At 67.6% G+C, this 56931-nt stretch carries 54 protein-coding genes, 1 tRNA gene and 1 pseudogene (2 of these 56 running past the window's edge); 27 read left to right on the top strand and 29 right to left on the bottom strand.

Going from position 1 to position 56931, the window contains the following annotated elements:
- The 3 genes from AWC25_RS02040 to AWC25_RS02030 all read right to left on the bottom strand — a co-directional run.
- Window positions 1–658: the 5' portion of an STAS domain-containing protein gene (locus AWC25_RS02040; protein WP_244899441.1), read on the bottom strand. Its footprint begins 116 nt before the window's first position; only the first 658 of its 774 coding nucleotides appear in the window; the start codon lies at window positions 656–658; its stop codon lies off the left edge, out of view.
- 258 nt (window positions 659–916) lie between these two features.
- Window positions 917–1930 (bottom strand): DUF4873 domain-containing protein, encoded by a 1014-nt coding sequence (locus AWC25_RS02035; protein ID WP_372513590.1) that lies wholly within the window; start codon window positions 1928–1930, stop codon window positions 917–919.
- Window positions 1931–2127: 197 nt separating this feature from the next.
- On the bottom strand, window positions 2128–3033 hold the full coding sequence (locus AWC25_RS02030) for an AurF N-oxygenase family protein (protein ID WP_085166271.1): 906 nt from the start codon (window positions 3031–3033) through the stop codon (window positions 2128–2130).
- A gap of 180 nt (window positions 3034–3213) precedes the next feature.
- Between AWC25_RS02030 and cobF the strand changes: the two genes are divergently transcribed.
- The 4 genes and pseudogenes from cobF to AWC25_RS02015 all read left to right on the top strand — a co-directional run bounded on the left by cobF (window position 3214) and on the right by AWC25_RS02015 (window position 5665).
- Window positions 3214–4005 carry a precorrin-6A synthase (deacetylating) gene (gene cobF / locus AWC25_RS02025; RefSeq protein WP_085166270.1) on the top strand — a complete coding sequence of 264 codons (792 nt, stop codon included), beginning with the start codon at window positions 3214–3216 and terminating at the stop codon, window positions 4003–4005.
- Between the two features lie 4 nt (window positions 4006–4009).
- Window positions 4010–4252, top strand: a pseudogene (locus AWC25_RS27635) (DNA-formamidopyrimidine glycosylase family protein); the annotation flags it as partial.
- 132 nt (window positions 4253–4384) lie between these two features.
- A complete protein-coding gene (locus AWC25_RS27230; protein ID WP_276049068.1) occupies window positions 4385–4873 on the top strand; it encodes a zinc finger domain-containing protein in 489 nt (162 codons plus the stop codon).
- A gap of 42 nt (window positions 4874–4915) precedes the next feature.
- Window positions 4916–5665, top strand: coding sequence for an SDR family oxidoreductase (locus AWC25_RS02015; RefSeq protein ID WP_069398495.1), 750 nt, complete (start codon window positions 4916–4918; stop codon window positions 5663–5665).
- A 13-nt stretch (window positions 5666–5678) separates the two neighbouring features.
- On the opposite strand, the gene AWC25_RS26755 is transcribed toward AWC25_RS02015, so the two are convergent.
- Window positions 5679–5819: a hypothetical protein gene (locus tag AWC25_RS26755; RefSeq protein ID WP_158089717.1), complete on the bottom strand. Its 141-nt coding sequence runs from the start codon at window positions 5817–5819 to the stop codon at window positions 5679–5681.
- Window positions 5820–5868: 49 nt separating this feature from the next.
- Here AWC25_RS26755 and AWC25_RS02010 point away from each other — a divergent pair, with 49 nt between their 5' ends.
- Window positions 5869–6084 (top strand): hypothetical protein, encoded by a 216-nt coding sequence (locus tag AWC25_RS02010; RefSeq protein ID WP_069398496.1) that lies wholly within the window; start codon window positions 5869–5871, stop codon window positions 6082–6084.
- Window positions 6085–6105: 21 nt separating this feature from the next.
- On the opposite strand, the gene pgi is transcribed toward AWC25_RS02010, so the two are convergent.
- On the bottom strand, window positions 6106–7770 hold the full coding sequence (pgi, locus tag AWC25_RS02005) for a glucose-6-phosphate isomerase (protein WP_085166268.1): 1665 nt from the start codon (window positions 7768–7770) through the stop codon (window positions 6106–6108).
- A gap of 108 nt (window positions 7771–7878) precedes the next feature.
- Window positions 7879–8220, bottom strand: coding sequence for a chorismate mutase (locus tag AWC25_RS02000; RefSeq protein ID WP_264034501.1), 342 nt, complete (start codon window positions 8218–8220; stop codon window positions 7879–7881).
- 288 nt (window positions 8221–8508) lie between these two features.
- Here AWC25_RS02000 and pcrA point away from each other — a divergent pair, with 288 nt between their 5' ends.
- A complete protein-coding gene (pcrA, locus tag AWC25_RS01995; RefSeq protein ID WP_085166267.1) occupies window positions 8509–10854 on the top strand; it encodes a DNA helicase PcrA in 2346 nt (781 codons plus the stop codon).
- On the opposite strand, the gene AWC25_RS01990 is transcribed toward pcrA, so the two are convergent.
- Window positions 10851–11432 (bottom strand): hypothetical protein, encoded by a 582-nt coding sequence (locus tag AWC25_RS01990; protein WP_069403010.1) that lies wholly within the window; start codon window positions 11430–11432, stop codon window positions 10851–10853. The genes pcrA and AWC25_RS01990 overlap by 4 nt on opposite strands.
- A gap of 1 nt (window position 11433) precedes the next feature.
- Window positions 11434–12516, bottom strand: a complete 1083-nt coding sequence (locus tag AWC25_RS01985) for a M23 family metallopeptidase (RefSeq protein ID WP_244899454.1) — start codon at window positions 12514–12516, stop codon at window positions 11434–11436.
- 265 nt (window positions 12517–12781) lie between these two features.
- Here AWC25_RS01985 and sucC point away from each other — a divergent pair, with 265 nt between their 5' ends.
- The 3 genes from sucC to AWC25_RS01970 are packed head-to-tail and all read left to right on the top strand — an operon-like array spanning window position 12782 to window position 16461.
- Window positions 12782–13963 (top strand): ADP-forming succinate--CoA ligase subunit beta, encoded by a 1182-nt coding sequence (gene sucC, locus AWC25_RS01980; RefSeq protein ID WP_069403009.1) that lies wholly within the window; start codon window positions 12782–12784, stop codon window positions 13961–13963.
- A 12-nt stretch (window positions 13964–13975) separates the two neighbouring features.
- Complete coding sequence (gene sucD / locus AWC25_RS01975; protein WP_069403008.1) at window positions 13976–14878, top strand: succinate--CoA ligase subunit alpha; 903 nt, start codon at window positions 13976–13978, stop codon at window positions 14876–14878.
- Between the two features lie 59 nt (window positions 14879–14937).
- Entirely contained in the window at window positions 14938–16461 is a 1524-nt protein-coding gene (locus AWC25_RS01970; protein WP_085166265.1) for an acetyl-CoA acetyltransferase, read from the top strand.
- Between the two features lie 3 nt (window positions 16462–16464).
- On the opposite strand, the gene AWC25_RS01965 is transcribed toward AWC25_RS01970, so the two are convergent.
- Window positions 16465–17313 carry an LLM class F420-dependent oxidoreductase gene (locus tag AWC25_RS01965; protein ID WP_069400565.1) on the bottom strand — a complete coding sequence of 283 codons (849 nt, stop codon included), beginning with the start codon at window positions 17311–17313 and terminating at the stop codon, window positions 16465–16467.
- Between the two features lie 285 nt (window positions 17314–17598).
- Between AWC25_RS01965 and AWC25_RS01960 the strand changes: the two genes are divergently transcribed.
- The 6 genes from AWC25_RS01960 (at window position 17599) to AWC25_RS01935 (ending at window position 25615) form a co-directional block, all read left to right on the top strand.
- Complete coding sequence (locus AWC25_RS01960) at window positions 17599–18465, top strand: DUF5336 domain-containing protein (RefSeq protein WP_069400564.1); 867 nt, start codon at window positions 17599–17601, stop codon at window positions 18463–18465.
- 39 nt (window positions 18466–18504) lie between these two features.
- On the top strand, window positions 18505–19848 hold the full coding sequence (locus tag AWC25_RS01955) for a cell division protein PerM (RefSeq protein ID WP_372513574.1): 1344 nt from the start codon (window positions 18505–18507) through the stop codon (window positions 19846–19848).
- A gap of 82 nt (window positions 19849–19930) precedes the next feature.
- A complete protein-coding gene (purN, locus tag AWC25_RS01950; protein WP_069400563.1) occupies window positions 19931–20578 on the top strand; it encodes a phosphoribosylglycinamide formyltransferase in 648 nt (215 codons plus the stop codon).
- Window positions 20579–20586: 8 nt separating this feature from the next.
- Window positions 20587–22170: a bifunctional phosphoribosylaminoimidazolecarboxamide formyltransferase/IMP cyclohydrolase gene (gene purH, locus AWC25_RS01945; RefSeq protein ID WP_142278670.1), complete on the top strand. Its 1584-nt coding sequence runs from the start codon at window positions 20587–20589 to the stop codon at window positions 22168–22170.
- 66 nt (window positions 22171–22236) lie between these two features.
- A complete protein-coding gene (locus AWC25_RS01940; RefSeq protein ID WP_085166264.1) occupies window positions 22237–23622 on the top strand; it encodes a sigma 54-interacting transcriptional regulator in 1386 nt (461 codons plus the stop codon).
- Window positions 23615–25615 (top strand): vWA domain-containing protein, encoded by a 2001-nt coding sequence (locus AWC25_RS01935; protein WP_085166263.1) that lies wholly within the window; start codon window positions 23615–23617, stop codon window positions 25613–25615. Before AWC25_RS01940 ends, AWC25_RS01935 begins: the two co-directional genes overlap by 8 nt.
- 3 nt (window positions 25616–25618) lie before the next feature.
- On the opposite strand, the gene AWC25_RS01930 is transcribed toward AWC25_RS01935, so the two are convergent.
- The 9 genes from AWC25_RS01930 to AWC25_RS01890 all read right to left on the bottom strand — a co-directional run bounded on the left by AWC25_RS01930 (window position 25619) and on the right by AWC25_RS01890 (window position 37855).
- Window positions 25619–26962, bottom strand: a complete 1344-nt coding sequence (locus tag AWC25_RS01930; protein WP_085166262.1) for a hypothetical protein — start codon at window positions 26960–26962, stop codon at window positions 25619–25621.
- Between the two features lie 4 nt (window positions 26963–26966).
- Window positions 26967–28403, bottom strand: coding sequence for a condensation domain-containing protein (locus tag AWC25_RS01925; RefSeq protein ID WP_085166261.1), 1437 nt, complete (start codon window positions 28401–28403; stop codon window positions 26967–26969).
- Window positions 28404–28702: 299 nt separating this feature from the next.
- Window positions 28703–29302, bottom strand: a complete 600-nt coding sequence (locus AWC25_RS01920) for a DUF1707 domain-containing protein (protein WP_169717103.1) — start codon at window positions 29300–29302, stop codon at window positions 28703–28705.
- 75 nt (window positions 29303–29377) lie between these two features.
- A complete protein-coding gene (locus tag AWC25_RS01915) occupies window positions 29378–30196 on the bottom strand; it encodes an enoyl-CoA hydratase family protein (protein WP_069400558.1) in 819 nt (272 codons plus the stop codon).
- Between the two features lie 9 nt (window positions 30197–30205).
- On the bottom strand, window positions 30206–31372 hold the full coding sequence (locus AWC25_RS01910; protein WP_069400557.1) for an acyl-CoA dehydrogenase family protein: 1167 nt from the start codon (window positions 31370–31372) through the stop codon (window positions 30206–30208).
- Entirely contained in the window at window positions 31373–33385 is a 2013-nt protein-coding gene (locus AWC25_RS01905; protein WP_069400556.1) for an acetyl/propionyl/methylcrotonyl-CoA carboxylase subunit alpha, read from the bottom strand.
- Window positions 33386–33390: 5 nt separating this feature from the next.
- Window positions 33391–34980, bottom strand: a complete 1590-nt coding sequence (locus tag AWC25_RS01900; RefSeq protein ID WP_211281012.1) for an acyl-CoA carboxylase subunit beta — start codon at window positions 34978–34980, stop codon at window positions 33391–33393.
- Window positions 34981–34982: 2 nt separating this feature from the next.
- A complete protein-coding gene (locus AWC25_RS01895; RefSeq protein WP_069400554.1) occupies window positions 34983–36131 on the bottom strand; it encodes an acyl-CoA dehydrogenase family protein in 1149 nt (382 codons plus the stop codon).
- Window positions 36128–37855: an acyclic terpene utilization AtuA family protein gene (locus AWC25_RS01890; protein ID WP_069400553.1), complete on the bottom strand. Its 1728-nt coding sequence runs from the start codon at window positions 37853–37855 to the stop codon at window positions 36128–36130. The genes AWC25_RS01895 and AWC25_RS01890 overlap by 4 nt, the downstream gene beginning before the upstream one ends.
- Window positions 37856–38115: 260 nt before the next feature.
- Between AWC25_RS01890 and rpmF the strand changes: the two genes are divergently transcribed.
- The 5 genes from rpmF (at window position 38116) to AWC25_RS01860 (ending at window position 42774) form a co-directional block, all read left to right on the top strand.
- Entirely contained in the window at window positions 38116–38289 is a 174-nt protein-coding gene (rpmF, locus tag AWC25_RS01885) for a 50S ribosomal protein L32 (protein WP_036471323.1), read from the top strand.
- Between the two features lie 120 nt (window positions 38290–38409).
- Window positions 38410–39096: a two-component system response regulator MprA gene (gene mprA, locus AWC25_RS01880; protein ID WP_044512336.1), complete on the top strand. Its 687-nt coding sequence runs from the start codon at window positions 38410–38412 to the stop codon at window positions 39094–39096.
- Window positions 39096–40643 carry a HAMP domain-containing sensor histidine kinase gene (locus AWC25_RS01875; protein ID WP_069400552.1) on the top strand — a complete coding sequence of 516 codons (1548 nt, stop codon included), beginning with the start codon at window positions 39096–39098 and terminating at the stop codon, window positions 40641–40643. Before mprA ends, AWC25_RS01875 begins: the two co-directional genes overlap by 1 nt.
- A 74-nt stretch (window positions 40644–40717) precedes the next feature.
- Window positions 40718–42229: a S1C family serine protease gene (locus AWC25_RS01865; RefSeq protein WP_069400551.1), complete on the top strand. Its 1512-nt coding sequence runs from the start codon at window positions 40718–40720 to the stop codon at window positions 42227–42229.
- The gene (locus tag AWC25_RS01860; protein ID WP_069400550.1) at window positions 42229–42774 is read left to right on the top strand and encodes a MogA/MoaB family molybdenum cofactor biosynthesis protein; all 546 of its coding nucleotides are present in this window, start codon (window positions 42229–42231) and stop codon (window positions 42772–42774) included. Before AWC25_RS01865 ends, AWC25_RS01860 begins: the two co-directional genes overlap by 1 nt.
- A gap of 24 nt (window positions 42775–42798) precedes the next feature.
- Here AWC25_RS01860 and mscL read toward each other — a convergent pair whose 3' ends face one another.
- From mscL to AWC25_RS01840, 4 genes are all read right to left on the bottom strand, one after another.
- Complete coding sequence (mscL, locus tag AWC25_RS01855; protein ID WP_069400549.1) at window positions 42799–43260, bottom strand: large-conductance mechanosensitive channel protein MscL; 462 nt, start codon at window positions 43258–43260, stop codon at window positions 42799–42801.
- 61 nt (window positions 43261–43321) lie between these two features.
- Window positions 43322–43990, bottom strand: a complete 669-nt coding sequence (locus AWC25_RS01850) for an SAF domain-containing protein (RefSeq protein ID WP_069400548.1) — start codon at window positions 43988–43990, stop codon at window positions 43322–43324.
- A 62-nt stretch (window positions 43991–44052) separates the two neighbouring features.
- The gene (locus AWC25_RS01845; protein ID WP_085166259.1) at window positions 44053–44385 is read right to left on the bottom strand and encodes an FmdB family zinc ribbon protein; all 333 of its coding nucleotides are present in this window, start codon (window positions 44383–44385) and stop codon (window positions 44053–44055) included.
- A 73-nt stretch (window positions 44386–44458) separates the two neighbouring features.
- Window positions 44459–45052, bottom strand: coding sequence for a 5-formyltetrahydrofolate cyclo-ligase (locus AWC25_RS01840; protein ID WP_085166258.1), 594 nt, complete (start codon window positions 45050–45052; stop codon window positions 44459–44461).
- Window positions 45053–45128: 76 nt separating this feature from the next.
- On the opposite strand from AWC25_RS01840, the gene AWC25_RS01835 reads away from it, so the two are divergent.
- From AWC25_RS01835 to AWC25_RS01815, 5 genes are all read left to right on the top strand, one after another.
- Window positions 45129–46052: a UTP--glucose-1-phosphate uridylyltransferase gene (locus AWC25_RS01835; protein ID WP_069400545.1), complete on the top strand. Its 924-nt coding sequence runs from the start codon at window positions 45129–45131 to the stop codon at window positions 46050–46052.
- Between the two features lie 103 nt (window positions 46053–46155).
- A complete protein-coding gene (glp, locus tag AWC25_RS01830; RefSeq protein WP_069400544.1) occupies window positions 46156–47448 on the top strand; it encodes a molybdotransferase-like divisome protein Glp in 1293 nt (430 codons plus the stop codon).
- A gap of 21 nt (window positions 47449–47469) precedes the next feature.
- Window positions 47470–48123 carry a GNAT family N-acetyltransferase gene (locus tag AWC25_RS01825; RefSeq protein WP_069400543.1) on the top strand — a complete coding sequence of 218 codons (654 nt, stop codon included), beginning with the start codon at window positions 47470–47472 and terminating at the stop codon, window positions 48121–48123.
- 192 nt (window positions 48124–48315) lie between these two features.
- Window positions 48316–49359 (top strand): divisome protein SepX/GlpR, encoded by a 1044-nt coding sequence (gene sepX / locus AWC25_RS01820; RefSeq protein ID WP_069400542.1) that lies wholly within the window; start codon window positions 48316–48318, stop codon window positions 49357–49359.
- A gap of 50 nt (window positions 49360–49409) precedes the next feature.
- Window positions 49410–49482, top strand: a tRNA-Ala gene (locus tag AWC25_RS01815).
- A 23-nt stretch (window positions 49483–49505) separates the two neighbouring features.
- On the opposite strand, the gene AWC25_RS01810 is transcribed toward AWC25_RS01815, so the two are convergent.
- Window positions 49506–50162 (bottom strand): enoyl-CoA hydratase/isomerase family protein, encoded by a 657-nt coding sequence (locus AWC25_RS01810; protein ID WP_069400541.1) that lies wholly within the window; start codon window positions 50160–50162, stop codon window positions 49506–49508.
- A gap of 35 nt (window positions 50163–50197) precedes the next feature.
- Window positions 50198–50827 (bottom strand): TetR/AcrR family transcriptional regulator, encoded by a 630-nt coding sequence (locus AWC25_RS01805; RefSeq protein WP_069400540.1) that lies wholly within the window; start codon window positions 50825–50827, stop codon window positions 50198–50200.
- A gap of 88 nt (window positions 50828–50915) precedes the next feature.
- On the opposite strand from AWC25_RS01805, the gene AWC25_RS01800 reads away from it, so the two are divergent.
- Window positions 50916–51116 (top strand): hypothetical protein, encoded by a 201-nt coding sequence (locus tag AWC25_RS01800; protein ID WP_069400539.1) that lies wholly within the window; start codon window positions 50916–50918, stop codon window positions 51114–51116.
- Between the two features lie 19 nt (window positions 51117–51135).
- Here the strand turns inward: AWC25_RS01800 and AWC25_RS01795 are convergent, their stop codons facing one another.
- The gene (locus tag AWC25_RS01795; protein WP_069400538.1) at window positions 51136–52680 is read right to left on the bottom strand and encodes a molybdopterin-dependent oxidoreductase; all 1545 of its coding nucleotides are present in this window, start codon (window positions 52678–52680) and stop codon (window positions 51136–51138) included.
- A gap of 487 nt (window positions 52681–53167) precedes the next feature.
- Here AWC25_RS01795 and AWC25_RS27750 point away from each other — a divergent pair, with 487 nt between their 5' ends.
- Window positions 53168–53491 (top strand): molybdopterin-dependent oxidoreductase, encoded by a 324-nt coding sequence (locus AWC25_RS27750; protein WP_069400537.1) that lies wholly within the window; start codon window positions 53168–53170, stop codon window positions 53489–53491.
- Here AWC25_RS27750 and AWC25_RS01785 read toward each other — a convergent pair.
- The 4 genes from AWC25_RS01785 to AWC25_RS01770 form a co-directional block, all read right to left on the bottom strand.
- Window positions 53473–54519, bottom strand: coding sequence for a cation diffusion facilitator family transporter (locus tag AWC25_RS01785; protein ID WP_069400536.1), 1047 nt, complete (start codon window positions 54517–54519; stop codon window positions 53473–53475). The two genes, AWC25_RS27750 and AWC25_RS01785, sit on opposite strands and share 19 nt — an antisense overlap.
- Complete coding sequence (locus AWC25_RS01780) at window positions 54516–54914, bottom strand: ArsR/SmtB family transcription factor (protein WP_069400535.1); 399 nt, start codon at window positions 54912–54914, stop codon at window positions 54516–54518. The genes AWC25_RS01785 and AWC25_RS01780 overlap by 4 nt, the downstream gene beginning before the upstream one ends.
- Window positions 54915–54980: 66 nt before the next feature.
- The gene (locus tag AWC25_RS01775) at window positions 54981–55826 is read right to left on the bottom strand and encodes a mycofactocin-coupled SDR family oxidoreductase (RefSeq protein ID WP_069400572.1); all 846 of its coding nucleotides are present in this window, start codon (window positions 55824–55826) and stop codon (window positions 54981–54983) included.
- On the bottom strand, window positions 55823–56931 hold the 3' portion of the coding sequence (locus tag AWC25_RS01770) for a heavy metal translocating P-type ATPase (protein ID WP_085166257.1). It continues 832 nt past the right edge of the window; 1109 of the gene's 1941 nt are visible here — the last part of the coding sequence; its start codon lies beyond the right edge, outside the window; it ends in the stop codon at window positions 55823–55825. The genes AWC25_RS01775 and AWC25_RS01770 overlap by 4 nt, the downstream gene beginning before the upstream one ends.

The following is a 56931-nucleotide window of genomic DNA, read 5'->3' as shown; positions in this document are numbered from 1 at the left end:
CTTTGTCCGGGGACGGCAGTCGCACCGCGGCCGATGTGCTTTCGTCGGATACCGCGATGGTGGCCGTGACGCCGTCGGTCTCGATGCGCATCTTCGGGATGCTTCCGGTGTGCTCGAGCACGTTCTCCACGAAAACGTTAACGACCACCAGGGCCACCGGGATGAGGCCGGGTTGTTTCCATTCGGTTAGCCACTCACGCACCAGCCGGCGCGATTCGCGCAGGCTGGTCAGGTTCGCGGGCAGCGCGGCGTCGGCACGCCGAATGGTCTGCCGGCTCAGCCGACTAAGCGCTTTCATGGCCCCTTTTTCCGTCGAATACACCGGCATGAAGCGGGTGACCTCGCTACGGGTGACCGCATCACGGGTGGTGCGGTCCGTGCTGACCAGCACGATCGGAACCAACGCGTCGGTGCTGAGCTGCAAATGTGCGCTGATGAATGCAGACCACGCCGCTTCGGCGGGCACCTTGAGACCGTTGATGTTGACGATGACGGCCGAGGGCTTCTGCAGGGTGGCCTTGGAGATGCTGTCGCGCAACGCCCCGCAGTTGCTGGCGTCGAGCAGGCCACCGACCGTCAGCACCGCAACGGACTCATCCGTGCGGGTCGCGACGGCCAGCGAGTTCGGCGACTCGGCTACCGCACTCACGCTCGGCACTCCTTTCCGTCTTGGACATTATCTCTGCTTATCGCGTCGCGCGATGCAGCGCTTTGTACGCGCGTGTCCTAAGCACGGTCAGGGCAAGCGAATCCTAGCGTGGCGGAATTAAAAGTGAAGGTCACGATCCGGTTTTCAATCATCTGCTCCTCGAATTCCGACCCGGCAAACTCAGATGCGGAACCGCCCCCCGGCGGCAGAGACTTCTCACGTTAGTTCACCCGGGCCGGATGTCACCAGATCGCGATTTTGGCCTGCTCAGGCTCGGGTCATGGCGTACGGGGGAGCGCCGACGCCGGCAATCGAGTGAGTCCCCCAGGGCGTCCGTTCGACCATGCGTGCGGCCGCGCTGCGATCACCCACCGACAGCGTGGCGGCACGGTTCTGCTTGAGCAGCTCGTCGGGCAGGGGATGGCCGGGCGACCCGAACAGCGTCCCCTGCCAGTGGTAAAGGCCGTCGATCGGATCCAGCCGGCCGGTGAGTCGCACCCGCACCGGCACGACGGCGCCTTCGACCGCGAGCGTTGCCGCGCCGTCGTAGACGTCGTCGTCGGCGGGGGCGGCCGAGGACAGGTCGAACGCCTTGACCAGGCGGGTCGCCGGGACCGCCGGGCGAAGGTGGGCGCGCTCGTTGAACACCTGCATGCTGCTGCCCAGGACCTCGATACGGGTGCTCCGGGTGCGTTTCATCAACGTCAGGCATTCGACGATGTAATGCGTCTGCGTCTCGATGTCGGGCCCCGCGAGGCAGAAATAGTTGGGAAACCCGTGGATCGCGATACCGAGGAACGGCTCCGCGCCGTCCCGCCAACTCGCCGCGATGCGGACACCGCCGGTTCCGACGAGTTCGGAAGCCTGGTCAGCGGTGAACCCGGTGCCGAAGACGATCGCGTCGACGCGGTGCTCGACGCCCGGGGCGGCCAGGCCGGTGCGGATGCCACGCGGGGTGAGCGCGCTGATCGGCGCCGTCACCGACGCCGGACGCGATGGCGTGGCGCCGAATGCGGCCTGGGTACGGCGAATCAGCCACCGCTTGATCCGGGTTGCCGGTAGCGGCAACTCGGTGACGATCCGCCGCGGCGGGTGTGCGAACACGGTGACCGACGCCGCCGCCGCGGTGAGCGGCCCGAGGCGATCGGCGGCGACCGAATCGCCGCCGATGACCGCGACGTGCTTGCCGGCCGGATCGAAATCCGCGGGCCACCGAGCCGCGTGAAACGAGACGCCATGAAAGTCGTTGCGCCCTGCGATCGCTGGGATCCACGGCGTCAAGGGCGGCGCCGTGGTCACAACGGCGCCGGCCCGAACCTCCGCGGCCGCGGTGCGTAACGACCAGGTATCGGTCGATTCGTCGAACACCGCGGCGGTCGGCGCCGGATCCAGAACCGCAACGTCGACGATGCCGGCCGAGGTCAGCTCGTCTGCGATGCGCCGGGCGCCGGGGCCGAAGACGACGACCTGCGCCGAACTCACAGAAACCTGGTGCGTTTCCAGCCGCGACGCGCGATCGGGCCGAGCAATCCGATTTCGGTCAAAAACGCTGCGAGCGGCGCGAACCCGGCGCGTTGCATCTCGTGACGGTGCGGGCTGCTGCGCGCCAGCGCCCTTGCCCGGTGCGGGTCGAGTCCGGTGCGGGCATAGGGAATTGGATTGCTGAACAGGAAACGGAAAAAGTACCCGCCCAGGCCGTTGATGTTGGCCATGAACCACTTGTTGAATCGTGGCATCGTCTGGACCCGCTTGCGGGCGCCGTCACGCGCGAACTGGATGTGACGGGCCTCCTCGGTGACGTGAATGCGCATGAGTCGCTGGATAATTGGCTGCAATTCCGGATCGTCCATCATCTGGCGTTGCAACGAATCGAAGATTTCCTCGCCGATCAGGGCGGCGATCCACAACATCGAACCCCGCTGGAAAGCAAGCGGCAGGCTGTTGATGATCCAGCGGTGCAACAGCCGCGGGCGTACCGGTTTGGCGCCGATGCGTTCGATGGCCTTCCCGAACATCACCATGTGCCGGGTTTCGTCGCCCAGCTCCGTCAGCTTGTAATGCGTCGACCGGCTCGTCGGATCCTCGTGCAGGATCGTGCGTAACAACGATTGATTGAGCATGTTCTCGAACCAGATTCCGGCCGAGAGGGTGTTGACCAATTCCTGGCGCGACAGCTCGATCTGCTGTTCCCGAGTCATCTCGTCCCACATCGGGGTGTTGTAGAGCGAGACCAGCCGGGGCGGAAGGTATAACTTGTCCGGATCCAGCGGGGCATCCCAGTCGATGTCGACGACCGGTTCGTAGGACTTCTTCACCGAGCCCTTGAGCAGTCGTTCGGAGAACTCTTCCCGGCTCGGTCCGCTCGGTCGCACCGCGGTAGTCATCAGCGCCGCTCCTCCTCATCGCTTGCGCTCTGCATCGTCGCTGCGCGTGTCATCGGCGCCACTCCTCCTCATCGAGATGAGTCCAGACGGTACCCATGGTACTGGGTACTTTTGGTCCCGGCTAGATGTTCGAGCGTGCGATTCGGCAATGTGGCGGGCAACAAGCATAGGAGGTGGGCTGTGGGTCGGCATATTCACGTGATCGGCATCGGCGCCGGGGACCCCGAGTATGTGACCGTGCAGGCGATCGAGGCGCTCAACGACACCCAGGTGTTCTTCGCGATGGACAAGGGCGAGGCCAAACGCGATCTGGTGGGGCTGCGCCGGGAGATCTGCGCCCGCTTCATCCGCAGGCCGGGTTATCGGTTCGTGGAGTTGCCCGACCCGAAGCGCGCGAATCCCGGCAACCGGCAGGCCGATTATCGCGACGCGGTCTCCGACTGGCATGCCGCGCGGACCCGCATTTGGGCGTCGGCGATCACCACCGAACTCGGGCCCGATGGTGTGGGGGCCTTTCTGGCCTGGGGTGATCCGTCGCTCTACGACAGCACGCTACGGATTCTCGAAGCGGCCGCGGCCGAGGTGGAGTTCACCTTCGACGTCATCCCGGGCATCACCGCCGTCCAGGCGCTGACGGCGCGCCACCGCATCCCGCTCAACGACGTCGGCGAGCCGGTTCTGATCACCACCGGCCGCCAGCTGCGCGCGCACGGACTGACCGGCTCGGCGGTGGTGATGCTGGACGCGGACTGCTCGTTTGCGACTTGTCCGCCCGACACCCGGATTTGGTGGGGCGCCTACCTCGGCACCGACGACGAACTACTGGTGGCAGGCAGGGTCGGCGAGGCAGGACCGCGGATCGAGGCGCTGCGCGCCGAGGCCCGCGCCCGGCACGGCTGGATCATGGATACCTATTTATTACGGGCGCCATTTGGCTCGATGGACACCATGCGGCCGCGATCGGCAAACTGAAGGGGTGCCCGAACTGCCCGAGATCGAAGCTCTGGTGGACCACCTGCGGCGCCATGCCGTGGGCTCGACCATCGGCCGCGTCGATGTCGCGGCGTTGTCGGTGCTGAAAACCTTTGACCCGCCGATCAGCGCCCTGCACGGGCTGACGGTGACCGCGGCCAGCCGGTGGGGCAAGTACCTGGGTGTGCAGGCCGGCGACCTGCTGTTGATCGCGCATCTGTCGCGCGCCGGCTGGCTGCGCTGGTCGGACAAGTTGGCCGCGGCGCCGTTGCGTCCCGGCAAGGGGCCCATCGCGCTGCGCGTCCACCTCGGTCCGCCCGGCGAGGCGCCGGGCTTCGACCTGACCGAGGCCGGCACCCAGAAGCGCTTGGCGGTCTGGCTGGTCCACGATCCGGAGCAGGTCCCCGGCATCGCCGCTTTGGGTCCGGACGCCCTGGACCTCAGCACCGACGACCTGGCCGGGTTGCTGGCGGGCAACAGCGGGCGGATCAAGACCGTGATCACCGACCAGAAGGTGATCGCCGGCATCGGCAACGCGTACAGCGACGAAATCCTGCATGTCGCCAAGATCTCGCCGTTCGCTACCGCGGGGAAGCTCACCGGCGAACAGATCGGCACGCTGCACGATGCGATGATCTCGGTGCTGACCGACGCGGTGAACCGCTCCGTCGGGCAGGGGGCCGCGATGCTCAAGGGCGAAAAGCGCTCCGGGCTGCGCGTGCACGCGCGCACCGGGCTGCCCTGCCCGGTCTGCGGGGACACCGTGCGGGAAGTGTCGTTCGCGGACAAGTCTTTTCAGTACTGCCCGACCTGTCAGACCGGCGGCAAGATCCTGGCCGATCGGCGCATGTCACGGCTCCTCAAGTAGCCGCTGGCCGTCGCACTTGACACCTGTCGATATGCTGCCCGGATGATTCGCCAGAAGATCCTGATCACCGGCGCCAGTTCGGGGCTGGGCGCCGGAATGGCGCGTTTGTTCGCGGCCCAAGGTCGCGACCTGGCCCTGTGCGCCCGCCGGACCGACCGGCTCGACGACCTGAAAGCCGAGCTCTCCCAACGGTATCCGAACATCAGGATTGCGGTCGCGGCGCTGGACGTCAACGACCACGAGCAGGTGCCCAAAGTGTTCGCCGAGCTGCACGACGAGCTCGGCGGCATCGACCGCATCATCGTCAACGCCGGCATCGGCAAGGGGGCCGCGCTAGGCTCCGGCAAGTTGTGGGCCAACAAGGCAACCATCGAAACCAACCTGGTGGCCGCGCTGGTGCAGATCGAGTCGGCGCTGCAAATTTTCGCCAAGGCCGGCGCGGGACATCTGGTGCTCATCTCGTCGGTCCTCGCCAACACCGGGGTCCCCGGCGTCAAGGCCGCCTACTGTGCCAGCAAGGCGGGACTGCGGTCACTCGGTGAGTCGCTGCGCGCCGAGTACGCCAAGGGGCCGATCAAAATCACGGTGATCGAACCGGGCTACATCGAGACGGAGATGACCGCGAAATCGACGAGCACAATGCTGATGGTGGACAACGAAACTGGCGTCAGGGCCATCGTTGCCGCCATCGAACGTGAGCCCGGCCGGGCGGTGGTGCCGCGCTGGCCGTGGGCGCCGCTGGTTCAGCTGATGCGGGTGTTGCCGCCGCGGTTGACCACGCCGTTCGCCTGAGCACGCTGAAACCTCAGTGCGGAACCGGCGTGTAATGCGCGGCGTCGGTGGTGAATTCGGGCTTTCCGTAGGTCGCCAGTCGAAGTTTGAGCAATCCGAAGATCAGGCGTTCATGCTGGCATTCGACGGTGTGCTGGCCGCGGTGGACGCCCACCCCGTGACGTGGCGGTTGTTCATGTTTCCGCCGCAGGCTCCCGCCGGAGTTGTATGCCCGCCTGGCCCAGGCCGAGGCCGTCGTGCTCAACTTCTTCGTCACCGAACTGTTGCGCATCAACCCCCGCGTGCACGATCCCGAGTACACCGCGCGGATCCTGCACGCCTCCGGTCGCGAGCTGCTGCGGTTGCACCTATGCGACCCGCAGACCGCCACGGTGGAACGCCTGGGCACTTTCGTGCGGCGACTGGGCGCGCCGGCGTGATGAACCACACCGGTTGAGCGACTAGCTAACCCGACCCCGTTCGGTCCGGTAGCGGCGGACCAGGGCATCGGTGGAGCTGTCGGACTGCGGCGCGGGGGAGCTGTCGCTGGTCAACACCGGCAGCAGCGCCTTGGCCTGCGTCTTGCCCAGTTCCACTCCCCACTGGTCGAACGAATCGATGCCCCAGACCACACCCTCGGTGAAAACCTGGTGCTCGTACAGCGCGGTCAACTGACCGAGCACCGACGGTGTAAGCCGTTCGGCCAGAATCGAAGTCGACGGGCGGTTGCCGGGCATCACCTTGTGCGGTACCACCGCGGCGGGGGCGCCCTCGGCGGCGATTTCCTCGGCGGTCTTGCCGAACGCCAGCACCTGGGTCTGCGCGAAGAAATTGCTCATCAACAAATCGTGCATGCTGCCGGTGCCCTCGGCGGTGGGGAGGTCGTCGGTGGGTTGGCTGAATCCGATGAAATCGGCCGGTATCAGTCGTGTGCCCTGGTGCAATAACTGGTAAAAGGCATGCTGGCCGTTGGTTCCTGGCTCGCCCCAATAGATTTCACCGGTATCGGTGGTGACGGGCTTGCCGTCGGCACGAGTCGATTTGCCGTTGGACTCCATGGTCAGCTGCTGCAAATACGCGGCGAATCGGGACAGGTCGTTGGAGTACGGCAGCACGACGCGTGATTGTGCGCCCATGAAATTGGAATACCAGAGGCCGATGAGACCGAGCAGGACAGGCGCGTTGGATTCCAGCGGAGCGGTTTTGAAGTGCTCGTCGACGAGGTGAAATCCGGACAGGAAATCCGCGAAGCCCTGCCTGCCGATCGTGGCCATCAGCGACAGCCCGATTGCCGAATCGACCGAGTAGCGTCCGCCCACCCAATCCCAGAAACCGAACATGTTGTCGGTGTTGATGCCGAAGTCGTCGACCAGTCGCTTGTTGGTCGATACCGCGACAAAGTGCTTCGACACCGCGGCGTCGCCGAGGGCGTCGGTCAGCCAGCGCCGCGCGGCCGTCGCGTTGGTCAGCGTCTCCAGGGTGGAGAACGTCTTGGATGCCACGATGAAAAGCGTTGTGGCGGGATCTAAATCGGCCAACTTGGCGATCAGGTCGGCGGGGTCGACGTTGGAGACGAAGCGGGCCGTAATCCCAGCGTCCACGTAATGACGCAACGCCTGATACACCATCACCGGCCCCAGGTCGGACCCGCCGATGCCGATGTTGACGACGGTGCGGATGCGCTCGCCGGTGGCGCCCGTCCATTCGCCGCTGCGCAGCCGATCGGTGAAGTCACCCATCGCATCCAGCACCTGGTGCACGTCGGCGACGACGTTCTGGCCATCGACGATCAGTTCGGCGTCCCGGGGCAGTCGCAGTGCGGTGTGCAGCACCGCGCGATCCTCCGAGGTGTTGATGTGCACCCCGGAGAACATCTGATTGCGGCGGTCTTCGAGATTTGCCGCGCGGGCCAAATCAAGCAACAGCCGCAGCGTCTCGCGGGTGACCCGGTGCTTGCTGTAGTCGATGTACAGGTCGCCGACCGTGACGGTCAGCTCGCGGCCGCGATCCGGGTCGTCGTCGAAAAACTGGCGGAGGTGGGCGTTGCCGATCTGCTCGTGATGCCTACGTAGGGCGTCCCATGCCGGGGTGGCGGTGATGTCAGGGATGGTGAGTACGGAGGTCATGAATCGACCCTAGTGCCGAGTCACGCCGCCGAGCCAGCGCTGGGGGCCAGCCAGATTTACCGCAGCAAAACAGAACTTGCGGTTGAAATCCCCGATGTCGCGCGTGGTTTAGTGACCGAGGCGGCCGCGCCCCAGCCGCAGCAGCAGCATCGCCAAGTCCTTGCCCTCCGGCCCCAGCTCGCTGTAGCGCTGGATGACCTTCATTTCGCGGCTGTGCACCAGACGGGTGCCACCGGAAGCCATGCGGGCCCGGCCGATCTCCCGAGAAACCTCGGCGCGCTTGCGGACAGCGGCGAGGATCTCGGCGTCCAGCCGATCGATCTCGAGACGCAACTCTTCAATGTTCGCCAACTGTTCAATGTCGATCATCTCGACGCTCATCCCTACACCCCCGTGTTGTTTTGCGGTTCTTCTTTGGCTCTTGTTCGTTTTTCGGCTTGAAAACGTTATCCGGCTCTAAAAAGTTCAAGCCCTGAATCCGAAGGCGGACCACAGGGCTCTAACAATCACAGCTAGACCGTGGGCACCGCTGGACGGTACCCGCGGAAAAATCGGCGGCGCCACTCGAGGATCGAGAGGCGGCGATGGAGCTGTGCATTGTCCATGCTAAGAGTGTGCCACAGCTGCGGACACGCGGGAGCAAAACGACGAGTTCGGCTGCTTCACCTTGTTGGGCGGCCCTGGCCTGCGCCGGCCTGCGCCTTTGTCGTCGGACGTTAGCGGTAAATTTAGACAGACATGACTGTGCACGCAACCGGCGCCGACACCAGCGCCGCGGTAGAGCAACTGCTCGACGGCCTCAATCCCCAACAGCGCCAAGCCGTAGTACATGAAGGTTCGCCGTTGCTGATCGTGGCCGGTGCGGGCTCCGGCAAGACCGCGGTCCTGACTCGTCGCGTCGCCTACCTGCTCGCCGCGCGCGGGGTGGGGGTGGGCCAGGTGCTGGCCATCACCTTTACCAATAAGGCCGCCGCCGAAATGCGGGAACGGGTGGTCAGACTGGTCGGCAACCGCGCCCGCGCGATGTGGGTCTCGACGTTCCACTCGACCTGTGTGCGGATCCTGCGCAACCAGGCCTCGCTGATCCAAGGCCTCAACTCCAACTTCTCCATCTACGACGCCGACGACTCGCGGCGGTTGCTGCAGATGATCGGCCGGGACATGGGTCTGGACATCAAGCGCTACTCGCCGCGCCTGCTATCGGTCGCGATCTCCAACCTCAAGAACGAACTCATCGACCCGGACCAGGCCGTGGCCAATCTCACAGAGGATTCCGACGACTTGGCCCGCACCGTCGCGTCGGTGTACGCCGAATACCAGCGGCGGCTGCGGGCGGCCAACGCGCTGGACTTCGACGACCTGATCGGCGAAACCGTCGCGGTACTGCAGACGTTTCCGCAGATCGCCCAGTACTATCGGCGCCGATTCCGCCACGTCCTGGTCGACGAATACCAGGACACCAACCACGCCCAGTACGTGCTGGTGCGCGAATTGGTCGGGCGCACCGACAACCCGACCGCCGACTCGCCGGCGGATGAGGTCCCGCCGGCGGAATTGTGCGTGGTCGGCGACGCCGATCAGTCGATCTACGCCTTCCGCGGCGCCACCATTCGGAATATCGAAGAATTCGAACGCGACTACCCCGACGCGACCACTATTCTGCTTGAGCAGAATTACCGTTCGACACAGAACATTCTGTCGGCCGCCAATTCGGTCATCGCGCGTAACTCGGGACGCCGCGAGAAGCGGTTGTGGACCGACGCGGGCGAAGGTGAGTTGATTGTCGGTTATGTCGCCGACAATGAACACGATGAGGCGCGGTTCGTCGCCGAAGAAATTGACGCCCTCGCAGAACGCGGCGAAATCACCTATAACGATGTGGCGGTCTTCTATCGCACCAACAACTCGTCGCGGTCGCTGGAAGAAGTCTTCATCCGCGCCGGAATTCCCTACAAGGTCGTCGGGGGAGTGCGCTTTTATGAGCGCAAGGAGATCCGAGACATCGTCGCCTATCTGCGGGTGCTCGACAACCCCGGCGACGCGGTCAGCATGCGGCGCATCCTGAACACTCCGCGGCGCGGGATCGGTGATCGCGCCGAGGCGTGCGTGGCGGTCTACGCCGAAAGCACCGGCGCCAGCTTCGCCGACGCACTGGTAGCGGCCGCCGAAGGCAAAGTGTCGATGCTCAACTCCCGTGCGTTAAAAGCGATTTCGGGTTTTGTCGAGTTGCTCGACGAATTGCGCGGCCGACTCGATGACGACCTCGGCGATCTGGTCGAGTCGGTGCTCGAGCGCACCGGATACCGCCGGGAGCTGGAGTCCTCCACCGATCCGCAAGAACTCGCCCGGCTGGACAACCTGAACGAACTCGTCAGTGTCGCACACGAATTCAGCATCGATCAGGCGAACAACGCGGCGCTCGGCGAGTCGGGCCAGGCGCTCGAGGACGAGGACGTCCCCGAAACCGGGGTGCTGGCCGCATTTTTGGAGCGGGTGTCGCTGGTCGCCGACACCGACGAGATTCCCGAGCACGGTGCCGGCGTGGTGACACTGATGACGTTGCATACCGCCAAGGGCCTGGAGTTCCCGGTGGTATTCGTCACCGGGTGGGAGGACGGCATGTTCCCGCACATGCGCGCCCTCGACGATCCCACCGAACTCTCCGAAGAGCGGCGGCTGGCCTACGTCGGGATCACGCGTGCCCGGCAGCGGCTCTATGTCAGCCGGGCGATCGTCCGGTCGTCCTGGGGCCAACCCATGCTCAACCCGGAATCACGCTTCCTGCAGGAGATTCCACAAGAACTGATCGAATGGCGACGCACCGCGCCGACGCCGTCCTACAGCGCGCCGGTGAGCGGGGCCGGGCGGTTCGGGACGCCGCGCGTCGCGCCCACCCGCTCCGGTGCCAGCAAGCGCCCGCTGCTGGTGTTGGCGCCCGGTGATCGGGTGACCCATGACAAATACGGGCTGGGCCGGGTGGAAGAGGTTTCCGGCGTCGGCGAATCGGCGATGTCGCTGATCGATTTCGGCAGTTCCGGCCGAGTCAAGCTGATGCACAACCACGCGCCGCTGAGCAAGCTCTAGCGGCGTCGGGCTCGCCCGCCGATTCTGCCTGCTCGCCCCTTGATGTCGGGGAAGAACGCGAGCACCACACTCGCCACCGGCAACACCCACAGCGTGTAGACGATCCACGCGACATGGGCCCCGGCGATGAACACGCCACCGTAGGTCAGGATCGCGACCACCGCGCCTGCCGCGATCAGGTAGCGCCCCACCGCGCGATCCCGTAGCAGCATGATCACGCCGGAAATCGTGGTCGAGGCGAATACCAGGGCAAGGAACGCGATCGCGATGCAGAACAGCCGATCGGTCTCCCACCAGCCGGCGATCAGATCGGTGGCCACCACCGAGGTCGCCCAGCCGCTGACGATGCTGACGGCGCAGGCGGCGATTTTCGTGCGTGACGCCGCATCGGCCGGACGGTCCGCCGGGCCGCCGCTCGCGGCCGCCCGGGTGTCGGCCTGATCGGGGACTGCTCGCGGAATGTGGGTGGTCGGCGATTCCGGGATGGTCGGCAGCGGCCCGGTCGGGGCGCGCCGGATGATTCGTGTTCGTGGTTCAGACGGCGGCTCGGAGGCTGCATGGTGTTTTGGCGCGGTCACCTCAACCAGCGTAATTGCCGACGAAAAGTCCCCGCTTGGCCAGCCACGGCACCGGGTCGATCCGCTCGGTGCCGCCCTGCAGCACCTCGAAGTGCAGGTGCGGGCCGGTCGAGTTGCCCCGGTTGCCCATGGTGGCGATCTGATCGCCGGCCATCACCCGCTGGCCCACGCTGACCAGCGCGGTGTTGATGTGGCCGTACAGCGTGACCGTGCCGTCGGCATGACGCAGCTTGACCCACATGCCGTAGCCGGCGGTCGGGCCGGCGTCGATGACGACGCCGTCGGACACCGCGAGGATCGGTGTGCCGATCGAGTTCGCCAGGTCGATGCCGGCGTGCAGCACGCCCCACCGATAGCCGAAGTTCGACGTGAAGATCCCGTGGGTGGGCATTACATACAGGGGCTGTTGCAGTCGGGCCTCGCGCTGCGCGCGGTCGTTGGCGAAGGCGACGCCCTTGGCGAGTTCCTGGTTGTGCAGCGCCGCGCTGCCCGTCGGCTGCACGGCGATCACCTGGGCGCCGCGGGTGGGGTTGCCGCTGGACCCACCGGTCAGCGCCGACGCGTTGGCGGTCAGCACCGGCTCGGCATTGGTGGTGTCGGAGTGGCTGGTCGCGGTGTGCGCCGCGGCGGCCGCCGCGCCGGCCGCCATCGCCGAGATCAGCAGGCGGCCGCGGGCCGCGCTGGTCGGCTGCTTGCGGTGCTGCCCGCCCCGGCGGATCACCCCGAGAACGTCCGTTGTCTCCGCGGCGGCCGGTCGCGCGTCGACGTCGAACGTGGTAGTCAACCGCAGCGCCACCGAGTCGCGGGGCGCGGCCAACCGCAACGGCGTCAGGTCGTCGATCGCGTCCAGGTCGTCCAGCTCCGGCGCCAACAGCACCCGGGCTTCGTAGTCGAGGGGGGAGTCGTTACTGAAGTCCAGTTCGGCCAGCTCGACGGAGTCCACGAATTCGAGGTCGTCGAAGTCGAAGCCGTCCAGCGGCAGAATTTCGGTGACTTCATTGCGGTGAGGTTGAGTCCAGCGGTCGCGGTGGTGGCGGCCAGCTCCTAACGACGCAGGAGAACGAACAAGACCGTGCTGGGACAACCTGGAATGTCCTCGTATCGTGACCATAACGTTATCTGGACCTTGAGACGGTATCCGTTGAGCGAACCGGCTGGCAACCTCCAAGCCGGATTGTGAACTGGATCACGTTTAGTGGCCGCCGGGCGTGTCGTGACCTGTGCCACATCGGTGGATGCGGCGGGAGGGCCCAGTTATGGGGTGGATAAAGTTCCACCGTGCGAGTTGCCGAATCCGGCGCCGCCCAGCTGTAGGCCTTGCAAACAACTTGAGCGAAGACAGTGAGTTCATGGACCTTTTCGAGTATCAAGCCAAAGAGCTGTTCGTTAAGCACAACGTACCTACCTCACCCGGCCGGGTGACCGACACCGCCGAGGGCGCGAAGGAGATCGCGACCGAGGTCGGGGCGCCGGTGATGGTCAAGGCGCAGGTCAAGGTGGGTGGCCGGGGCAAGGCCGGTGGCGTCAAATACGCCGCGACGCCCGACGACGCTTACGAGCACGCCAAGAACATCCTCGGCCTGGACATCAAGGGCCACATCGTGAAGAAGCTGCTGGTCGCCGAGGCCAGTGAGATCGCCGAGGAGTACTACGTCTCGTTCCTGCTCGATCGGGCCAACCGCACCTACCTGGCGATGTGCTCGGTCGAGGGCGGCATGGAGATCGAAGAGGTGGCCGCCACCAAGCCCGAGCGGTTGGCCAAGGTCCCGGTGAGCGCCGTCAAGGGCGTCGACCTGGCGTTCGCGCGTTCGATCGCCGAGCAGGGCCACCTGCCGGCCGAGGTGCTCGACGCCGCCGCGGTGACCATCCAGAAACTGTGGGAACTCTTCGTCGCCGAGGACGCCACCCTGGTCGAGGTCAACCCGCTGGTGCGCACACCCTCACGCGGTGAGAACGACCCAGGCCAGATCCTGGCGCTGGACGGCAAGGTCACCCTCGACGCTAACGCCGACTTCCGTCAGCCGGGTCACGCTGAGTTCGAGGATCGCGACGCCACCGACCCGCTGGAGCTCAAGGCCAAGGAGCACGACCTCAACTACGTCAAGCTGGACGGCCAGGTCGGCATCATCGGCAACGGCGCCGGCCTGGTGATGTCGACGCTCGACGTCGTGGCCTACGCCGGTGAGAAGCACGGCGGGGTCAAACCGGCCAACTTCCTGGACATCGGCGGCGGCGCGTCGGCCGAGGTAATGGCCGCGGGCCTGGACGTGATCTTGAATGACAAGCAGGTCAAGAGCGTGTTCGTCAACGTGTTCGGCGGCATCACCTCCTGCGACGCCGTCGCCAACGGGATCGTGACCGCACTGAACATGCTCGGCGACGAGGCCAACAAGCCGCTCGTGGTGCGGCTCGACGGCAACAACGTCGACGAGGGCCGTCAGATCCTCGCCCAAGCCAACCACCCGCTGGTGATCCAGGCCGAGACCATGGACGCCGGCGCCGACAAAGCCGCCGAGCTGGCGAACAAGTAAGGGAGCCAAGCCATGTCGATCTTTTTAAACAAGGACTCCAAGGTCATCGTCCAGGGCATCACCGGCGGCGAGGGGACCAAGCACACCGCGCTGATGCTCAAGGCCGGCACCCAGGTGGTCGGCGGCGTCAACGCGCGCAAGGCGGGCACCACCGTGTCGCACGTGGACCCGGTCGGCAAGGACGTCGAGCTGCCGGTGTTCGGCTCCGTCGCCGAGGCGATGAAGGAGACCGGCGCCGACGTGTCCGTCGTCTTCGTACCGCCGAAGTTCGCCAAGGACGCGATCATCGAGGCCATCGACGCCGAGATTCCGCTGCTGGTCGTCATCACCGAAGGAATTCCGGTGCAAGACAGTGCCTATGCGTGGGCCTATAACGTCGAGAAGGGCCAGAAGACGCGGATCATCGGGCCGAACTGCCCCGGCATCATCACCCCGGGCGAGGCGCTGGCCGGCATCACCCCGGCCAACATCAGCGGCTCCGGCCCCGTCGGGCTGGTGTCCAAGTCCGGCACCCTGACCTACCAGATGATGTACGAACTGCGCGATTTCGGCTTCTCCACCTCGATCGGTATCGGTGGTGACCCGGTGATCGGGACCACCCACATCGATGCCATCGAGGCGTTCGAGAAGGACCCCGACACCAAGATCATCGTGATGATCGGTGAGATCGGCGGCGACGCCGAGGAGCGGGCCGCCGAGTACATCAAGGCCAACGTGTCCAAGCCGGTCGTCGGCTACGTAGCCGGATTCACCGCCCCGGAAGGCAAGACGATGGGCCACGCCGGTGCCATTGTGTCCGGCTCGTCGGGCACCGCCGCCGCCAAGAAGGAGGCGCTGGAGGCCGCGGGGGTCAAGGTCGGCAAGACCCCGTCGGAGACCGCGGAGCTGGCCCGGGAGATCCTGCAGACTCTGTAGGCCGCGGGGCGGGGCCCCGATTTGGCCGGGGCCCCCACTCTGCGGTAGATAGTGGGTCTATGAATCTCGACGCGAACACCCCCGTCGTCGTCGGGGTGGGGCAGTTCACCGAGCGCATCGAGGACTCCGGCTATCGCGGGATGTCGTCGGTGGAGCTGGCGACCGAAGCGGCCCGGGCCGCCCTGCACGACTGCGGGGCCGACGTGACCGCCGTGGCCGCGGCCATCGACACCGTCGCCGGGATCCGGCAGTTCGAGCTGTCCGGGCGCACCCCGGCGCCGCTGGGAAAGTCCACGAACTACCCCCGCTCGGTGGCCAAGCGCATCGGTGCCGCACCGGCGCGGGCGATTCTCGAGCCCATCGGAGGCCAGGGTCCACAGCATCTGGTCACCGAGTTCGCCGGCGTCATCGCCGCGGGCCAAGCGGAGGTCGTAATGATCTTCGGCTCCGAAAACACTTCCAGCATCCGGTATTTCGCCGACCGGGACAAGCCGGACCATTCCGAGACGGTCGAGGGTGCCCTCGAGGACCGGGGCTTCGGCTACGAGGGCCTGTTCGACGACTACACCATCGCGCACGGTCTGGTCGGGGCGCCGGCGCAGTACGCGCTGTTGGAAAACGCCCGCCGCGGCCGACTGGGATTGAGCGTCGCCGACTACCGTCGCCGCATGGGCGAACTGTTCGCCCCGTTCACCAAGGTGGCGGCGAAAAACCCGTTCGCGTCGGCCCCGGTGGAGCGCACCGTCGACCAACTCATCACCGTGACCGGGTCCAACCGGATGATCTGCGATCCCTACCCGCGGCTGTTGGTGGCCCGCGATCAGGTCAACCAGGGTGCCGCGGCGCTGCTGATGTCGGTGGCGGCCGCCCGTCGGCTCGGCGTACCCGACGAGCGCTGGGTGTACCTGCACGGCCACGCCGACATGGTGGACCAGCCGCTGCTGGACCGCCTCGACTTGACCCACAACTCGGCGTCGGTGCTGGCGGTGCGCGAGGCGCTCGCCGGGGCCGGGGTCGGACTCGACGACATCGCCACCTTCGACCTCTACAGCTGCTTCCCGGTGCCGGTGTTCAACTTCTGCGACGGGACGGGATTGGCCACCGACGACCCGCGCGGGCTGACGCTCACCGGCGGTCTGCCGTACTTCGGGGGACCGGGCAACAACTACTCACTGCACGCCATCGCCGAGACGGTCAGCGAAATGCGGGATCTGCCAGGGCACTTCGGCCTCGTCGCGGCCAACGGCGGGATCATGAGCAAGTACTCGGTCGGGGTGTACTCGACCGCGCCGGTGAACTGGAAGCCCGACAACAGCGCCGCGTTGCGCGCCGAGGTCGCCGCTCGGCCCAAGATGCCGGTGACCGTCAGGGCCGACGGTCGGGGCACCATCGAGACCTACACCGTGCGCTACGACTGGCCCGTGCGCACCGGGCTCATCATCGGCCGCCTCGACGACGGTAGCCGATTCTTGGCGTTGACCGAGGACCCCGATCTGGTGGGGCTGCTCAGCGACGGCGAGCCGCTCGGGGCGTCGATCGTGCTGCGGTCTACGGGCAAGGACAACCGGGCCGCGTTGGCCTGAGCGTCACACCAGGGCGGCCAGCTTGCTCGCCAGCCGCTCGACGTAGGCGGCGACCTCGTCCTCGGGTTTGTCCGGCAGGCCGAACAGCACCTCGGTCACCCCGAGTTCGGACCAGTGCGCCAGCTTCTCGGGCACTGGTTTGAAGTCCAGCGCGACAATCTGCGGAGCGCCGTCGCGGCCGGCCCCGGCCCAGGTGTCCTGCAACAACTTCACCGGCTCGTCGATGTTGAAGTCACGCGGCGTGGTGATCCAGCCGTCGGCGCTGCGCGCGATCCACTTGAAGTTCTTCTCGGTGCCCGCCGCACCCACCAGCACCGGGATATGAGACTGCACCGGCTTGGGCCAGGCCCAGCTGGGACCGAACTTGACGAACTCGCCGTCGTATCCGGCTTCTTCCTGCGTCCACAGCGCCCGCATGGCTTCCAGGTACTCGCGCAGCATGGTGCGGCGGCGCGCCGGTGGCACGTTGTGGTCGGCCAGTTCGTCGGTGTTCCAACCGAACCCGACGCCCAGGCTGACCCGCCCGCCGGACAGATGGTCCAGGGTGGCGATGCTTTTTGCCAGCGTGATCGGGTCGTGCTCGACGGGCAGCGCGACCGCCGTGGACAGCCGCACCCGCGTAGTGACCGCGGACGCCGCCCCCAGGCTCACCCACGGGTCCAGCGTGCGCATGTACCGGTCGTCGGGCAGCGACTCGTCGCCCGTCGTGGGGTGGGCCGCCTCCCGCTTGATCGGGATGTGCGTGTGTTCTGGCACGTAGAACGTGGTGAAGCCGTGGTCGTCGGCGAGTTTGGCCGCGGCCGCCGGGGTGATGCCCCGATCGCTGGTGAAAAGCACGAGCCCGTAATCCATGCACAGAATTAGAACGTGTTCTACCTCCGCGGAGCAAGCTGCCCCCGCACCCGCACACCCACAGAGCGGGCGCCGAGACGATCTCTCCTGGTCGGCCCCGGGGGCCGGTCGCTGCCGCGCACCCGCTCGAACGTGCGCTAGCGTGGTTGATCGGTCGCGCGTAACGCAAGCGCGGGCACGCCTTGTCGTCACCGAGCGGCGAGCCCTGCAGGCACAGCGTCGCACTGCAGCAGTGACGTGGCGCCCGACGAGGTCTTGAAGGCACTGGAAGCAACAGGAGGAGTCATGACCTACTCGCCCGGGAATCCCGGATATCCGCAAGCGCAGCCGGGCGGCTCCTACCCAGGCGCCACCCCCTCGTTCGCCAAAACCGACGACGGGGAAAGCAAGCTTCCCCTCTACGTCAACATCGCGGTCGTGGTGCTCGGCCTGGCGGTGTACCTGCTGAACTTCGGGCCGACCTTCGTGCTGAGCGCCGACCTCGGTCCCGCCTCGGGTGGGCGCGCCGGTGACGCGGGCACCGCGGTCCTGGTCGCCGTGCTCGCCGGGCTGCTCGCGGCGTTGAGTTTGGTGCCCAAGGCGAAGAACTACACGGGTGCCGTCGCGGCCATCGCCGTGCTCGGCGCGCTGTTGTCGATTTCGGAAGTCATCAACACCCCGCCCGGGTTCGCGGTCGGCTGGGCCATGTGGCCACTGGTGGCCTGCAGCGTGCTGCAGGCCATCGCCGCCATCGTCGTGCTTCTGCTGGACGCCGGCGTCATCACCCCGCCGCCGCCGCGGCCCAAGTACGACCCGTACGCGCAGTACGGCCAATACGGCCAGTACGGCCAGCAGTACGGAGGCCAGCAACACAGCGGTTATTACGGGCATCAACAAGGGCAACAACAAGGCCCGCAGCAGCACAACCCGCAAGGCTACGGGTCGCAATACGGCGGATATTCCTCGAGCGCTCCGACGCAGAGTGCGATCCCGACGACCGGCGGATTCGGCGCCCAGTCCCCGCAATCCGGCTCGCAGCCGGCGGCGGGCCAGCAGGGCCCGTCGACACCGCCGACCGGTTTTCCGAGCTTCAGCCCGCCACCCGCTGCCGGCGGATCGTCCGAACAAGGTGGCGACCAGCCCTCGTCTCCCTCTGGGCCGGCCCCGGCCTAACCGAGGGCTCTCGCGCCTCGTCGGGCCCGTGCGCCAGAAGTGAAAACGGTGTCAGAAAGCGAGGACAACCGGGCAGTCGGTGCCCGCCAGGCGCGGGACCTCGTCCGGGTCGCGTTCGGCCCGGCCGTTTTGGCGTTGATCATCATCGCCGCGGTCACCCTGCTGCAGCTGCTGATCGCCAACAGCGACATGACGGGCGCGCTGGGCGCGATCGCCAGCATCTGGCTGGGCGTGCACGCGGTACCGATCTCGATCGGCGGTCGCGAGCTGGGCGTATTGCCGCTGCTGCCAATCCTGTTGATGGTGTGGGCGACCGCGCGCACCACGGCGCGAGCCACCACCGCCTACTCGTCGTGGCTGGTCATCCGTTGGGTCGTCGCGTCCGCGCTGGGCGGACCGCTGTTGATCGCGGCGATCGCGCTGGCGGTGATCCACGACGCCTCGACGGTGCTGACCGAGTTGCAGACACCCGGCGCCTTGCGCGCGTTCGTCAGCGTTCTGGCGGTGCACGCCACCGGCGCGGCGATCGGGGTGGGATCCCGGGTGGGTCGACGGGCGCTGGCGGCGGCGTCGATGCCCTGGTGGCTGGGCGATTCACTGCGCGCGGCCTTCGCCGGTGTGTTGGCGCTGACCGGGTTGTCGGGGCTGGTGACCGCCGGGTCGCTGGTCGTGCACTGGTCGACGATGCAGGATCCGTTCGGGATCACCGATTCGATCTTCGGCCAATTCAGCCTGACCGTGCTCGCGGTGCTGTACGCGCCCAACGTCATCGTCGGCACGTCGGCGGTCGCCGTCGGGTCCAGCGCCCATCTCGGGTTCGCGACGTTCAGTTCGTTCACCGTGTTCGGCGGGGACATCCCGGCGCTGCCCATCTTGGCGGCGGTCCCGACGCCCCCGCTGGGGCCAGTGTGGGTGGCGCTGCTGATCGTCGGGGCGTCTTCGGGGGTGGCGGTCGGTCAGCAATGCGCCCGGAGTCCGGTTCCCCTGGTTCCGGCGCTGCTCAAGCTGCTCGCCGCCGCCGTCGCCGGCGCCTCGGCGATGTCGCTGTTGGCCCTGGGCGGCAGCGGCCGGCTGGGCAACTTCGGCGACGTCGGCGTCGACCAGGGTGCGCTGTGGCTCGGCACCTTCTTTTGGTTCGCCGTGATCGGCTGGGTCACGGTGGTGATGACCGGCGGAATCCGGCGGCGGCCCCGGCGTCCCAAACAGGCGCGCCCGCCCGTGCCGCCCGCGGCGCCCCCCGTCGGGGAGCCCGTCTTTGAGGACCCGGGCGTCGAGGAACCGGTACTCGGCGAATTCGACGAACCCGGACCGGCCGAAGAACCTTCGGAGCACCCGCCCGAAGAACCCGCCGAGCGCACCCCCGAGGCCGGCCGCGAGGATTAGCTGAACGCCCCACCTCGGGCGGCAACACGGCGTCGGGCCGGTCTTATCGTCGGTCCGGCACGGTCATTAGTAGGCTCGCGATGTGGTCGAACCGCTGCGCGTACCCCCCAGTGCGCCGGCGCGACTGGTGGTGCTGGCGTCGGGCACCGGATCGCTGCTGAGTAGCCTGCTGGCCGCGGCCGTCGACGACTTCCCGGCGCGCGTCGTCGCCGTCGGTGTGGACCGCGACTGCCGGGCCGCCGAGATCGCCGCCGCCGCGTCGGTGCCGACCTTCGTTGTGCGGCTGGGCGACCACCCGAGCCGCGAGGCGTGGGATGCCGCCATCACCGCGGCCACCGCCGCACACGCGCCGGACCTGATCGTCTCGGCGGGGTTTATGAAAATCCTTGGGCCGCAGTTCCTTTCGAAATATTTCGGCCGGACGTTGAACACGCATCCGGCGCTGTTGCCGGCGTTTGCCGGAGCTCACGCCGTTCCCGACGCGCTGGCGTACGGTGTCAAGGTCACCGGCTGTACCGTGCACCTGGTAGACGCCGGCATGGACACCGGGCCGATTTTGGCGCAGGAACCCATTGCGGTGCTCGACGGTGACAGCGAGGAGACTTTGCACGAACGCATCAAGGTCGTCGAGCGGCGGCTGCTGGTGGACGTGGTAGCCGCGATCGCGACGCGCGGCGTGACGGTGGTTGAAAGAACGGCCACCATCGGACGGAAGGCGACCCTGGGATGAATACCCCTGTGCACACCGACGAGTCGAGGAGAGCGATTCGTCGCGCGTTGATCAGCGTGTACGACAAGACCGGACTGGTCGAACTCGCCCAGGGGTTGAGCGCGGCCGGCGTCGAGATCGTCTCCACCGGGTCCACAGCGAAAACTATTGCCGACAAAGGGATTCCGGTGACCCCGGTGGAAGAGGTGACCGGCTTCCCGGAGGTGCTCGACGGCCGGGTCAAGACCCTGCACCCGCGGGTGCATGCCGGTCTGCTCGCCGATTTGCGTAAGCCCGCACACGCGGCGGCGCTCGAAGAGTTGGGGATCTCCGCCTTCGAGCTGGTCGTCGTCAACCTGTACCCGTTCACCCAAACCGTCGATTCCGGGGCGAGTCTCGACGAATGCGTCGAGCAGATCGACATCGGCGGCCCGTCGATGGTGCGTGCCGCAGCGAAGAACCACCCCAGCGTGGCGGTGGTGGTCGACCCGCTCGGATATGACGGCGTGCTGGCCGCGACGCGCAACGGCGGATTCACCCTCGCCGAGCGCAAAAGGCTGGCGGCGCTGGCCTTTGCACACACCGCGGAATACGACATCGCCGTGGCGAGCTGGATGGAAACCACGTTGGCGCCCGAGCATCCGGAAACGGCGTTTCCGCGCTGGCTCGGCCACAGCTGGCGGCGTTCGGCGACCCTGCGCTACGGCGAGAACCCGCACCAGCAGGCGGCGCTCTACGTCGATCCGGGCGCGTGGCCCGGCCTGGCGCAGGCCGAACAGCTGCACGGAAAAGAGATGTCCTACAACAACTTCACCGATGCGGATGCCGCGTGGCGAGCGGCCTTCGATCACGAAGAAACCTGTGTGGCCATCATCAAACACGCCAACCCCTGCGGCATCGCGATTTCGTCGGTATCGGTCGCCGACGCGCACCGCAAGGCCCACGAGTGCGATCCGCTCAGCGCGTTCGGGGGCGTCATCGCGGCCAACACCGAGGTCAGCCTGGAAATGGCGGAGTACGTCAGCACCATCTTCACCGAGGTGATCGTGGCCCCGGCGTACGCGCCGGAGGCCCTCGAGGTGTTGACCCGCAAGAAGAACATCCGGGTGCTGGTGGCCTCCGAGCCGCTGGCCGGCGGCTCGGAGGTGCGGCCGGTCAGCGGGGGACTGCTGATGCAGCAGCGTGACCAGCTCGACGCGCACGGCGACAACCCGGCCAACTGGACGCTGGCGACCGGATCACGGGCCGACCCGGCCACCCTGAGCGATCTGGTCTTCGCGTGGCGCACCTGCCGGGCGGTGAAGTCCAACGCGATCGTGATCGCCTCCGGCGGCGCCACGATCGGCGTGGGCATGGGACAGGTCAACCGGGTCGACGCCGCCCGGCTTGCCGTGGAACGAGGCAATGCAGGCGGTGGCGACCGAGTCGGTGGGTCGGTCGCCGCGTCCGACGCGTTCTTCCCCTTCCCGGACGGATTGGAAACGCTGGCCCGCGCGGGAGTCAAGGCGATCGTGCATCCGGGCGGCTCGGTGCGCGACGACGAGGTGACCGCCGCGGCCGCGGCGGCGGGTGTCACCGTGTACCTCACCGGGGCTCGCCACTTTGCACACTGAGCTGCACACCGAGCTGCACACTGAACCGCACACTGGGTGACGCGGGTGGACGGCGCGTAACTTGGAGTGGTGACATCACCGAGCAATCTGCCCCGTACCGTCGGCGAACTGCGTGCCAGCGGCCATCGTGAACGGGGAGTCAAGCAGGAAATCCGCGAAAATCTGCTGACCGCGCTGGCCGAGGGTGACGATATCTGGCCCGGCATCCTGGGTTTCGAGGACACCGTGCTGCCGCAGCTGGAACGGGCGTTGATCGCGGGACACGACGTGGTACTGCTCGGCGAACGCGGCCAGGGCAAGACCCGCCTGCTGCGCGCGCTGACCGGATTGCTCGACGAGTGGACGCCGGTGATCGGGGGCGCCGAGTTGGGTGAGCACCCGTACACGCCGATCACGCCGGAGTCGATCCGGCGGGCCGCCACCCTGGGTGACGACCTGCCGGTGGAGTGGCGGCACCGCAGCGAGCGGTACACCGAAAAGCTGGCCACCCCCGACACCAGCGTCGCGGACCTGGTCGGCGACATCGACCCGATCAAAGTGGCCGAGGGCCGCAGCCTCGGTGACCCGGAGACCATCGCCTACGGACTGATCCCCCGCGCGCACCGCGGCATCGTCGCGGTCAACGAACTGCCCGACCTGGCCGAGCGTATCCAGGTTTCCATGCTCAACGTCATGGAGGAGCGCGACATCCAGGTGCGCGGCTACACGCTGCGGCTGCCGCTGGACGTGCTGGTGGTCGCCAGCGCCAACCCCGAGGACTACACCAATCGGGGCCGCATCATCACCCCGCTCAAGGACCGGTTCGGCGCCGAGATCCGCACCCACTACCCGCTGGAGCTCGACGCCGAGGTGGGCGTCATCACCCAGGAGGCACACCTGACCGCCCAGGTGCCCGCCTACCTGATGCAGGTGATCGCCCGGTTCGCCCGCTATCTGCGGGAGTCCAACTCGGTCGACCAACGCTCTGGGGTGTCGGCGCGGTTCGCCATCGCGGCCGCCGAGACCGTTGCCGCCGCCGCACGCCACCGCGGTGCGGTGCTCGGCGAGAGCGACCCGGTGGCCCGGGTGGTCGACCTGGGCACGGTGATCGACGTGCTGCGCGGCAAGCTGGAATTCGAATCCGGGGAGGAAGGCCGCGAACAGGCGGTGCTCGAGCACCTGTTGCGCCGGGCCACCGCCGACTCCGCCGCCAGGGCGCTCGGCGGCATCGACGTCGGCGCCCTGGTGGCGGCCGTGGAGGGCGGCTCGGCGGTGACGACGGGCGAACGGATCTCGGCCAAGGACGTCCTGGCCGCGGTTCCCGGGCTGCCCGTCGTGGAGGAGATCGCCGACCGGCTGCACGCGGAATCCGAAGGTGAACGGGCCGCGGCGCTGGAGTTGGCGCTGGAGGCCCTGTATCTGGCCAAGCGCATCGGCAAGGTATCCGGGGAGGGCCAAACGGTCTATGGCTAAGCCAGTTTCGCGGGGGCACTCGTCTCGCTACTCGGCGTACACCGGCGGGCCGGACCCGCTGGCCCCGCCGGTCGATCTGCGTGAGGCCCTCGAGCAGATCGGACAGGACGTCATGGCCGGCACCTCGCCGCGCCGGGCCCTGTCCGAGTTGCTGCGCCGCGGCACCAAGAACATGCCCGGCGCCGACCGGCTGGCCGCCGAAGCGAACCGTCGCCGACGGGACCTGTTGCGCCGCAACAACTTAGACGGCACCTTGCAGGAGATCAAAAAGCTGCTCGACGAGGCGGTGCTGGCCGAACGCAAGGAGCTGGCGCGCGCACTCGACGACGACGCGCGGTTCGGCGAATTGCAGCTCGACGCGCTCCCGGCGTCGCCGGCCAAGGCGGTGCAAGAACTATCGGAGTACAACTGGCGCAGCGCCGAGGCGCGGCAAAAGTACGACCAGATCAAGGATTTGCTCGGCCGCGAGATGCTCGACCAGCGCTTCGCGGGCATGAAGGAAGCGCTGCAAGGCGCGACCGACGAGGACCGCCAGCGCGTCACCGACATGGTCAACGACCTCAACGAGTTGCTGGACAAGCACGCCCGCGGTGAGGACACCCAGCAAGACTTCGACGACTTTATGGACAACCACGGCGAGTTCTTCCCGGAGAACCCGCGCAATGTGGAGGAGCTACTGGACTCGCTAGCCAAGCGCGCCGCCGCCGCCCAGCGCTTCCGCAACAGCCTGAGCCCCGATCAGCGTGCCGAACTCGACGCCTTGGCGCAGCAGGCCTTTGGTTCGCCGTCGCTGATGCAGGCGTTGGGTCGCCTCGACTCGCACCTGCAGGCCGCCCGGCCGGGTGAAGACTGGACGGGCTCCGAACAGTTCTCCGGTGACAACCCGTTCGGCATGGGCGAAGGCACTCAGGCGCTATCCGACATCGCCGAACTCGAGCAACTCGCCGACCAGTTGTCGCAGAGTTATCCGGGCGCCACGATGGACGACGTCGACCTGGACGCCCTGGCCCGCCAGCTCGGCGACCAGGCCGCCATCGATGCGCGCACGTTGGCCGAGTTGGAGCGGGCACTGGTCAACCAGGGCTTTTTGGATCGCGGTTCCGACGGCCAATGGCGGCTGTCCCCGAAGGCCATGCGCAGACTCGGCGAGACGGCGTTACGTGATGTGGCGCAACAACTTTCCGGTCGCCGCGGTGAACGGGACCATCGCCGCGCCGGTGCGGCGGGGGAGCTGACCGGTGCGACGCGCCCCTGGCAGTTCGGCGACACCGAACCGTGGAACATTCCCCGCACCCTGACCAACGCGGTGTTGCGGCAGTCGGGCACCGCGACGCTGGACGGGTCCGCCGGTCCCATTCACATCTCCGTCGACGACGTCGAGGTGTCCGAGACCGAGACCCGCACCCAGTCCGCTGTCGCGCTGCTGGTCGACACGTCCTTCTCGATGGTGATGGAGAATCGTTGGCTGCCCATGAAGCAGACGGCCCTCGCGCTCAACCATCTGGTGTGCACCCGCTTCCGCTCGGATGCGTTGCAGATCATCGCGTTTGGCCGGTATGCCCGCACGGTGACGGCCGCCGAACTCACCGGCCTGGAAGGGGTGTACGAACAGGGCACCAACCTGCATCACGCCCTCGCGCTGGCGGGCCGCCATCTGCGGCGGCACCCCAATGCCCAGCCCGTCGTCCTGGTCGTGACGGACGGGGAGCCGACCGCGCACCTCGAGGACACCGACGGTGAGGGATCGGGTTCTGCGGTGTTTTTCGATTATCCGCCGCACCCGCGGACGCTCGCACACACCGTGCGCGGCTTCGACGACATGGCGCGGCTGGGCGCGCAGATCACCATCTTCCGGCTGGGTAGCGACCCGGGCCTGGCGCGGTTCATCGACCAGGTGGCGCGACGAGTCGAAGGCCGCGTCGTGGTGCCCGACCTGGACGGGCTGGGCGCCGCCGTGGTCGGCGACTATCTGCGCTCCCGGCGCCGTCGCTAGCGCTCAGACCGGGCTGCCGACCCGCCAGTCCGCCGTTGCGGTCAACCCGAATTCGGTGAGCACACCTGAAATGTGCTGCTGCAGAGCCTCGTTGGAATTTTCACCGCCCAGTTCGTAGGCCAGTACGGATACGAAGACCCGGCCGTGCATGCGGCCGGATAGCAACGCCAGCGCCCCGTTGGTGCGATACATGGTCGTGTTCGTCACGCCGGGGTACACAGATTTCATTGCGAAGTAGTCGGCGTCGGTGCCGTCCGGCCGGTTGGCCGCTGGGTCGATCGCACCGAGATTGGACGACACGACGGTGGTCGAGCTGCCGGTGACCATCGCGATCAGCCGGCGGAAGACCCACTCGGGAATCAGCGGGATCAGCGGCAGCAGCGTCCACCGCTGGTCGGGCAGATCCTGATGGCGGATGAGGGCTTCTTTGATGGCCGAACGTATTTCGCGCAGGTCGGTGTTTCCGGCCGTCGGTGTGACCGCGACGTCGACGTTGATCACCGCGTTGGCCCGGGTGTCGTCGGGCGCACGTTCGGACAGCGGCATTCCCACGTTGACCGAACCGTCGGGTGCGACCCGTCCCACCCGGCGCGCCAGGTGGGCCGCCAATCCCGCCAGCAGCGCGTTACTGGTTCCCCCGAGCGACGCCGCCCGGGCGTCCCATTCCTGGGCGTTGAAAAAGAGCATCGCCATCGGGACGGCGATGGGCCGTTCCGTCCCGCTCGGTCGCGGTTTGGTCTGCGTCGTGGGCCCGGCAGGCGGGTGGCCTTGCCGGACCATGCGCGCCGCGGCCGCCACGGCGCGACCCATCGCCGCTGCGTCGCAGACGGTTTGGCGGACATCTTCGCGCAACGCCCGCCACCGCGGGCGGGACGCCGCGGCGGGCCAGCCGATGGCATCGCCGCGTCCGCTGGCGGCGTCGGCCAACGCCTGACAGAGCCCGATCCCGTCGGTGAGGCAGTGGGTGACGACGAAGCTGACCACCGCCCCGCCGTCGGTCAACGGCAACGCCGCAAGGTGCCAGCCGGGTCCGCGTTCGGCGTCGGGCCGCCGCGCGGCCTGCCCGTCGAGCCACGCGTCGATCTCCGCCCGCGGCCGAGGCGACGCGGCGATTTCGAGACCGGGCCGGTGCCGGGCGCCGACCCAGCGGTGGCGGCCGAACGGCAGAACCGACCGTTCGATACGACGCGACAGCCGTCCTCGCCCCAGCTGGTGGTGAAAGTCGCGCAACCCGTCGAGGTCGATACCGCGGTCGTAGACCCAAATGCATTGCAGCACACTGGTGGTACCGGTGGCGCGTTCGCCGAGAAACAGGGTCTGGTCCGCCAGATCGAGCAGGTTGTCCATTCGGCTAGGCCGCCTCGTTGTCGTTCTCCGCGGCGCCGGCCAGGTCCGTCCGTAGCGGCGTCCTGCCGACGGCGCGGGCGAAGATGGCCTTGAGCGTCTCGATGTAGCGGTGCACCGATTCCCGTGCAACCTCGTTGTCCGGGAAGGAGATGGTGATCGTGGTCCGCTCCGCGTGCCGGTTGATCCACACGTTGACACCTCCGTGGGAGAGGTTGTCGCCGTAAGTGCCGAAGTTCGTCTCGGCCCATAAACCGGCCAACGGAATTTTGCGAAAATCCAGGTAGGACAGCATCATCGGCAGCTGCGAGGGCAATTTGATGCCCAGATCGTCCGGTGTGCCCAGCTCCAGGATCCGCTCGACCGGTACGTGGGCCAGGTCTTTGGCCGCGTCGAAGGAGTGCTGCGCGGCGCGGGCGACCTCGGCGAACGTGCCGCCGGTGGTGGGCACCGCGACCGGCACCATGCTGGCGAACCAGCCCACCGTCATGGTGTCGGTGCCGGGCATCCGGGTGTCGCGGGCCGTGAATCCGTGATGAATTTCCTTGCCGGTCAACTGGTTTTCGGTCAACGCCGTGCAGGCCAGAACTCCACCGAGGAATCGGGCCCCGGCGCTGACGCAGGCGGCGTCGAACGCTTCCGTTTCGGCCGCGTCCAACACCTCGACGGTCACCAGATCACCGGCACTGCTGGACCAGGTGTCACCCAATGGCAGTGGAAAGCTCGGCCAGTCGCCGTCGGCGTCGCGGGCGAAGTTGATCCAGTCCTGGATTTCCGGCGAGGACAGGGTCAGTGCCGCCGCCCTCGCGCGCTGCCGCGCGGTGTAGTCGCGATAGCTGCACACCGCGTCGGGTGGAGGTGCCGCCCGGCCCTGCGCAAGCTCCCGATAGGTCAGGTGAATGTCGTAGAAGATCACCCCGGCCGACAAGCCGTCGATGTGCAGGTGATCGACGCTGGCATAGAAGGTGAAGTAGTCGGCATGCTCGATGATGCCGAAGCTGAAGCTACCCCACTCGAGTGTCTCTGGAGTCGCCGACAACGCGTGGCTGCGCACCTGGTCGGGGGTCATCCGTCCGCACGCGACGGGCACCAGCTCGATGGCGGGTGGGTGGTCGATGGCGCGGCGCACGATGACGCCGTCCTGGAATTCGAACCAGCTGTGGTAGGTGTCGTGACGGCGGACATGGCAATTGACCGCATCGGTCATCGCCGCCAGGTCGCACGCGCCGGGGATGTCCCAGGCAACGACCATCAGACGTGGCAACTGCCTGTCCATGACTCGGCCGTGATGGGCGGCCCAGAGGTGTTGCGTTTGTTGATAACTCGGCGGCAGCGTGTCACGGCGCGCGGTGCTGGCCGCGAGGTGCGCCGCCGAGACCGCCGTCCACATGGTCAGCCGGCCATGCGGTGGCTGCCATTCGTTGATGCTTCCGAGTGCGACCATGTTCCAGCCTTGCTCTGCCTGATGCCGACATTTCTTGTGCCGGTGAGGGTGCCGGAATATCCTCTGGCGCAACGGTTTTCGCGCACCAGCAATCCACCGTTCATGTTGGATTAATGCGACACCCGATGCATTGGGGCCCGACCCTAGGGCGTCGCCAGTACCCCCTCAACAGCTGAGTGGGACGCTAGTCTACGCACGCGACAATTTGGCGTTTTTGCGAACATACGCAATTTCGCCCATTTTTGGCCTACAACCGATAACCTGAGCGATTCTCCAGATCGGCGGGACGCGTCGATTCGCTAATGGGCCCGCCGGGCTTTGCGCTTGACGCCCACGCCGCCCCAGAACGAGAATCCGTGGATCTTCACCCGAGGTGCACCTGGCGTACCCTCACCGATGACATCGCGGTCGAAACCGCCCATCACGCCGTGACCGTGGATTTCGACGTTGACCTCCGGGGGCACCACGATGCTCTGCGCGCCCATGATCGACACCACATGGATGTCCACCTCCGTCGAGGTGAAGTCGGCGTAGCGCAGATCGACCACCCCGCTGCCCCACAGTGTGAACGTGGTCAGCTTCTTCGGCACGTTCCATCGGCCGCGCCGCTCGAATCCGCTCAGCAGCGCCAGCAGCAGCGTCGACGGCGCCGGGTTCGGTTTGCCGCCCCGGCGCGGGCTCATCTGCGCACCGGGCAAATCGGCCCGCAACCGGTCCAGCTCCTCGTACGTCGTCGCCGCGTACGCCCTGGCCAGGCGGTCTTCGTAATCCTTGAGCTGCAGCCGCCCCTGCTCGGCCGCGTAGGCCAGCAACTGCGCGATTTGAATGCGATCCGTGTCGGCCGCACGCGACATGTCGTCGCGCGCGGTCTTCGCGTCGTGTTGCGCCGAGTCGCTCATCATCCACGAGCGTACGACGTACAACTGTTGCTGCAAGAGGGTTGGCTAAATCGCAACCATCCGCGGATGCGCGACTTACTGGGCGGCATCGTTCGAGCTCGCCGGCCGGACCCAACTGGGCGGACGCTTCTGCAAGAACGCCAGCATGCCTTCGCGTGCTTCCTCGGACACGAACAGCCGCGCGGACTCCTCGGCAAGACGTTCGGCGCCACGCTCGAAGCCCGCGAGCACGGCCGCCGTGGTGAGCGCCTTCGACGCCGCCAGGCCCTGAGGTGACCCGCGGCCGATATCGACGACGAGCTTCGCCACCGCGGCGTTCACGTCGTCGGCGGCCGACGTGACCAAGCCGATCTGCGCGGCCTGGGCGGCGTCGAACGTCTCGCCGGTCAGGTAGTACCGGGCCGCGGCCCGGGGCGACAGCTTGGGCAGCAGGGTCAGCGAGATGATGGCCGGGGCAACGCCGATGCGGGCCTCGGTCAACGCGAAGGTGCTGCGCGGGCCGGCGACCGCGATGTCGCAGGCGCCGACGAGACCGAACCCGCCCGCCCGGACGTGTCCGTCGATGGCGGCGATCACCGGCAGCGGCGAGGCGACGATGGCGCGCAGCAGGGTGGTCATCTCCCGGGCACGCACCGCCGCCATATCGAACGGATCGGTACGCGGGCCATCCCCGCCCGCCTCGCTCAGGTCGGCACCGGCGCAGAAGGTGCTGCCGGTGTGGCCCAGCACCACCGCGCGCACCGCGGGATCCGCCGCCGCGTCACGCAAACCCTGGTGCAGCTGGCTGACCAGGGCGGTGGACAAGGCGTTGCGATTGTGCGGCGAGTTCAACGTCAGCCGGGCGAAGGGGCCCGCGACGTCGTCGGGCCCGGCGTATTCGACCAGGGTGTCCATCGGCGGGCCTCAGTAGCTTCGCGGCAGGCCCAGCGATGTCTGCGCGACGAAGTTCAGCACCATCTCGCGGCTGACCGGGGCGATCCGCCCGAGCCGCGCAGAGGCCAGCATGGCCGCCACGCCGTATTCCTTGGTCAGCCCGTTGCCGCCCATCGACTGCACGGCCTGGTCGACCGATCGGGTAGACGCCTCCGCCGCAGCGTATTTGGCCATGTTGGCCGCCGTGGCCGCGCCCGCGTCGTCACCGCTGTCATAGAGCGTGGCGGCCTTCTGCATCATCAGCTTGGCCAGTTCGACCTCAATGTGGCACTGCGCCAACGGATGCGACAACCCCTGGTGTGCGCCGATCGGCGCTCCCCACACCTGACGGGTCTTGACGTAGTCGGCGGCCTTGCCGAGCGCGAACCGTCCCATGCCGACGGCGCTGGCCGCACCCATGATCCGCTCCGGGTTGAGGCCGGCGAACAATTGCGCGATCGCGGCGTCCTCGGAACCGACCAGTGCGTCGGCCGGCAGCCGGACGTCGTCCAGGAAGACCTGGAACTGGCGCTCGGGGCTGATGAGCTCCATTTCGATTGGCGTGTAGGTGAATCCGGGGGCATCGGTGGGCACCACGAACAGTGCCGGGCGTAGTTTGCCGGTCCTGGCCTCTTCGGTGCGCCCGACCACCAGCACCGCCTGGGCCTGATCGACGCCGGAGATGTAGACCTTCTGGCCGTTGAGGATCCAGTCGCTGCCGTCGCGGCGGGCGGTGGTGGTGATCCTGTGCGAGTTGGAGCCGGCGTCCGGCTCGGTGATTGCGAATGCCATGGTGCACGTTCCGTCGGCGATGCCGGGAATCCAGCGCTTCTTCTGTTCTTCGGTGCCGAACTTGCTGATGATGGTGCCGTTGATGGCCGGCGACACGACCATCAGCAGCAACGCGCTGCCGGCCGCGGCCATCTCCTCCATCACCAAGGACAGCTCATACATCCCGGCCCCGCCGCCGCCGTATTCCTCCGGCAGGTTCACCCCGAGGAAGCCCAGTCTGCCTGCCTCCGACCACAATTCGTCGGTGTGCTGCTGTGCCCGGGCCTTCTTCAGGTAGTACTCGCTGCCGTAACTGGCGGCCCAAGCGGCCACCGACTTTCGCAGCGCCTGGCGTTCTTCGCTTTCGATGAAGCTGGTGTCGGTCATTTAAGCATCTCCTTTTGGTTGCTCATCGGAATCGGGCGCCGCATCCGCGGCGGGGGCTTCGACGCGCGCCAGGACTGCCCCAACCTCGACCTGCTGACCGGGATCGACATGAAGTTCGGTGAGCACGCCGTCGGCCGGAGCGTTGATGGTGTGCTCCATCTTCATAGCCTCCAGCCAGATCAACGGCTGCCCGGCCGTCACGGTGTCGCCGGCCCGGGCGCCGACCCGGATGACGCTGCCGGGCATCGGTGCCACCAACGACCCCCTTGCGACCGAGGAACCCGGGTCGGGGAACCGCGGTACCGCGTCCAGGTGAACGGGTCCGCGTGGCGAATCGACGTAGACGTCTCGGCCGTGCCGAGCGACGGTGAACCGGCAGCCCACCCCGTCGGCATCGGTCAGCACCACCTCGTCGGGCGTTACCGAGACCAGCTGCACCGATCCGTCCCCGGCGAGCACCAATCCGGTTCGGGTAAAACGGTATTCGATTCGATGCTCGGTGTCCTGGTCGTCTCGATACGTCTTGACCTGGTAGCCCGACGGCAGGTTGCGCCAGCCGCTGGGAAGCGACCCGAAAACCGCGGCGGTCGCGCGATTGTGTGCGGCGTCGGCGAGCGCGGCCGCGGTTGCCGACAGACGCACGACGCACTCGTCGGCCAGCGGTGCCGCCAGCCCGGCCAAGCCGTGGGTGTCAAAGAACGCGGTGTCGGTCGCCCCGTCGAGGAAGGCCGGATGACGCAGCACGTTGACCAACAGCTCGCGATTAGTGCGCAGGCCGTGCAGCCGTGTCCGGGCCAGCGCGTCGGCAAGCACCAGTGCGGATTGCCGCCGCGTCGGCGCGTAGGAGATGACCTTGGCCAGCATCGGGTCATAGTGGATCGACACCGTCGATCCGTCGACAATGCCGGAGTCCAGACGGATCCCGGTGCGCCCACCCAGCGAGTCGAATTGGGCTCGGACGCCGGGCACGTCGATGGTGTGCACCGGGCCGGCCTGCGGCTGCCAGCCGCGTGCGGGGTCTTCGGCATACAACCTGGCCTCGATCGAATATCCTTCAGCGGCGGGTGGTTCGGCGTCCAAACGCTCGCCGTCGGCGACCGCGAGCTGCAGCGCGACCAGGTCCACCCCGGTGGTCTCCTCCGTGACCGGGTGCTCGACCTGGAGCCGGGTGTTCATCTCCAGGAAGAAGAACTCGCCATTGTCGTCGGCGAGAAACTCGACCGTGCCGGCACCGGCGTAGCCGATCGCCCCGGCGGCCAGCCGCGCCGCATGGAAAAGCTTGTCCCGCATGCCCGCAATGCGTTCCACCAGCGGGGAGGGCGCCTCTTCAATGATCTTTTGATGGCGGCGCTGAATCGAGCATTCGCGTTCGCCGACCGCCCACACCGTGCCGTGGCTGTCGGCGAGGACCTGCACCTCCACGTGATGACCGGTCGGCAGGTAACGCTCGCAGAACACGGTCGGGTCGCCGAAGGCGTTCTGGGCTTCACGCTGCGCGGCGGCGACTTCGGTTGCCAGTGCCGACAATTCGCGCACCACCCGCATCCCGCGGCCGCCGCCGCCGGCGGAGGCCTTGACCAGCACCGGCAGCTGGTCCTGGGTGACCGAGTCGGGGTCGAGTTCGTCGAGGACCGGAACACCGGCAGCAGCCATCAACTTCTTGGACTCGATCTTGGAGCCCATCGCGCCCACCGCATCCACCGGCGGTCCGACCCAGATCAGGCCCGCGTCCTGGACTGCGGCGGCGAAATCGGCGTTCTCCGAGAGAAATCCGTAGCCGGGATGGATGGCGTCGGCGCCCGCCGCGCGGGCGGCGGCAATGATGGCCTCGGCGTTGAGGTAGTCGTTCGGCTGGGCCAGGCGCACGCGCAAGTCCGCCTCGGTGACGTGCGGGGCGGCGGCGTCCGGCTCGGTGTAGACCGCGACGGTGCCCAGGCCGAGCCGTCGGCAGGTGGCGAAGACCCGGCGAGCGATCTCGCCGCGATTGGCAACCAGTACTCGAGTGATGGCCATTGGGCTCACATCCGGAAGACGCCGAAATTCGACGTACCCTTGATCGGGCCATTTGCGATGGCAGACAAGCACATTCCCAGCACGGTGCGGGTGTCCCGGGGGTCGATCACACCGTCGTCGTAAAGCATTCCGGACAGCACCAGCGGCAGCGATTCGGCCTCGATCTGTCCCTCGACGGCGGCCCGCATTGCGGCGTCGGCCTCCTCGTCGACCTGCTGCCCGCGCGCCTCGGCGGCCGCCCGGGCCACGATCGACAGCACCCCGGCCAGCTGGACGCCGCCCATCACCGCCGATTTCGCGCTGGGCCACGCGAACAGAAACCGGGGGTCGTAGGCGCGCCCACACATGCCGTAATGCCCGGCGCCGTAGGACGCGCCGATCAGCAGCGAGATGTGCGGGACGGTCGAGTTGGAGACTGCGTTGATCATCATCGAGCCGTGCTTGATCATGCCGCCCTCCTCGTAGTCCTTACCGACCATGTATCCGGTGGTGTTGTGCAGGAACAGCAATGGTGTGTCGTAGCGGTTGGCCAGTTGGATGAACTGGGTGGCCTTCTGTGACTCCTCGCTGAACAGCACGCCGCGGTGGTTGGCCAGAATGCCGATCGGGTAGCCGCACAGCGTCGCCCAGCCGGTCACCAGCGACGAGCCGAACATCGGCTTGAACTCGTCGAATTCGGAGCCGTCGACAACGCGTGCGATCACGTCGCGTGGGTCGAAGGGGATGCGCAGATCCGACGGCACGACACCGATCAGCTCCTCGGCGTCGAACAGCGGCTCGACCATGGGGCGCGGCCGCGGACCCTGCTTGACCCAGTTGAGCCGGGCGACGATGCGCCGCCCGATGCGGATCGCGTCGAGCTCGTCGACGGCAAAGTAGTCTGCCAAACCCGAAGTGCGAGCGTGCATCTCGGCGCCACCCAGGGATTCGTCGTCGGACTCCTCGCCGGTGGCCATCTTCACCAAAGGCGGCCCCGCCAGAAACACCTTCGACCGTTCCTTGATCATCACCACGTGATCGGACATGCCCGGCACGTAGGCCCCGCCGGCCGTGGAGTTGCCGAAGACCAGCGCGATGGTCGGGATGCCCGCGGCCGATAACCGGGTCAGGTCACGGAACATCTGGCCGCCCGGAACGAAAATTTCCTTCTGGGTGGGCAAGTCGGCGCCCCCCGACTCGACCAGCGACACCACGGGCAACCGGTTTTCCCGCGCGATCTGGTTGGCCCGCAGGATCTTCCTCAGTGTCCACGGGTTGCTGGTGCCGCCCTTGACCGTCGGATCGTTGGCGACGACCAGGCATTCGACGCCCTCGATCGCACCGATGCCGACCACGACGCTGGCGCCCAGGGTGAACGAACTGCCGTAGGCGGCCAGCGGGCTCAGCTCGAGGAACGGCGAGTCGGGGTCCAGCAGCAACTCGATGCGTTCCCGGGCGGTGAGTTTGCCCCGGTCGTGATGGCGCTGGACGTATTTCGGCCCGCCGCCCGCCAGGGCCTTGGCGTGCTCGGCGTCGATCTCGGCAAGCTTGGCCAGCATTGTCTCCGCCGCGTCGGCGTAACCGGCGGCCTTCGGGTCGAGGGTGGACCGCAGCACCGTCATGACTGGTAGCCGAGAAGCTTGGCGGACAGGGCGGTGAGGATCTCGGTGGTGCCGCCGCCGATGCCGATGATTCTCATGTCGCGGTATTGACGCTCGATCTCGCATTCGCTCATATAGCCCATGCCTCCGAACAATTGGACACCCTGGTTGGCCACCCACTCGCCGGCTTCCACGGAGGTGTTCTTCGCGAAGCACACCTCGGGGATCAGGTTGGTTTCCCCGGCCAGTTGCCGCTCCACGACGTGTCGGGTGTAGACGCGGGCGACGTCGATGCGCCGGGCCATCTCGGCCAGGGTGTTCTGCACGGACTGCCGGGAGATCAGCGGCCGCCCGAATGTCTGCCGGTCTCGGCACCAGGCCGCGGTGATGTCCAGACAGCGCTGCGCACTCGAATATGCCTGTCCCGCAAGCCCGATGCGCTCGGACACGAATGCCTGGGCGATCTGGGCGAAGCCGCTGTTCTCCGGGCCGATCAGGTTGGCCACCGGCACGCGCACGTCGGTGTAGGACAGTTCGGCGGTGTCCGAGGACCGCCAGCCCATCTTGTCCAGCTTGCGGCTGACCTCGAAGCCGGGTGTGCCCTTTTCGACCACCAACAGCGAAACACCCGCGGCGCCAGGGCCGCCGGTGCGCACCGCGGTCACCACGTAGTCGGCGCGTACCCCGGAGGTGATGTAGGTCTTGGCGCCAGTGACCACGTAGTGGTCGCCGTCCCGGACCGCGCTGGTGCGTAGGTGGCCTACGTCCGAGCCGCCGCCGGGTTCGGTGATGGCCAGCGACCCGATCTTTTCGCCGGCCAAAGTGGGCCGGACGAACTCCTCGATGAGGCGTTGGTCTCCGGAGGCAATCATGTGCGGTACCGCGATGCCGCAGGTGAACAGCGAGGCAAACACGCCGCCGGGGGCGCCGGCCTGATGCATCTCCTCGCAGATGATCAACGCGTCGGCGCCGTCACCGCCGCCCCCGCCCGCCGATTCGGGAAAGTTGGCCCCCAGCAGTCCGGCGTCGCCGGCGAGGCGGTGCAACTCGCGCGGCAATTCGCCGCTGCGCTCCCACTCGTCGACATGCGGCAGAACCTCACGTTCGGCGAAGGAGCGCACCGTCTTTCGCAACTGTTCGCGCTCGGGCGTATTCCACAGATTCACAGCAGCCCTTCCGGAATGTCGACATGGCGGCTACGCAACCATTCGCCCAGGCCCTTGGCTTGTGGGTCGAAACGCGCCTGGTAGGCGACGCCCTGACCGAGGATGTCCTCGATCACGAAGTTGACCGCCCGCAGATTCGGCAGCACGTGCCGGGTCACCGGTAGGTCGGCCGTTTCGGGCAGCAGTTCCTGGAGCAGGTCGACGGTCAAGGTGTGCGCCAGCCAACGCCATTGGTCATCGGTGCGCACCCATACCCCGATGTTGGCGGAGCCGCCCTTGTCGCCGCTGCGGGCGCCGGCGATGCGGCCCAGCGGCACGCGCTTGGTCGGCCCGGCCGGCAGCGGTTCGGGCAGCGTCGGTTCGGCGACCGGTGCCAGCTCCAATGTCTCTGCCGCGCAGGGGATCTCTATCCGGGTACCGTCGTCGTGCACCGCGACGTGCGGCACCTCGGCGGCCGCGACGTAACCGGCGGTGAACACGCCGTAGACCTGCCCGTCGCCCGGCGGTGCCGTGACATGAAAGCCAGGGTAACTGGCCAACGCCAATTCGACTGCTGCCGAAGAGAATTGACGTCCCACATTGGTGGGGCCGGGGTCGCGAACCACGCACCGCAGCAGCGCGCTGGCCGCTTCCTCGGTGTCGGCGTCGGCGTGGTCGGTGCGGGCCAGTGTCCATTCCAGTTCGGCGGGCTTGACGGTGAGCCCGGCCTCGAGTTGGCGACGTACCAACTCGGCCTTGGCCTCGATGTCCAGACCGGTGAGCACGAAGGTCATCGCGTTGCGGAATCCGCCGATGCTGTTCAGTGACACCTTCAGCGTCGGCGGCGGCGGTTCGCCCACCACGCCGCTGATGCGCACCCGGTCCGGACCATCCGGCGACAGCTCGACGCTGTCCATCCGGGCGGTCACGTCCGGGTTGGCGTAGCGTGCCCCGCTGACCTCGTAGAGCAGCTGCGCGGTGACGGTGTCGACGCTGACCAGCCCGCCGGTGCCCGGGTGCTTGGTGATCACCGACGAGCCGTCGCGACGGACCTCGGCCAGCGGGAAACCCGGGTGCGTCAGGTCGGGAATCTCGGTGAAGAACGCGTAGTTGCCGCCGGTGGCCTGCACGCCGCATTCGATGACGTGGCCGGCAACCACCGCGCCGGCGAGTTCGTCGTAGTCGGTGCGGGCCCAGCCGAAGTGCGCGGCGGCCGCCCCGACGATCACCGATGCGTCGGTGACCCGGCCGGTGACCACCACGTCGGCGCCGTTGTGCAGGCAGTCGACGATGCCCCAGGCGCCCAGATAGGCGTTGGCGGTCAGCGGTGTGCCCAGGCCCAGCTCGGCCGCACGGGGCAGCAGGTCGTCGCCTTCGACGTGGGCGACGCGGGCCGGGATGCCCAGACGCTCGGCCAGTGCGCGGATCGCCGCGGCCAGCCCAGCCGGGTTGAGGCCGCCCGCGTTGGCGACGATGCGCACGCCCCGATCCCGGGCCTCGCCCAGGCAGTCCTCGAGCTGGGTCAGAAAGGTTTTGGCATAGCCCCGCTCGGGGTGCTTCATCTTGTCGCGGCCGAGGATGAGCATGGTGAGCTCGGCCAGGTAGTCGCCGGTCAGGTAGTCCACCGGGTCGCCGGAGCCGGTCAGCATCTCGCGCATCGCCGTGAGCCGGTCGCCGTAGAACCCCGAACAGTTGGCGATGCGGACCGTGCCGGACCCGTTAGATGCACCAAAAGCAGAGGCCATGGCGTACGTCCTCCGTTCAGTGCTTACCGGGCCCAACCAACCAACCACCCGGTAGGTTAGCGGGTACCGCCGGTGTCACGTCAAGGATGCCCGCCCCGGCGCCGCGGGCATAGTCGCGGTTCGACCTTCGTCTCGACGGTGTCCGGTTTTGGCGGCCAGCAGGTCACCGACTATTCTGGTACGCAATCGTCGCCGTCGGCCCTTAGGTCATGCCGTGCGATGCACGACCCGAAACCCCACACGAGGAGTAAGGCCCGACCATGGCCACACCCAAGCGCAGGATGTCGCGCTCGAACACCCGCAGCCGCCGCTCGCAGTGGAAGGCCGAAAAGACCGAGCTCGTCGGCGTGACCGTCGCCGGTCAGAAGCACAAGGTGCCGCGCCGACTGCTCAAGGCCGCTCGCCTGGGCCTGATCGATCTCGACCGTCGCTAGCCGCGTTGCCCGCCCGCATTCCGGGCCGCGCCGACGCGCATCGTCGCCGCACGGAGATCTCGGGAAATACCCGGCGCGCCTCTCAGGCCGCTCTCAGGCCCTAGGACGAAACTAGTGGCCGTGCGCATTCTTGTCGTCGACGACGATCGCGCGGTCCGCGAGTCGCTGCGCAGATCGCTCTCTTTCAACGGCTACTCGGTCGAGCTGGCGAACGACGGTGTCGAGGCTCTGGAACTGATCGCCAGCGATCGACCGGACGCGCTCGTCCTGGACGTGATGATGCCGCGGCTGGACGGTCTCGAAGTGTGCCGTCAACTGCGCAGCACCGGCGACGACCTGCCGATCCTGGTGCTGACCGCCCGCGATTCGGTGTCCGAGCGGGTCGCCGGATTGGACGCCGGCGCCGACGACTACCTGCCCAAGCCGTTCGCCCTCGAAGAGCTGCTGGCCCGGATGCGGGCACTGTTGCGTCGCACCAAACCCGACGACGATGCCGAATCGGTGGCCATGCGGTTCTCCGACCTGGCGCTGGATCCGGTGACCCGCGAAGTGACCCGGGGCCAGCGCCGGATCAGCCTGACCCGCACCGAGTTCGCGCTGCTGGAGATGCTGATCGCCAATCCGCGCCGGGTGCTCACCCGCAGCCGCATCCTCGAGGAGGTGTGGGGTTTCGACTTTCCCACCTCCGGCAATGCGCTCGAGGTGTACGTCGGGTACCTGCGCCGCAAAACGGAGGCCGACGGTGAGCCGCGGTTGATCCACACGGTCCGCGGCGTCGGCTACGTCCTGCGGGAGACCCCGCCCTGATGATCAGGTCCCAACGACGTCGGCACGCGCCGCTGCGCGCCCCCAGTTCGTTGTCGCTGCGGTGGCGGGTGATGTTGCTGGCGATGTCGATGGTGGCGATGGTCGTGGTGTTGATGGCATTCGCCGTCTACGCCGTGATCGCGGCGGCGCTGTACAGCGACATCGACAACCAGCTGGACAGCCGCGCCCAGCTGCTGATCGCCAGCGGCTCGCTGGCCGCCGACCCCGCCAAGGCGATCGAGGGCACGGCCTACTCGGACGTCAACGCGATGCTGGTGAACCCCGGGCACTCCATCTACACCGCTCAGCAGCCGGGGCAGACCCTGCCGGTGGATTCGCCGGAGAAGGCCGTGATCCGGGGTGACTTGTTCATGTCCCGGCGCACCGCATCCGACCAGCGCATCCTGGCCATCCACTTGCCCAACGGCAGCTCACTGCTGATTTCCAAGAGTCTCAAGCCCACCGAGGCGGTGATGACCAAGCTGCGGTGGGTGCTGTTGATCGTCGGCGGTATCGGCGTCGCGGTGGCCGCGGTGGCCGGCGGGATGGTCACCCGGGCGGGGCTGCGGCCGGTCGCCCGATTGACCGAGGCCACCGAACGGGTGGCCCGCACCGACGACCTGCGTCCCATCCCGGTGTTCGGCAGTGACGAATTGGCAAGGCTCACTGAAGCTTTCAATTTGATGCTGCGGGCGCTGGCCGAGTCACGCGAGCGGCAGGCGCGGCTGGTCACCGACGCCGGTCACGAGTTGCGCACCCCGCTGACGTCGCTGCGAACCAACGTCGAGCTGCTGATGGCGTCCATGGAGCCGGGTGCGCCGCGGCTGCCCGAGCAGGAGATGGTCGAGCTGCGCGCCGACGTGCTCGCACAGATTGAGGAATTGTCCACGCTGGTAGGCGATTTGGTCGACCTGACCCGCGACGACGCCGGTCAGGTGGTGCACGAGCCGGTGGACATGTCCGAGGTCATCGATCGGAGCCTGGAGCGAGTTCGCCGGCGGCGCAACGACATTCACTTCGACGTCGACGTCATCGGGTGGCAGATCTACGGCGACGCCGCCGGGTTGTCCCGGGCGGCGCTGAACTTGATGGACAACGCGGCCAAGTGGAGCCCGCCGGGCGGTCGTGTCGGGGTGCGGATGCGCCAGCTCGACCCGACCCATGCCGAGTTGGTGGTTTCCGACTATGGCCCGGGCATCCCGCCGCACGAGCGACGCCTGGTCTTCGAGCGGTTCTACCGGTCGACGCAGGCGCGGGCGATGCCCGGTTCGGGCCTGGGGTTGGCGATCGTCAAGCAGGTGGTGCTCAACCACGGCGGGATGCTGCGGGTGGAAGACACCGTTTCGGGCGGCCACCCGCCGGGAACATCGATCTTCGTGCTGCTTCCGGGCCAGCCGCTGCCGGTGTCGACGTATCCGCGAGCCGGTGGCGAAGCCCACAGCGAAGCCATGACTGACCCCGCCGTCCCCACCACGGGCGCGTCGGCGAACTCTCGGGATACGACGAACGTTATCTCAGTGGACTCTCAGTCCGCGCGCGCAAGGTAGTTGCAGTTACTGTTGGAAATCGAGCCAAGTCGAGCTCGATTGCACCCCATTTAGAGGAAGAGCGACTTAGCGACATGACGAATGACCCGAGGTATTCGCCACCGCCGCAGCAGCCGGGATACCGCAGCGCGCCCAACCAGCCTTTCGAGTCCGGTGTGGCGCCCGGGTACGGCCAGGGGCCGCAGCAACCGTACGGTCAGCACTACGACTGGCGGTACCACCAGGGCCAGCCTTCGCAGACAACGCAATACCGTCGGCCCTACGAGCCGTTCGGTGACACCGGGTCGGGCACCATCTCCGGTGGCACCGGCCCGGGCCGAATCCCCGGCGGCACCGGTGTGGGTTCGATCCCCGGCGGCACTGGCGCGGGCCCGATACCCGGCATGCTGCCGCCGATGGGCCCCCCGCGTGGCCCGCAGAAGCGATCACGTGCCGGCCTGCTGGCCGCGGGGGCGGTCGCGATCGCGGTGGTGTCGGCCGGTATCGGCGGCGCGGCGGCCACCCTGGTCGAGCTCAACACGCACTCCACGATCGCCAGCGGCACCGGCAAATCCTCGGGGGCCACGCCGGGTGTTCCGGCGGCAAACATGGCGCCCGGGACCGTCGAACAGGTCGCCGCGAAAGTGGTACCCAGCGTCGTGATGTTGGAGACCGACCTCGGGCGCGCGTCGGAAGAAGGCTCCGGCATCATCTTGTCCTCCGACGGGCTGATCCTGACCAACAACCACGTCATCGCCGCCGCCGCCGGCCCGTCCCGAGGACCGGGTGGACCCGGCGGATCACCGTTGCCGCCGGGCGGACCCGGGGGACCGGCCAACCCCACCCCGAAGACAACCGTCACTTTCTCCGACGGCCGCACCGCACCGTTCACGGTGGTGGGCGCCGATCCCACCAGCGACATCGCCGTCGTGCGGGTGCAGGGTGTCTCCGGGCTGACCCCCATCGCGATGGGCTCGTCGTCGGACGTGCGGGTCGGACAGCCGGTGATCGCGATCGGGTCACCGCTGGGGCTGTCGGGCACGGTGACCACCGGCATCATCAGCGCGTTGAACCGGCCGGTGTCGACGACGGGCGAGTCCGGCAACCAGAACACGGTGCTGGACGCGATCCAGACCGACGCCGCCATCAACCCGGGTAACTCCGGTGGCGCGCTGGTCAACCTGAGTGGACAGCTGGTCGGCGTCAACTCCGCGATCGCGACCCTGGGCTCGGATTCGCCGGATGCTCAAAGCGGTTCGATCGGGCTGGGCTTCGCGATTCCCGTCGACCAGGCCAAACGCATCGCCGACGAGCTGATCAGCAGCGGTAAGGCCACCCATGCCTCGCTGGGTGTGCAGGTGACCAGCGACAAGAGCACCCCCGGCGCCAAGGTTGTCGACGTCGTGCAAGGCGGTGCGGCCGCCAACGCCGGCCTGCCCAAGAATGTGGTGGTCACCAAGGTTGACGACCGCCCGATCAACAACGCCGATGCGCTGGTCGCCGCCGTGCGGTCCAAGGCGCCCGGCGACAAGGTAACGCTGACCTTCTCCGATCCCGGCGGCGGCAGCCGGACCGTGCAGGTCACCCTCGGCAAGGCGGATTCGTGATGAGAGTCGATGAGCCCATCTCGGAGCTCGGATATACGGTGTCACCCATGGAAACGGGTGCGGAATTGGTAGTCGGCCGGGCGTTGGTCGTCGTGGTCGACGATCGCACCGCGCACGGCGACGAGGACCACAGCGGACCGTTGGTCACCGAGCTTTTGACCGAGGCCGGGTTCGTGGTCGACGGTGTGGTCGCGGTGGCGGCCGACGAGGTCGAGATCCGCAACGCGCTGAACACCGCGGTGATCGGCGGCGTCGACCTGGTGGTGTCCGTCGGCGGGACCGGTGTCACCCCGCGCGACGTCACCCCGGAGGCAACGCGGGAGATCCTGGACCGCGAAATCCTGGGCATCGCCGAGGCCATTCGCGCCTCCGGGCTGTCGGCCGGGATCATCGACGCCGGACTGTCGCGTGGTCTGGCCGGGGTGTCGGGCAGCACGTTGGTGGTCAACCTCGCCGGTTCGCGCTACGCGGTGCGCGACGGGATGGCCACGCTGAATCCGCTCGCGGCCCAGATCATCGGGCAGTTATCCAGCCTCGAGATTTAAACTCCGCCGAGCGCCCGGATTGCGTTACCGCGACTCGGCATCGGCGCGGGGCCCGTGCTCGGGTGGCGGTGTGGTGTCGGTGCCGCCGTGTCGGCCCGACGAGGTGGCGCCGTTGGTCTGGGCGAGCAGGTCGCGGATCTCGGTGAGCAAGACGACCTGAGCGTCGTCCGCCTGCTCGACCTCACCGCGCTTGCGAAATGTGTTGTACGGCAACACAATCAGGAAGTACACCACCGCAGCGACCAACACGAAGTTGATGGCAGCCGACAGCAAGACGTTCAGGTCGATGGTCTGCCCGCCACCGATGCCGATTTTCAGGATCCCGACGTCGGATTGCTGGTTGACCCCGATGCGATTGATCAGCGGCGAGATGATGCTGTCGGTGAACTTGGTGACCAACGCGGTGAACGCAGTACCGATGACCACCGCGACGGACAGGTCGACGATATTGCCCCGCGCGAGGAACTCCTTGAACCCCTTGAGCATTCCGACGTCCTTTCTGGGCTGGATACAGTCTGCTGCGGGTGTGGCGCCGGCGCCAGGCACTTCAGTGCAGGGTGAGGGTCACCGCCTGCCCCAAGACCGAGCCTGCCACCGTATTCGCCACGCGAGCCGGCAGCGCAACTAACACTACGCGGTCACCGTCGGCGGCCTGGGCTTTCTCCCGCGGCGACACGAGGACCACGACCGCGTCGGTCGCCACCACCTTGCTAACCGCCGGGCTGTTGGCGGCCGGGTCGTTTTCCGGGGCGGCCAGCACGTCGACAACGTCGCCTGCGCGCACGAGGTCAATCAAGGCGCCGTCCGCCAGATGCAGCGGCACGATCCGGGCGCCGGGCCCGGCCGTGACCTCGGCGAGCCGGCTGCCCAGCAGCCGGACATCGGTGAGCACCTCACCTCGGCGCGTCGGACTGGTCAGCGTGGATCCGAGCACCGCGCCCAAGTCGGTCTGTGAACCATCGGGAAGCGTTGTCGCCAAACGTCTTTCGACGCGTACATCGTCGGGCGTCAACGCCGTACCGGGGGGAAGATCGTGAGTGGCCACCACCGCGTCGGCCTGGTCGCCGCCGGGATCCGGGCGCAACGCCGCGACGCCGGCCAACACGACGAGCCCGCCCGCGAGCACGCGGCGAGCCAGCACGGTGCGGGTCCAATCGGGGCGCAGCGACCCCGACAACCGGCGCAACGCCGTCGGATTCAGCGACGATTCGCCCACGCCGTCACGCTAGGTGCCACCCGGCCCCGGGGTTGTCGGTCAGCGATTCCTACTGTGGATAACTAGCTCGCCGCGGCCGCCGTCGATGACGCCGACGACGTCGAAGACTTCTCGCTAGAGCTCGACTTGTCGCTGGAACTCGACTTCTCGCCGGAGCCGGAGCTCTCGCCGGACCCGTTGGTCGACGAGCCGTTGCTCGCGGCTGACTTCTTACCGGACTCACGGCTGTCGGTGCGGTAGAAGCCGCTGCCCTTGAACACCACGCCCACGGAGTTGAAGAGCTTGCGCAGTCGGCCCGCACACTTTTGGCAGGTGGTCAACGCGTCATCGGTGAAGGCTTGCACCACGTCAAAGCGGTCGCCGCACGCGGTGCACGCGTAGCTGTAGGTCGGCACTGAAAACCTCCATCAGATAAGTCTCGTTAGCACTCTACAGTGCACGAGTGCTAAAACGGCCATGAATTCCATCTCATTCCCCGGCCCGCAGCGCTACGAGTCCCCGGCCCGGGGTGAGCACGTGGGTCATCGGCACGTCATGCGGATCGGCCGGCAATTCGTCGACGAACTCGGCATCGCGCACCAACGCGATCAGGCGGGCCTGCGGATTTCTGCCGTCCAGCGAGCGGTCGTAAAACCCGCAGCCCCGGCCCAGCCGCGTGCCCCGGCGGTCGACGGCCAGCGCCGGGACGAGCACCATCTCGGCCTCCGCGAGCGCGGACTCCGATAACCACGGCGCGGGCGGTTCGAGTAGCCCCCACCGACCGGAGACCAACTCTCCCGGGCGGTACACGCCCCATCGCAGCCGCATCGGCGTGCCGTCGTCGCTGGTGCGGGCGACCGGCAACAGCACCCGGCGTGCGCGCGCCAGCAACGTGTCCAGCATCGTCACCGACCCCGGTTCGGTGCCGACCGGCACGTACGCGCAGACCGTGCTGCCGCTGCTCACCGCGAGCCCCAACTGGTCGTTGAGCTTTCGCGCTTCAGCAGCGCGGATATCCTGGGCAACGCCGCTGCGAGCCGCCAAGACTTGCTCGCGCAGTGCAGCTTTGGTCGGGGCTGTCATGTGTCAACGATGACAGGACGGGAATTCGGCCTGCCATGCGGCGGCGGCAAACCCGATGAGCGCTAAGGTGTGAACGATGTCACGGCCAGATGAAGTACCGATCCCGTACACGGCGATCGTCCCGGCAGCCGGTCTGGGTACCCGCTTCTTGCCGGCCACCAAGACGGTGCCGAAAGAGCTGCTGCCCGTGGTCGACACGCCGGGCATCGAGCTGGTGGCCGAAGAGGCCGCCGCAGCCGGCGCCGAGCGGTTGGTGATCATCACCTCCGAGGGCAAGGACGGCGTCGTCGCGCACTTCGTCGAGGATCTGGTGCTCGAGGGCACCCTGGAGGCGCGCGGCAAGAAGGCCATGCTCGACAAGGTGCGGCGCGCACCGCAGCTGATCAAGGTGGAGTCGGTGGTGCAGGCCGAGCCGCTCGGGCTCGGGCACGCGATCAGCTGCGTGGAGCCCACGCTGACCGCCGACGAGGACGCCGTCATGGTGCTGCTGCCCGACGACCTGGTGTTGCCGACGGGCGTGCTGGAGACCATGGCCAAGGTGCGCGCCGAGCACGGCGGCACCGTGCTGTGCGCCATCGAGGTCACACCCGAGGAGATCAGCGCCTACGGCGTGTTCGACGTCGAACCGGTTGCCGGTCGCGGGTTCGCCGCCAATCCGGACGTCCTCAAGGTCAACGGCATGGTCGAAAAGCCCAAGGCCGAAGACGCCCCGTCGATGTACGCCGCAGCGGGCCGCTACGTCCTCGACCGTGCCGTTTTCGACGCGCTGCGCCGCATCGACCGGGGGGCCGGCGGCGAGGTGCAGCTCACCGACGCAATCGCGCTGTTGATCAAGGAGGGCCACCCGGTTCACGTCGTCGTGCATCGCGGATCTCGACACGACTTGGGAAATCCCGGCGGCTACCTCAAGGCTGCGGTTGACTTTGCATTGGATCGTGACGACTACGGCCCGGAATTGCGGCGGTGGTTGGTGGCGCGATTGGGCCTGAACGAGCAGTAGCCGGCCGCATGCCGGTGCCGGTGGACGGTCGGCGATCGGGCTCGGTCCGTTTACCGGGCCCGATACGGCGCCCGTCAAGATTGACGGCAGGGAGGCGCGGCCAGTGCGTTCGGTGGAAGAACAGCAAGCCCGGATAACAGCGGCGGCGGTAGCCCCGCGTCCGATACGTGTTGCCATCGCGGAGGCGCAGGGGTTAATGTGCGCCGAAGAAGTGGTGACCGAGCGCCCGCTGCCCGGGTTCGACCAGGCGGCGATCGACGGCTACGCGGTGCGCAGCGTGGACGTGCTGGGGATCGGCGAAGTGGGCGGTGATCTGTCGCTCGACGAAACCGGCGAGCCGCTGGCGGACGACGACAACGTGGGTGGCCTGGTCCTGCCGGTGATGGGAACGATCGAGGCGGGTGCCCGCACGCCCAGCCGGCTGCAGCCGCGCCAGGCCGTGCGCGTACAGACCGGGGCGCCGCTGCCCACGCTGGCCGACGCAGTACTGCCGCTGCGCTGGACCGACGGCGGCACCTCGAAGGTGCGGATCCTGCGCGGGGCGCCGTCGGGTGCCTACGTGCGCCGGGCCGGCGACGACGTCCAGCCCGGCGACGTCGCGGTGCGGGCCGGCACCATCATCGGGGCCGCGCAGGTGGGCCTGCTCGCCGCCGTCGGCCGGGAACGGGTGCTGGTCCATCCGCGGCCACGGGTGTCGGTGATGGCCGTGGGCGGCGAGCTGGTGGACATCTCGCGGACACCGAGCAACGGCCAGGTCTACGACGTCAACTCCTATGCCCTGGCGGCCGCGGCCCGGGATGCCGGTGCGGAGGTCAACCGCATCGGCATCGTGTCCAACAACCCCAAGGAACTCGGCGAGATCGTCCAGGGCCAGATCAACCGCGCCGAGGTCGTGGTGATTGCCGGGGGAGTCGGCGGTGCGGCCGCCGAGGCGGTGCGGGTGGTGCTCTCCGAGATGGGCGACATGGAGGTGGTCCGGGTCGCGATGCATCCGGGCTCGGTGCAGGGTTTCGGGCAGCTGGGCCGCGAGGGCGTGCCGGTATTTTTGCTGCCGGCCAACCCGGTCAGCGCGCTGGTGGTCTTCGAGGTGATGGTTCGACCGCTGATCCGGCTGTCGCTGGGCAAGCGGCAGCCCATGCGTCGCATCGTGCAGGCCCGGACGTTGTCGCCGATTACCTCGGTCGCCGGGCGCAAGGGCTACCTGCGCGGCCAGCTGATGCGCGATCAGGACAGCGGCGAGTATCTTGTGCAGGCGCTGGGCGGGGGGCCGGGAGCGTCGTCGCACTTGCTCGCGACCTTGGCTGAGGCAAACTGTCTGGTTGTGGTGCCCAGTGGGGCCGAACAGATCCGGACCGGTGAAATCGTCGACGTCGCGTTCCTGGCCCAGCGCGGCTGATCCCGACGACTGCGCACGCTCGTGAACCTCTTGCGCTCCAACTCTCGTCATCCCGGCTGGCCCGCATCCGTCGGGCCGTTGCGGGTCGCGGCGGGCGTCATCCGGTTGCGGGCGGTGCGGATGCGCGACGGCGCCCAATGGAGCCGCCACCGGTTGGCCGACCGCGCGCATCTGGAGCCGTGGGAGCCGACGGCCGAGGGGGACTGGACGGCCCGGCACACCGTCGCGGCGTGGCCGGCCCTGTGTTCGGGGCTGCGTGCCGAGGCCCGCAGCGGCCGGATGCTGCCATATGTGATCGAGCTCGACGGACAGTTCTGCGGGCAGCTGACCATCGGCAACGTCACGCACGGGGCGTTGCGATCGGCGTGGATCGGTTACTGGGTGGCCAGCTCCGCGACGGGGGGTGGGGTGGCGACCGGGGCGCTGGCGCTGGGTCTCGATCATTGCTTCGGGCCGGTCATGCTGCATCGCGTGGAGGCCACCGTGCGCCCGGAGAACGTGGCGAGCCGGGCCGTGCTGGCGAAGGTCGGGTTCCGTGAAGAGGGCCTGCTGCGCCGCTACCTCGAGGTCGATCGGGCCTGGCGCGATCATCTGCTGATGGCCATCACCGCCGAAGAGGTGTACGGGTCGGTGACCTCGTCGCTGGTCCGCGCCGGGCACGCCCGCTGGGCGTAACTCCTTGACGCCTCGTTCCGGTGCTCGATCATCCACCGCCGCGCCGAAACCGCAATAATTCTGTTGCCAACGTGACATATGTGGCGTGTGATGCTTGATTGACGCAAATTACAGGTGTGTAATTGCGCTGGTCACAGGTCCCGACCGCGTGGGTCACCTCGTGGGGGATTCGGCCAGAAGGAGCAGGTCATCATGCCAAGCATCCCGCAGTCGCTGTTGTGGATCTCCCTCGTGGTGCTGTGGCTGTTCGTGCTGGTCCCCATGCTGATCAGCAAACGCGACGCCGTGCGACGGACCAGCGACGTGGCGTTGGCCACCCGGGTGCTCAACGGCGGCGCCGGGTCGAGGCTGCTGCGGCGCACGGGTCCGGCCGCGGGGCACCGCAGCGATCCGCACTGGAAGCCGGAGGAAGACACGTCCGACCTGTCTGATCGCGATGAGGCCGACCTTTCTGAGCGCGACGATGCCGAGGTCAACGACGATCATGATGCCGAGACCGAGGAGCTGCGGCCCGCCCGGCCCGTCGTCATGAAGATGCCGGTCGCCGAGCCCGAGTACCTGGACGTCGACGTCGTCGAGGATTCGGGTGCCTTGCCCGCCGCGGCCGACGCGGAGGTCACCGAACCCGTACTCGCACCGGTTGATCAGGACGACGAAGCCGAGGACGACGAAGCCGAGGACGAGACCGCCGAGGATCACCTCGACGACGAGTACGAATACGTCGAGGACTCGTCCGGGCTGGAGCCCGAGGCAGAGGACGAGGCTCCGCGAGAGCGCGTCGTTCCGGCCAGCGCACAGCGCCGACGTCGCTTCGACACCAAGACCGCGGCCGCCGTCACCGCGCGAAAGTACGCCTTCCGCAAGAAGGTGTTGATGATGATGGCGGTCATCCTGGTCGGTTCGGCGACGGTAGCCTTCGAGGTCACGCCGAGCGCCTGGTGGGTCTGTGGGTTCGCCACCACGATCACCGTTTTGTACCTGGGCTATCTGCGCCGCCAGACCAGGATCGAGGAGAAGGTCCGCCGCCGCCGCGCCCAGCGGATGACCCGTGCGCGGTTCGGCGTGGAGAACACTCGCGACCGCGACTACGACGTCGTCCCGTCCCGGCTGCGCCGGCCCGGCGCCGTGGTCCTGGAGATCGACGACGAGGACCCGATCTTCGAGCATCTCGACTACGGAATGCCCCAGCAGAACTACGGCTGGCCGCGGGACCTGCCGCGTGCCGTCGGCCAGTAGTGCCTGGCGGTGCTGGGCGCCGCGAGGAACTGGTAGCCTGCTAGCGGTCAGGGGCTATGGCGCAGTTGGTAGCGCGACTCGTTCGCATCGAGTAGGTCAGGGGTTCGATTCCCCTTAGCTCCACAATATTTGAGCAGGTCAGCGGTTCACTTGCCCGCCCGCAGTGCGGCAACAACATTCGCGTACATGGTTGATTTGATCGCGCCGAGGGTGCCCGGGTCCTTGCCGAGCAACGGTTGGACCTTGGTTGCCGCGGCGTTGACGACTTCGGCTTCCGCTGCGACATCGTCGACGAGTCCCGCGGCGAGTGCTTCCTCGCCGCCGTAACGGTGGCCGGTCGTCATCGCGGTCACCGCGGTCTGCGGCAACAGTTTCGCCTGGATCAGGGCCGCCATGCCGGCGGTGAAGGGGATGCGGATGTCGACTTCCGGGAAGCAGAAGTACCCGCGTTCGTCGCGCATGATGCGGTAGTCATGGGCGACGGCGAGCATGGAACCCGCGCCGAAGGCGTGTCCGTTCACGGCGGCGACGGTGGGTACCCGCAGCGTCAGCACCCGGCCGAACAGCTGCTGTACCCGGTTGACGTACCACTCGGTGTGGTCACCGTTGGCCATCAGCCAATCCAGGTCCAGGCCGTTGGTGTAAAACTTGCCCACCCCGGTGGTGATCAGGGCCTGCGCGTCCTTCTCGACCTCGTCGAGTGCGGCGCTGACGGCGTCGAGCCAGTCCGGTGAGAAACGGTTCTCGTCGTCGCCGAGGGTGAGCACAGCGATCTTGTCGCGATATTCCAGGGTGGGGGTCACGAGCGGGTCCTTTCGTAGCGGTCCGCCGGGCGGGCTCAGGGCGCGGCCGGCGGAATGGTCAGCACGGCGCGCACCGCGGCGGCGAGCCGGTCGCGTGCGGCGGCGTCCGCATAGCGCCCACCGCGCACCAGCAGCGCAGTCGGCAACTCGACGATGCAAACGCGGATCAGGTCCACGGCTTCCCTGTCCTTGCGGTCCCACAGGCTCACGGACAGGCGGATGAAGACCGCCACCAGTGCGTCGTCGAGTCTGCGTAGCGCCTCGGCCAGGTCGTCGGGCACGGCCCCGGACCGCAACAGGTCGTCGCGGGAGACCGTCAGCAGGAACTGCGCGGAAGTCTCGTCCTGATCGAGAAATGTGGCTGGGCACAACGCCGTTGCGACGACGGCCTCTACCGCGGTGGCCTCGGTGCACCGGTCACCGGAGCCCTGGAGCGCCTGGTCCACCGTACTGCGCTGCAGCGCCAAGAACTGCTCCGCGGCGCGCAACCATGCGCGGGCCAACAAGCCGGTGCGGGATCCAAATGCGTGGTACAGCGCGCCATTTGACACCGAAGCCGCCTCCGACAGGGCGCGAACGGTGACGGCGGCAATCCCCTCGCGGACCGCGAGCCCCGCCGCGATGTCGAGCACCTCATCGAGGTCGTGCAGGCGAGGTCGCGGCATGGACACACAATAACAGAGCAGTCGCTCTAAAATCTATTCGAGGAGATCGCTCGGGAATAAATCGCTGCGGGGCCCCTATCATCCGGTTATGAATAGGGCTTTCGTCGTTACCTTCGCCGTGGGCTTGCTCCTCGCCGTGTTCGGCTCGATCTGGGCGCTGCAGGGCTTCGGGGTGCTCGGCGGCAGCCCGATGAGCAACACCACGACCTGGTCCATCATCGGTCCGATCACCGGCGTCGTCGGCCTGCTCATCGCGCTGTGGAGCTGGCGCAAATTCTCGTCGCGATAGTCGCGTAGGGCGGTAAGGCTTAGGCCACGGTGAATTCAACCGTGTGCCAACCCGTGGCGCCGTCGGGAATGCTTTCGGCCTGCTCGGAGGTTTGCACCGCGCCGGTGTTGTCGATCGCCCGCACTGTAATCGTCTGTCTCCCAGGGATTTTCGCTTGCCACGGAAAACTCCACAACCGCCACGTCTGGTTCGAATAGCTGGCGCCGAGTGCGGCCGGCTGCCAGTCGGCGTCGCCAATGCGGACCTGCACCGCGCGAACGCCGCGATTCTGCGCCCACGCGACGCCGCCGAACACCACCGGACCCCGGGCCACCCGCTGGCCGCCCTTGGGCACATCGATGCGTGACTCCGTCTTGATCGGTGCGCGCGGCGCCCAACCGAGCCGCGTCCAGTACGCCTTCGCCCGATCGAAACGGGTCAGCTCCAGATCGACGACCCACTTGGTGGCCGACACGTATCCGTAGAGTCCCGGGACCACCAACCGGGCGGGGTAGCCGTGTTCGATCGGGAGCGGCTGCCCGTTGAGGCCGATCGCCAGAAGAGCGTCGCGGCCGTCGATGACCGCCTCGGTGGGCGTCCCGGCGGTGAACCCGTCGACCGACGTCGAGAGCACCATATCGGCGTCGGGATGCACGCCGGCAGCCTTCAGCAGATCGGCCAGCCGGTACCCCGTCCATGTGCCGGTCGAAATCAGCTCGCCGCCAACGGGGTTGGAGACACAGGTCAACGTCGCGACGGCTTCAACGACGTCGAAGCGATCCAGATCATCGAAGCTGTAGGTGACTTCGCGGTCCACCATGCCGTGGATGCGCAGCCGCCAGTCACCGTGGCTGAGTTGGGGCACGCTCAGCGCGGTGTCCACCCGGTAGAAATCGGGACTGGGAGTGATAAAGCTTGGCAGCGCAACACCCTTCGGCTGCACATCGGCGGGTATCGGCGCCGCCGGGACGTGGGGCCGGGGAAGCGCCAGCTTGCTGCGATCGCCGGCGACCGAGTGCGCCAGCCGGGTCCCGACGGCGCCGATCACCCCGCTCACCACCCCGAGCCCCAGCAGCCCGTATACGACCAGCCCGCGCCGGCGGGCATCCGGCTGACGTTCTTCGGGTACGCCGTCAGGACTCCCGATGACCGGCCAGAACCGGCGGCTGAGCAGGCGAAGCACCGCCACCCCGCAGGCGGTGCCCACCACGGTGGGCGCAACGTCGAGGGCCGTGGCACCCTGCCGGGACAGCACCGCGAGACCGCCCAGCACACCCGCCGCGACGAACATCATGCTGCCGATCGGGCGGCGCCGGGTTTCCAGACTGCCGGCCATGGCCGCGATCACCGCGATCACCACCAGAACCGCGACGGCCAAAAACAGCTTGTCCATGGAACCCAGCGTCTGGATCGCCCACTCTTTGACGGGCCCCGGTGTCAGATCGACGACCGCCGAACCGACCGCGGTGCGGGCATCGGCCTTGGCCCCGAACGGGATGGCCCCCAGTTGCGTCGTGCCCAGCGAGATGGACGCCGCGGCGACCCCTACCACCATCTGCTCGTTCGATGCGGCGACACTGGCCATCGGGTCACTCTACGCGCGGGCGCTTAACACACGGCAAACGCGTTGCCGGACAGGCGAACCGCCGATTGAGCGGGGCGGGACAACCCCCGCGCCGGGCACTTGCGGAATGTGCTGCGCCGACGCGAGTTGAGTCGTAGCGTGGGAGATATCACCGGCAATCCGCAGCCCGACCGGGGCGCGGCTGCCCCCACTGGCCGCGAGTCGCTGCTCGATCAGACGGGTGTGGTGCAGGCGGTCGGTCGCCGGACCGTGGGATGGTTGAAGGACCTGTTGGAACGGCTGCATCCCGACGCCACCTATGCCGAAAAGGACATTTCGCCCTACCTCTGGCCGAACGCCACGCCACCGACATCCGCCGAGTACCGCCGATTGCCAGCCGAAAGCTGGAAGGGCCTGGAAAGGCTACGCGCTGCCCAAACACGCGGCCATCACCCAGCATTACTGCATTCAAGGCTGGTCCGGCATCGCCAAATGGGGCGGTGTGCGCATGTCGGACATTCTCGATATCGTCCGCCCGCAACCGGCGGCCCGCTGGGTGGTGTTCTACTCCTTCGCCGACAGGCCCGGAGGGCCGATCGAGGGCCGGTACTACGACTGCCACAAGATCGAGCACATGCGCGAGCCGACGTGCCTGCTCGCCTACGAGATGAACGACGAACGGCTCAACGAATTCCACGGTGCGCCGCTCCGGCTTCAGGCAGGTCAAGTGGATTGCAGCGATCGAATTCGTGGACAGCTTTCCCACCTGGGCTTCGGGCACGGCGGATACAACGAAGACCACGAGTTCTATGGTTACCGGACGCCGATCTGATAGTCGGCCGGCGCCGAATCGGCACTGCGGGCGGGATAGGCGTGGATCATCGCTGTGGCCAGCCTGGGCACCGCATGCATCAGGTCGTGCTCGGATTCGTGCGCAATCCGATGTGCGGCAGCCAAACTCAGCGCCGGGTCGATGTCGAGTACGGCATCGGCGTGCAGCCGGTGCCCGATCCAGCGCATCCGTACGCTGCGGACCGAACGCACCCCCGGCCGAGCGGCCAGCGTGACCTCGGCGGCGTCGATGAGCTTTGGATCGACACCGTCCATCAACCGGCGGAACACATCGCGCACCGCGGTACGCAGCACTGCCAGGATGGCCGCCGTGATCACCAGACCGATGATCGGGTCGGCCAGCGGGAAGCCCAGCGCCACACCGCCGGCGCCGATCAGCACCGCCAACGAGGTGAACCCGTCGGTGCGGGCGTGCAGGCCGTCGGCGACGAGGGCGGCCGAGCCGATGCGGCGGCCGACCCGGATGCGGTAGAGGGCCACCCACTCGTTTCCGACGAAGCCGATGACGCCGGCCAGCGCAACCCAGCCCACGTGGTCGATGGGGCGCGGCGTGATCAGTCGCTGCACCGCCTCGTAGCCGGCAATGACGGCCGAAAGCGCGATCATGGCCACCACGAACAGTCCGGCGAGATCCTCCACCCGGCCGAAGCCGTACGTGTAGCGACGTGTTGCGGCCTTGGTGCTCAATGCAAATGCGATCCACAGCGGCACGGCGGTGAGTGCGTCGGAGAAGTTGTGAATGGTGTCGGCGGCCAGCGCGATGGACCCGGAGATTGCCACGATGACGATCTGCGCGATCGCGGTCGTCGCTAGGACCAGCAAGCTGAGCTTGACGGCTCGGATACCGTCGGCGCTGGATTCCAGTTCGCTATCGACGCTGTCTGCGGCGTCGTGGGAATGCGGTGCGAAGACCTGTCGGAGCGCACCGCGCAGACCTTTCGGATGGTCATGTGCGTGGTCGTGGTCGTGGTCATGTGCGTGGTCGTGTGCGTGGTGGTGATCGCTCATCGCCCCTTGGTCCTTCGCGGCTGACGCGCGGTCGTGATGCCCCGCACGTCGGCATCGTTGCGGTGATGGGACGGCACGCCGGGGCCGGCGTGTTCGGCGTTGAACACCGCATCGCTGACCAGCTGGCCGACGTGTTCGTTCTCCAGGCTGTAGAAGATCGTGGTGCCGGCCCGCCGGGTGCGCACCAATCGGGCCATCCGCAACTTGGCCAGGTGCTGGGACACCGACGGCGCCGGTTTGTCCACCTTTTCCGCGAGCTCGTTGACCGAGGACTCTTTCTCGGTCAGGGCCCATAACACCCGAATACGGGTGGGGTCGGCCAACATTCGGAAGATCTCGACGATCAGGCTGACCTGGTCGTCCGCCAGCGGGGTTGCAGCATTATCTGCATGCATACGTAGATATTAGCTAACGTGACAGGGCTTAGCCACCGGTTCCGAGTCATCCGTGCGATACCGGCGTCAGAATTTGGCGACGGCCCCGGCATCGATCGGGAGCGCCGCCCCGGTGATGTATTGCGACTCGTCGGAGGCGAGAAACAGCACGGCATTGCTGACCGCGCGGGCCTCGATGACCGGCACCGGCAGCATGTGGAAGTGACCGAGCACCGCGGCGGTGTCGTCCATCGTCGGGTTGGGCAGGTCCGGCCGCAGCGTGCGGTGGAATTGTTCGTTGTCGATCATCGGCGTGCGGACGTTGCCGGGGTGGATCGAGTTGACCCGAATCAGCTGTGGCGCAAGCTCATTCGCAAGGGAGTGCATGAGTCCGACGACGCCGTGCTTGGCCGAGGCATAGTGCGCCATGTAGGCGCCGCCGCGCAGCCCCAGCATGGAGCTGACCAGGATGATGGATCCACCGCGGCCATCGGACATGTGCGGCACCGCCACCTTGGTGGTGTGCCAGACCCCGGTGAGATTGATGTCGAGCATCGTTTGCCAGGCCGCCTCCTCCAGCAACGCCGACGGCGCGGGACTGCCGCTGATGCCGGCATTGGCGACCACCACATCGGGCCGGCCCAGTTGGTCGATGCCTTGCTGCAGCGCGTCGCGCAGCCCGGCGAGGTCTCGAACATCGGCCTTGGCGGTGACGATGCGCCGGTCCAGTTTCTCGACCAGCGCGGCGGTCTCGTCGAGATCGTCGTCGGTGGCGCCCGGATAGATGACGCCCTCGACGTCGTTGCACAGGTCCACCGCGATGATGTCGGCGCCCTCCTCGGCGAGGCGCACCGCGTGTTCTCGACCCTGGCCACGCGCCGCACCCGTGATGAACGCGACCTTGCCGGCCACTCTGCCAACGGCGTTTGTCATGTTGCCCACGATATCGTCGGCCCCCACGCCCGGTTGCGCAGGAGCCGCAACCCGTTGAGGGCGACGATGACGGCGGACCCTTCGTGCCCGGCCACGCCGAGCGGCAGTGGCAGGTCGCCGACGAGATCGGCAGCGACCAGTCCGACGATGAACGTGGCCGCGATGAAGAGGTTGGCGATGACGACCCGGCGCGCGCGGCGGGCCAATGTGAGCACCGCGGGGATCGTCGCCAACTCGTCCCGGACGGTCACCGCGTCGGCGGTGTCCAGCGTGAGGTCGGCCCCGTTGCGGCCCATCGCGATTGACGAGTGCGCGCAAGCCATTGCGGGCGCGTCGTTGATGCCGTCGCCGACGAACAGCACCCGGTGACCGTCGGCCGCCAGGCGGCGCACGGCGGCGACTTTGTCGTCGGGCAACAGGTTGGCTCGGACGTCGGTGATCCCGACCTGTGCGGCCAGGTGCTCGGCGGTCGGTTGGGCATCGCCGGTCAGCAGGACCGGCGGTGCCGACGTGAGCGTGGCGATGGTGCGGATGACGGAGTCGGTTCCCAGCCGGACGGTGTCGTCCAGTCCCAGTACACCGACGGCCCGTCCATCGACCAACACGAGCACGGCGGTGATGCCGTCGCGTTCCAGCTCGCCCACGCCAGGAAGGCGGGTGGGAGCTGCGCGCGGACTGAGCACTTCCACCGTCTGCTCGCCGACGCGTGCGCGCACACCGCGTCCCGGCAGCGCCCGGAAGTCGGCAGCACCGGACACGGTGAGCCCGCGGGCGTGAGCGGCGCCGACGATGGCGCGTCCGAGCGGGTGCTCGCTGAATTGCTCTGCGCTGGCGGCGATCCGTAGCACGGCGTGCTCGGAATAGCGGTCGTCGAGGATGGTGATGCCGGCCAGCCGCAGCGATCCCGTAGTCAGGGTGCCGGTCTTGTCGATCGTCACCTGTGTGGTGTCGGCAAGGTGTTCCATCGCCACCGCCGATTTGACCAGCACGCCATGACGCCCGGCGTTGGCGATGGCGCACAGCAGCGGGGGCATGGTGGCCAATACCACCGCGCACGGCGAGGCGACGATCATGAACGTCATCGCCCGAAGCAGCGTCGGCTGAA

Origin of the sequence: Mycobacterium sherrisii (assembly GCF_002102355.1) — a bacterium.
Classification (GTDB): domain Bacteria; phylum Actinomycetota; class Actinomycetes; order Mycobacteriales; family Mycobacteriaceae; genus Mycobacterium; species Mycobacterium sherrisii.
Note: the sequence above shows the minus strand (reverse complement) of the source record. Positions and strands in the feature narration are given on the sequence as shown.

Bases quoted from the DNA above. Each gene is read 5' to 3' on its own strand.
- AWC25_RS02030 (WP_085166271.1), bottom strand. From the start codon at position 3,033: ATGACTACCGCGGTGCGACCGAGCGGACCGAGCCGGGAAGAGTTCTCC.
- AWC25_RS02015 (WP_069398495.1), top strand. From the start codon at position 4,916: ATGATTCGCCAGAAGATCCTGATCACCGGCGCCAGTTCGGGGCTGGGC.
- pgi (WP_085166268.1), bottom strand. From the start codon at position 7,770: ATGACCTCCGTACTCACCATCCCTGACATCACCGCCACCCCGGCATGG.
- pcrA (WP_085166267.1), top strand. From the start codon at position 8,509: ATGACTGTGCACGCAACCGGCGCCGACACCAGCGCCGCGGTAGAGCAA.
- sucC (WP_069403009.1), top strand. From the start codon at position 12,782: ATGGACCTTTTCGAGTATCAAGCCAAAGAGCTGTTCGTTAAGCACAAC.
- sucD (WP_069403008.1), top strand. From the start codon at position 13,976: ATGTCGATCTTTTTAAACAAGGACTCCAAGGTCATCGTCCAGGGCATC.
- AWC25_RS01970 (WP_085166265.1), top strand. From the start codon at position 14,938: ATGAATCTCGACGCGAACACCCCCGTCGTCGTCGGGGTGGGGCAGTTC.
- AWC25_RS01965 (WP_069400565.1), bottom strand. From the start codon at position 17,313: ATGGATTACGGGCTCGTGCTTTTCACCAGCGATCGGGGCATCACCCCG.
- AWC25_RS01960 (WP_069400564.1), top strand. From the start codon at position 17,599: ATGACCTACTCGCCCGGGAATCCCGGATATCCGCAAGCGCAGCCGGGC.
- AWC25_RS01935 (WP_085166263.1), top strand. From the start codon at position 23,615: ATGGCTAAGCCAGTTTCGCGGGGGCACTCGTCTCGCTACTCGGCGTAC.
- AWC25_RS01930 (WP_085166262.1), bottom strand. From the start codon at position 26,962: ATGGACAACCTGCTCGATCTGGCGGACCAGACCCTGTTTCTCGGCGAA.
- AWC25_RS01925 (WP_085166261.1), bottom strand. From the start codon at position 28,403: ATGGTCGCACTCGGAAGCATCAACGAATGGCAGCCACCGCATGGCCGG.
- AWC25_RS01920 (WP_169717103.1), bottom strand. From the start codon at position 29,302: ATGAGCGACTCGGCGCAACACGACGCGAAGACCGCGCGCGACGACATG.
- AWC25_RS01915 (WP_069400558.1), bottom strand. From the start codon at position 30,196: ATGGACACCCTGGTCGAATACGCCGGGCCCGACGACGTCGCGGGCCCC.
- AWC25_RS01910 (WP_069400557.1), bottom strand. From the start codon at position 31,372: ATGACCGACACCAGCTTCATCGAAAGCGAAGAACGCCAGGCGCTGCGA.
- AWC25_RS01905 (WP_069400556.1), bottom strand. From the start codon at position 33,385: ATGGCCATCACTCGAGTACTGGTTGCCAATCGCGGCGAGATCGCTCGC.
- AWC25_RS01890 (WP_069400553.1), bottom strand. From the start codon at position 37,855: ATGGCCTCTGCTTTTGGTGCATCTAACGGGTCCGGCACGGTCCGCATC.
- rpmF (WP_036471323.1), top strand. From the start codon at position 38,116: ATGGCCACACCCAAGCGCAGGATGTCGCGCTCGAACACCCGCAGCCGC.
- AWC25_RS01875 (WP_069400552.1), top strand. From the start codon at position 39,096: ATGATCAGGTCCCAACGACGTCGGCACGCGCCGCTGCGCGCCCCCAGT.
- AWC25_RS01865 (WP_069400551.1), top strand. From the start codon at position 40,718: ATGACGAATGACCCGAGGTATTCGCCACCGCCGCAGCAGCCGGGATAC.
- AWC25_RS01860 (WP_069400550.1), top strand. From the start codon at position 42,229: ATGAGAGTCGATGAGCCCATCTCGGAGCTCGGATATACGGTGTCACCC.
- mscL (WP_069400549.1), bottom strand. From the start codon at position 43,260: ATGCTCAAGGGGTTCAAGGAGTTCCTCGCGCGGGGCAATATCGTCGAC.
- AWC25_RS01840 (WP_085166258.1), bottom strand. From the start codon at position 45,052: ATGACAGCCCCGACCAAAGCTGCACTGCGCGAGCAAGTCTTGGCGGCT.
- AWC25_RS01835 (WP_069400545.1), top strand. From the start codon at position 45,129: ATGTCACGGCCAGATGAAGTACCGATCCCGTACACGGCGATCGTCCCG.
- sepX (WP_069400542.1), top strand. From the start codon at position 48,316: ATGCCAAGCATCCCGCAGTCGCTGTTGTGGATCTCCCTCGTGGTGCTG.
- AWC25_RS01805 (WP_069400540.1), bottom strand. From the start codon at position 50,827: ATGCCGCGACCTCGCCTGCACGACCTCGATGAGGTGCTCGACATCGCG.
- AWC25_RS01800 (WP_069400539.1), top strand. From the start codon at position 50,916: ATGAATAGGGCTTTCGTCGTTACCTTCGCCGTGGGCTTGCTCCTCGCC.
- AWC25_RS01795 (WP_069400538.1), bottom strand. From the start codon at position 52,680: ATGGCCAGTGTCGCCGCATCGAACGAGCAGATGGTGGTAGGGGTCGCC.
- AWC25_RS27750 (WP_069400537.1), top strand. From the start codon at position 53,168: ATGTCGGACATTCTCGATATCGTCCGCCCGCAACCGGCGGCCCGCTGG.
- AWC25_RS01785 (WP_069400536.1), bottom strand. From the start codon at position 54,519: ATGAGCGATCACCACCACGCACACGACCACGCACATGACCACGACCAC.
- AWC25_RS01780 (WP_069400535.1), bottom strand. From the start codon at position 54,914: ATGCATGCAGATAATGCTGCAACCCCGCTGGCGGACGACCAGGTCAGC.
- AWC25_RS01775 (WP_069400572.1), bottom strand. From the start codon at position 55,826: ATGACAAACGCCGTTGGCAGAGTGGCCGGCAAGGTCGCGTTCATCACG.